We start from the raw sequence: 55,763 nt of genomic DNA on the forward strand, positions 1-55,763 counted from the left end.
TTTCCGCAGGCGCGCGTCCACCCGACCGGCGCAGGGATCAAGCCTGACCGCCCGGAGCCGGTCGGGCTGCCCGGAACCCCCACGGCGACGCCCACGGCGAGCCCAGGAACCCCCACGACCGCGCCCACGAGAACCCTCACGACGATCACGACGAACCCAGCAGAGACGCCATGCCCAGCTTCTCCACCACCGCACGGACGTGGGCACCGGGACGCAGCGGCACAGCCGCGGTCGCGGCACCGGCCAGGAAGACCCAGCCGGACTCCAGCCGCACCCCGTGCCGGCCGGCCAGCCGGATGCCCTCGTCGAGCGCCCGGCGCGGATCGCCGAGGATCGCCGCCGTCGAGCCGACCTGCGCCACCCGACCGTCGACCTCCAGCAGCACGCCCAGGTTGTCGAGGCCCGCCGGCACCGGCGACCACGGCCCGATCACGAACGCGGCGGCCGAGGTGTTGTCGGCGATCACGTCCGGCAACGAGAAACGGAAGTCCGCGTACCGGGAGTCGATCAGCTCGATGGCCGGGGCGACCGCGCGGACCGCGCTGGCGAAGTCGCCGATCGGCTCACCCGGCTCGGGCAGCCGGTCCAGCAGAAACGCCACCTCCGGCTCGACCCGGGGATGGATGTACGCGGCCGGGTCGACCACACCGCCGTCGGGCACCCGCATCGCGTTGGTCAGCCGCCCCCAGATCACCTCGTCCACACCGACCTGGGCCATCTTCGCCCGGCTGGTCAGCCCCATCTTCAGCCCCACCAGCCGCTCACCGCGGTCCAGCCGGCGCTGCACCAGCGCGGCCTGCACGCCGTACGCGGTGTCCACGTCGAGGCCGGTCTCGGCGGCGAGCTGCGGGATCGCGGTGGCCGTGTCGGCCGCCGCGCCCAGCTTGTCGGCGATCCCCGCGACGTCTGGTCCGATCATGACTGCTGCTCCTTGCCGGCCAGGTCGAGTGCCACGTCCACGATCATGTCCTCCTGGCCGCCGACCATCCGGCGCCGGCCCAGCTCGACCAGGATCGACCGGACGTCCACGCCGTACTTCGCGGAGGCCCGTTCGGCGTGCCGCAGGAAGCTGGAGTAGACCCCGGCGTACCCCAGGGAGAGCGTTTCCCGGTCCACCTGGACCGGCCGGTCCTGCAATGGGCGGACGATGTCGTCGGCGGCGTCCATCAGCGCGAACACGTCGCAGCCGTGCTTCCAGCCGTGCAGCTCGGCGACCGCCACGAAGACCTCCAGCGGCGCGTTGCCGGCGCCCGCGCCCATGCCGGCGAGGGAGGCGTCGACGCGGACGGTCCGGCCGTGGGGTGCGTCCGGGCCGACCGGCGCGGACCCGGTGACCCGGCCGTGTTCGACGGCGAGCACGCTGTTGGCCACCCCGAGGGACAGGTTGTGGTGCGCGTGGATGCCGATCTGCGTGTCCGGTGCCAGCACCTGCCGGTACGCGTCGACCCGCTGCGCCACGTCGGACATGAGCAGCCGGCCGCCGGAGTCGGTGACGTAGACGCAGTGCGCCCCGTACGACTCCATGAGCTTCGCCTGCCCGGCCAACCCGGCCGGGTCGTTCATGTGCGACATCATCAGGAACCCGGCCACGTCCATGCCGTTCTCCCGGGCCCAGGAGATGTGCTGGGCGGAGATGTCCGCCTCGGTGCAGTGGGTGGCGACGCGGACACTTGTCACCCCGAGCGCCTTCGCCGCCTTCAGGTCGGCGATGGTGCCGATGCCGGGCAGCAGCAGGGTGGTGAGCTTCGCCGTGGTGAGCACCTCGGCGGCGGCGGAGATCCACTCGGCGTCGCTGGCCGCGCCGTGGCCGTAGTTGACGCTGGACCCGGCGAGCCCGTCGCCGTGGGCCACCTCGATGGCGGCCACCCCGGCGGCGTCCAGCGCGGCGGCGATGGTGCGCACCTGCTCGACCGTGTACCGGTGGGCGATGGCGTGCATGCCGTCGCGCAGGGTGACGTCCTGGATGTAGAGATCGGTCATGGCGCGGCCACCTCCCGCAGGGCCACCAGCCGCTCGGCGGTACGCAGCGCGGCGGAGGTCATGATGTCCAGGTTGCCGGCGTACGCGGGCAGGTAGTGCCCGGCTCCGGAGACCTCCAGGAAGACCGACACCTGCAACGCGGTGAGCTGCCGCCCGAGCGTCGGCACGTACGCCCGCACCCTGTCGAACTGCACGTCCTGCTTGAGGCGGTAGCCGGGGACGTACTCCTGGACGGTCGCCACCATGTCGGCCACCGAGGCGGCGATGGCGGCGGTGTCGGCGTCGGCGTCCGGGCAGAGGCAGTAGACGGTGTCCCGCATCAGCAGCGGCGGGTCCGCCGGGTTCAGCACGATGATCGCCTTGCCCCGCTCCGCCCCGCCGACCACCTCGATAGCCCGCGCCGTGGTCTCGGTGAACTCGTCGATGTTGGCCCGGGTGCCCGGCCCGGCCGAGCGGGAGGCGATGGACGCGACGATCTCCCCGTACGCCACCGGGGTGACCCGGCGGACGGCGGCGACGATCGGCACTGTGGCCTGCCCACCGCAGGTCACCATGTTGACGTTGCGCTCGTGCAGGTGCTCGTCGAGGTTGACCGGCGGCACCACGTACGGGCCGAGCGCGGCCGGGGTCAGGTCGACAACGGTGCGGCAGTGGGCGCGCAGCACCTCGTCGTGGTGTCGGTGCGCGCCGGCCGAGGTGGCGTCGAAGACCAGCTCGACGTCGGCGAACTCGGGCATCGCGACAAGGCCGTCCACGCCGTCGGCGGTGGTGGCCACGCCGAGCCGGCGAGCGCGCGCCAGACCGTCGGAGGCCGGGTCGATGCCGGCCATCGCCACCATCCGCAGGCTGTCGCTCAGCCGGAGAACTTTGATCATCAGGTCGGTGCCGATGTTTCCCGATCCCAGCACCGCCACGCCGACGCTCACGCTGACTCCCCTCGGGTGAAGGCCGTGCGCACCGAGCCGAGGCCGGAGATCCGCGCCTCGTACGCGGCTCCCGGGGTGACCGCCACCATCGGGCCGAGCGCCCCGGAGAGCACCACGTCCCCGGCGCGCAACGGGTCACCGGCGCGGGCGAGCGTGTCGGCCAGCCAGTGCAGGGCGTGCAGCGGGTTGCCCAGGCAGGCCGCGCCCGCACCCACCGAGACCGGCTCACCGGCGTGCTCCAGCACCATCCCGCACAGTCGCAGGTCGACGTCGGCGAGTCGGCGCGGGGTGGTGCCGAGCACGAAGAGCCCACTGGAGGCGTTGTCCGCGATGGTGTCCACGATGGAGATGTCCCAGGCCGCGATCCGCGAGTCGACGATCTCGATGGCCGGCAGCACGTGGTCGACGGCGCGGATCAGGTCGACGGTGGTGAGCTGCGGGTCCGGCAGATCCTTGTCGAGCACGAACGCGATCTCCGCCTCGACCCGCGGTTGGAGCAGCCTGTCGATGGGCACCTCGACTCCGTCGCCGACAGCCATGGCGTCGGTCAGCATGCCGAAGTCGGGCTGGAACACCCCGAAGGTCTCCTGCACCGCCCGGGAGGTCAGCCCGATCTTCGCGCCGACCCGGCGTTCGCCGCGGCCCTGCCAGGCCCGCGCCTGGAGCTGCTGCACCCGGTACGCGGACTCGACGTCGCCCTCCGGCAGCAGCCGCCCCCGCAACGGCGGGCACGGTTTGCCGGTGCTGCGGGCGTCGGCCAGCTCCCGGTTGGCGGCCTCGATGTCAGCTTCCATGCCCGCTCCCTCGCCACGGCTCACGACAGGTCCACGCAGACGTTCGTCAGCTCGGAGTAGAAGTTCAACGAGTGCACGCCACCCTCCCGGCCGATGCCGGACGCCTTGACCCCGCCGAACGGGGTGCGCAGGTCACGCAGGAACCACGTGTTGACCCAGACGATGCCGGCGTCCAGCCGGGCACCGGCCCGGTGCGCGACGCCCACGTCCCGGGTCCACACTGTCGCGGCGAGGCCGTACTCGGTGCCGTTGGCCAGGGCGTACGCCTCGTCCTCGGTGTCGAACGGTGCCACGTGCACCACCGGGCCGAAGATCTCCTCCCGGTTGGTGCGGGCGTCCGGGCCCAGCCCGGTGAGCACTGTCGGCTGCACGTACGACCCGCCGTCGCGGGCGTCGCCGAAGGTGGGGGTGCCGCCGCCGGTCAACACCTCGGCGCCCTCGGCGCGGGCCAGCTCGTACGCGCCGAGCACCTTGGCCCGGTGCTGGTGCGAGATCAGCGGCATGGTGGCGGTGGCCTCGTCGGTCGGCCACCCGTACGCCAGCTCACCGGCCCGCTTCGCGAGCCGGGCGGTGAACTCCTCGAAGACCGGGCGCTGCACGTAGATGCGTTCGGTGCAGAGGCACACCTGCCCGCCGTTGGTGAAGCTGGACCGCATCGACCCGGCCACCGCGGCGTCCAGGTCGGCGTCGGCGAAGACCAGGCCGGCGTTCTTGCCGCCCAGCTCGAAGCTGACCGCCTTCACCCCGTCGGCGGCGGCCCGCATGATCGCGCCGCCGGTCGCCGACTCGCCGGTGAAGGTGATCGCGTCCACGCCCGGGTGCCGGGTGAGGAACTCGCCGGCCGAGTCCGGCCCGAACCCGTGCACCAGGTTGAACACCCCGGCCGGTACGCCGGCGGCGGCCATCACCTCGGCGAGCAGCGTCGCCGAGGCGGGCGTCTCCTCGCTGGGCTTCACCACTACCGCGTTGCCGCAGGCCAGGGCCGGGGCGACCTTCCAGGTGAGCAGCAGCAGCGGCAGGTTCCACGGCACGATGACCGCCACCACGCCGACCGGCTTGCGCAGCGCGTAGTTCAGCGCCCGGCCCCCGGTCGGGGTGACGGTGGTGAACGACTCGGTGGGGGCGGTCGCCACGATCTCCGCGAACGCCCGGAAGTTCGCCGCCCCGCGCGGGATGTCGAGCGTGCGGGCCTGGGCGATGGACTTGCCGGTGTCGGCGACCTCGGCGGTGACCAGGTCGTCGAAGCGGCGCTCCAACTCGTCGGCGACGCGGCGCAGCACCTCGGCGCGCTCGCGCTCCCCCATCCGGCCCCACGGCCCCCGCAGCGCGGCCCGCGCGGCGACCACCGCGTCGTCCACGGTGGACCGAGATGCCTCGACCACCTCGAAGACCTGTTCCCCGGTCACCGGGCTGGCCTTGGGAAACGTCGGCCCACCGTCGACGAACTCGCCGCCGACGAAGTTGCGCAACCGCTGCGGGCCGGCCGGCGCGCGGCCGGCCATCAGTCGCGGATCCCAGTTGCCGTTCACGCGCGCCTCCCTCGGCTCAGTGCCGCGCCGATCGCGCCGACCAGCAGCAGCGCGGCCCCGCCGGCGACAGCGCCGAGCACCAGGTGCTGCCGGCGCACCCGGCGGCGCACCTCCGCGTACGGGGTGGTGGAGAAGGACACCAGCTCGTACTGGGAAACGTACCGGCCGGGCAGGGCCCGTTCCAGTGCGTGCTCCACCCGCCGCCGGGTCTGGAAGACCGGGGAGGCCACCTTGTCCCGCATCTCCACGAAGTTGGTAAGCGCCATCGTGGCGATGGCCTCGGCGTTCTCCTGCCGGCGTCGCTGGAAGAGCGGCAACGCGGCCAACCAGTCGTCGGCGCACTCGTCCAGGCAGCGGTCCAGCTCGACCACGTCCTCGAAGGCGCAGTTGGCGCCCTGGCCGTAGAAGGGCACTATCGCGTGCGCCGCGTCGCCGAGCAGGCCGACCTTCCCGTAGACCTGCCACGGGGTGCAGCGAACAGTGCCGAGCACGCCCACCGGGTTGTGCTGGTAGTCGTCGACCAGGTTCGGTGCCAGCGGGACGACGTCCGGGTAGTGCCTGGCGAAGTGCTCCTCGATCGCCGCCGGTTCGGTCAGTGCCGCGAAGCTCCCGGCGCCCTCGTTCGGCCAGAACAGCGTGCAGGTGAAGGAGCGGTCCGGGTTGGGCAGGGCGATCATCATCGAGGTGCCGCGCGGCCAGATGTGCAGGGCATCCGGATCCAGCGCGAAGTCCCCGCCCAGCGGCGGGATCGTCAGCTCCTTGTAGCCGTAGTCGAGGAAGTCCACGCTCTCGTCCAGCAGCCCGTACGCGAGCAGTTGCCCGCGTACCGCCGAGCCGGCGCCGTCGGCGCCCAGCACGACCGACGCCTTGGCCGCGACCGGGCCCTGCGGGGTCTCGAAGCTCAGGGTTCCGTCGATCGGGTCGAGCCCGACCAGCCGGTGGTCGAAGACGACACGCACCCCGGGCAGCGCCGCGGCCTCGTCCAGCAGGGCGTTGTTCAGCGCTCCCCGGCTGATCGAGTTGATCGCCCGGTCGCCGGCCGCGCTGTACGACTGGAACTGCTGCTCCCCCTCGACCGGGTGGATCATCCGGCCGCGCATCGGCAACGCGTCGGTCAGCACCTGCTCGGCCAGGCCGATCCGGCGCAGCGCGTCCAGACCGCGCTCGGAGAGGGCCAGGTTGATCGAGCGACCGCGCTCGGCAGTGCCGGCACGCGGGTCGGACCGGCGCTCGTAGAGGGCCACCGGGTAGCCACGCCGGGCCAGGAAGCAGGCGGCCAGACAGCCGGCCAAACCGGCACCGATGATGGCGATCTCGTCGCGCCGCTTCGTCACGCTGAGCCGCCCTTCGTCCCCGACTGCGGGGCTCGCAACCCCGGCTCACTCCTCGCGCTCACAGAGGTCACCTTCCCCACCGTCGCCGCCAGCGCGGCGGCGGCCCGCCAGCAGTCGTGGTACGTGGAGTAGAGCGGCACCGGGGCGAACCGGACGACGTCCGGCTCCCGGGCGTCGGCGATCACGCCGTGCTCGTACCGCAGGCGTTTGGTCAGCTCGGCGGCGCTGCCGGCGCCGATGCGGACCGAGAGTTGGCAGCCCCGCCGGGCCGGGTCGCGCGGGGTGACCACCCGCAGCGGCCGGTCGGCGACGACCTCGTCGAGCAGCGACTCCAACCAGCCGGTGAGCCGCTGGCTGCGGGCACGCAGCGTGGTCATCCCCACCGCGTCGAACAGCTCCAGCGAGGTCCGCACCGGGCCCATCGCGAAGATCGGCGGGTTGGAGATCTGCCAGGCCTCTACTGTGGATGGTGGCCGGGACACCGGGGTCATCTCGAACCGGGTCGCCGACGCGGTGCTCCACCAGCCCTCGAAGCGGGGTAGGGTCTGGTCGCCGAGGTGCCGCTCGTGCACGAAGACACCGGCCAGGGCACCCGGACCCGAGTTCAGGTACTTGTAGGAACACCAGGCGGCGAAGTCGACGTCCCAGTCGTGCAGGGCCAGCGGCACGTTGCCGACCGCGTGGGCCAGGTCCCAGCCGACCACCGCGCCGGCGGCCCGCCCGGCGGCCGTGATCGCCGGGATGTCCAGCAGCTCGCCGGTGAGGTAGTTGACCCCGCCGAGCAGCACCAGCGCCACCCGGTCGCCCTCGGCGGCCAGGTAGTCGGTCACGTCCTCGGTGCGCAGGGCGTCCTCGCCGGGGCGCGGACGCAACCGGACCACCGTGTCGTCCGGGTCCAGGCCGTGGAACCGGGCCTGGCTGCGCACCGCGTAGCTGTCCGAGGGGAACGCGGCGTCCTCGATGACGATGCGGGTGCGCACGCCGGCCGGGCGGTAGAAGCTCACCATCAGCAGGTGCAGGTTGACGGTGAGGGAGTTCATCACCACGGTCTCCGTGGGCCGGCCGCCGACCAGTCGGGCCGCCGGCGCGGTCAACAGCTCGTGGTACGGCAGCCAGGGCCGTTGCGCCTCCAGGTGCCCCTCGACGCCGAGCCGCCCCCAGGCGTCCAGGTCGGCGAGGAGTTCGTCGCGGGTGGCCCGGGGTTGCAGGCCGAGCGAGTTGCCGGCGAGGTACGCCGCCTCGGGGTGGTCGCCGCCGTCGGCCGGTGGCACGTGGAACAGGTGCCGGTGGCCGGGGTCGGCCTCGTCGAGGCGGTGGGCTTCTTGTTCTGGGGTGTGCATGTCTCGCTCTCCGGTCACATCGCGGTCCGGGCCGACCACAGCTCCGGGAAGACCACCCGGGACATGCTGCGCTGCAACCACGCCAGCCCGGCGGAGCCGCCGCTGCCGACCTTGGCACCCATCGTCCGCTGCACCGCCTTGACGTGGTTCCAGCGCCAGTCGCCGAACTCCTCGGCGACGCCACTGAGGGCCTCGCCGAGCAGCCGCAGGTGGTTGTCCGGCCCGTGGTCGTCGTAGATCCGTACCCAGGCCGCCTCGACCAGCGGGTGCGGGTCGTGCTCGACTGCCACGTCCCGGGCGAGCAGGTCGGCGGGGAGATCGAAGCCGCGTCGCGCGAGCAGTGCGAGCACGTCGTCCCAGAGGCTCGGGGCGGCCAGCGCCGCGCTCAGCTCGGCGTGCACCTCGGCCTGCCGGCGGAACGGGCGGATCAGCGTCGGGTCGCGCAGCCCGAGCAGGAACTCCAACTGCCGGTACATGGCCGACTGGAAACCGGAGGCCTCGCCGAGCAGGTTGCGGAACCTGTTGAAGTCGGCCGGGCTCATCCAACGCAGCCCCTGCCAGGCGGCGTTGAGCCCCTCCAGGTGCAGCTTGGCGCGGCCCAGCGGGGCCAGCGCCTCCCAGACCTGGTCGGCGCGGATCAGCCGCTGGGTCTCCCGCAACTCGTGGCAGGTCAGCCCGAAGTACAGCTCCATGATCTGGCTGACCATCAGGAAGGACATCTCGCCCGGGTCGCTGCTGAGCGGATGCTGCATCTTGTGCAGGGCGCTGGCCTGCACGTACGCGTCGTACGGCACCATGTCGGCGAACTCCAGGGTCGGCTCGCCACCGGTGCGCGTCGCCTGCGCGGCACGCTGCCCGGGGGTCACCGGTTGCACCGTGGCACGGCGGTTCGGCGCCCGCCGTTCCGTCTGATCCACCATCTCGTCTCCCTCCCCCGGACTGGCCGACGTCATGATCTCGCGGTCGGATCGGCCTGCGGAATGCCGAATCAACGGCTCTCGCCGCCTTCTCCTGGCAAACCGAAGGCAACTAGGCGAATTTGGTTCACGAAAGTAAGGTCTGAGCGTGGACGACATGGACTGGGCGCTGCTGCGCGAGTTGCAGGCCGACGCGCGGCTCTCGTTCAGCGAGTTGTCCCGGCGGGTGCACCTGTCCCCACCGGCCGTCGCGGAGCGCGTTCGCCGGCTGGAGGAGGCCGGGGTCGTCACCGGCTACCACGCCCATGTCGACCTGACCCGAGCCGGCCGCACCGTGGTCGCGCTGATCCGGATGTCCTGCTACGGCGCGCGCTGCATCCTGCACGACCCGGCGGTGGCCGACTGGCCGGAGATCCTGGAGATCCACCGGATCACCGGCGACGCGTGCAGCATGCTGAAGGTGGCCGCCGGCTCGATCGGCGACTTCGAGGCGGTCATCGACCGGCTCGCCCCGTACGGCCAACCGTCGAGCACGATGGTCCTCTCCTCCCCGCTGGGCTGGCACCCCATCACCCCGCTGCCCTCCCCCCGGCGCGGCTGACCCGGGTTTGGCCCCGAGCCAGCGGGAAAGCAGCGCGTGCCCAGGGGACGCCCTTCCTTCCGTCCGGAGTGCCGCTGTGCGGCGCGGAAGCGGAATGAGGGGCGGAGGTTCCGGCGGTCGTCGCCGGTTGGGGGGAAATCATGCAGGCAATCCGCACGATCAACCGCGCGCTCTCGTCAGCACTGGCACTTGTCGCGCTGGTCGGGGCGTTCGTCCTGATGTCGGCCACGTCGGCGCGTGCCGGTGAGAACGTCTTCGTCGAGGTGGCGCCGAACAGCGTCCAGGCCGGCAGCCGGGTCAGCATCAAGGCGAGCTGCGACAACGACAACAACAACCGCAAGTCCAGCGTGCACTCCGACGCGTTCGGGCACGTGATGCTCAAGCCGGACAAGGGCTTCCTGACCGGGCAGGTCACCATCGCGCGGGACAAGCCGGCCGGCGACTACCCGGTGGACCTGCGTTGCGACAACGGCCAGACGTCGTCGACCACGCTGACCGTGCTGAACATGGCCTCACCGAGCAAGGGACCGGCGACCGGAGGTGGCGGAACGGCGGGCGGTCGCGGCACCGGCTCACTGTTGGTGCTCGGCGGGGTGGCACTTGTCGCCACGGCTGTCGCGCTCGGGATGGCCGGTGGCCGACGCCGGAGTGGAGCCGGCTCCTGAGCCGGGTGACCCATGACCCGCAGATCCGCGCGTACGCGGTCGGAGCACCGCGCCCGCCTCCGGGCCGGTGCGGCGCTACGCGCCTCCGTCCGCCTGCTGGTCCGCGTCTCCGGCCGGCTGGGTCGGGCCGCCGGGCAGGCCGGGTCGGCAAGTGTCGCCACACCGGATCCGGCCGCCGGCGCGCTGCCACCGAGCCGCCCGACCGGCTCGCGGTCGTTCCGACCCCGTTTCGGTACGGGCCCGGGGCTGCCGGTGCTGGCCATCGCCGCGGTGATGGTGCTGATCGTGGCGATGCTCGGTGTCGAGCAGGTGACCGGCATGAGCCTGCTGCCGGACCGGCTCAGCGCCGGGTTCCGACCGCCGCCGAAGAAGTTTCCGGTGTTGGCGGCGAGCCCTCCGACAAGCCTCGCCATTGACAAGATCGACGTGCGGGCGCCGGTGCACGGGGTGGGCATCGCCCCGGACGGCACGATCGCCGTGCCGGACGCGGCCCGCGCCCAGGAGGCCGGCTGGTACGACCAGGGGCCCACCCCCGGCCAGTACGGCCCGGCGGTGATCGTCGGGCACGTCGACACCACAAGTGGGCCGGCGGTCTTCCACCAGCTCCGGGAGCTGCGCGACGGTGACCGGATCGAGGTCAGCCGCACCGACGGCAGCGTGGCGGTCTTCGAGGTGAACTCGGTGGAGAAGTTCGACAAGGGGCGTCTGCCGGTGGACGAGGTGTACGGCGACTTCAGCCGCCCGAGCCTTCGGCTGATCACCTGCGGCGGCCAGTGGGTCGGCGGCGAGACCGGCTACTCGGACAACGTGGTGGTGTTCGCCTCGTTGGTCAAGGCGCGTGACGGTGGCTGAGACGCCACCTGAGGTACAGTTTTCTGTACCTACATGGAGGTGATCATGCGGACCGTGAACTTCACCCAGCTTCGACAGAACCTGGCCGCCGAACTCGACAGCGTCATCAACGACGCGGAGGAGGTGGTGGTGACCCGATCAGGCCACGAGCCGGTGGTCATCGTGCCGCTCGCGGAGTACGAAGCGATGAAGGAGACCGAGTACCTCCTGCGTAACCCGAGCAACGCCGCAGCCCTGCGCCGCTCGATCGCCGAGCTGGAGGCAGGTAACGCGGCCGAACGCGACCTGGTCGACCCGAGCACCCTCCGGGACGTCGCGTGAGGCTGGTCTTCACCGCGACGGCGTGGAGCCAGTACCTCAGTCACACCGACCGCAAGTTGGTCAAGCGCATCAATGACCTCATCGCGGACGTGATGCGCAACGAATACGAGGGCATCGGCAAGCCAGAGCCCCTCCGGGGCGAGTTGTCCGGCTTCTGGTCCCGCCGGATCGACCGCGAACATCGACTGGTGTACCGGGTCAGCAAGGACGACGTCGAGATCATCGCCTGTCGCTACCACTACGGCGACAGGTAGCAGGTTGGTCAAGGCGCGTTCAGGGTGAGGGCGGGCAGATCGGAACTACGGGTCAGTTCTGGCCTGGGCTTGCCACGGGCAACCCGGCGGCCTTCGCGCAGTCGAGCAGCCGCCGGTCGTAACTGACGAATGCGATGAGCGCCGTTCCGGACTCGCTTGCCAGAACCTGAGCCGTGGCAAGGTGGATGGCGTCGAGACTGCGTAGCGCCGGGTCCGCGAAGGCCGCGGCGGTGGCACGGACAGTGCCATCGATCTCCAACCGGAAGAGCCGTCCGACAGCCGCCGGCACTCCGATCAACGCTTGCGGCGCTGACCGGCGCAATGCCCTGGGCACCTCGACCTCGACGAGAGCGGAGGAGACCAGCGGGACGTCGCCCTGCGCGTTAAGCCAGGAGACAAGGTCAGCGCTGCACGCCTCCTGCCGAACCAATTTCACGACGGCGGCGGAGTCTAGATAGATCACCAGCGCTCCTCGTCTCGCAGTTCGGCGAGAGCGGCAGCCACGTCCACGTGCTCGGCACCGAGCTTTGGCGGAAGCGGGACGGGGCCGCTCCCGGTCGGCGCGACGGCCCGCCCCGCCGCCACCAGCTTGGCCAGCACCGATCTGTCGTCACTGACCGGGACCAGTCGGGCGATCGGATGCCCGCGATCGGTGATCTCGACCGTCTCGCCACCACTCACCCGAGCCAGCACCTGACTCGTGTTCTGGTTCAGCTCCCGGACCCCGATACGCTCCATGAACCCAGTGTAGAACGAAATGTTCTACACTGCACGAACTTGCCGTCACGTATCGAATGTGGCGGCCAACGGGTCGGCGGCGAGACCGGCTACGCGGACAATGTGGTGGTCTTCGCCTCGCTGGTCAAGGCCCGCCCAGGCGACTGGCCAGCGTCGATGTAGTCGGCGAGCCGGGCGGCCCCGGTGAGCATCGCCCGGCCGCGCTCGGTGAGCCGCTGCCGCCACCCACCCAGCGACGCGGCGAGTGCTTCGGTGCCGCCCGCGCCGCGTACCTGACCCAGCACTCCGGCGATGTGGTCGAGCCGGTATCCGCCACGGCGCAACAGGTGGGCCAACTCGGCGTCGCGGACGTCGTCCGGGAGGTAGACCCGGTAGTGCGTCACCGGATCGCGCGCCGGCCGCAGCACCCCGGCCCGTTCCCACTTGCGCAGGGTGGCCGGCCGTAGACCGAGCCGGTGGGCCAGCACGCTGATCGGCACGGCTTTCTGGCTCTGCGGATGCGGTCTCGGCGCGCCGAGCGCCGCCACCGCCGACTCGACCGCGTCCAGGGTCTCCCGGTCGCGCTGGAGCAGGGCATGCCCCTCATCGATGGTGCGCAACGCCGTGTCGATCTCACCCCGGTTGACGGCCCGCATGATCTCGCCGCTGGCCGCGTGGCCGTGGCCCGGGATCAAAGCGAGGTACGCGCTCAACGCCCTGGCGTGCGTCTCGGTGAACCGGCGGTAGCCGTTCGGTGTGCGGCGGGCCGGCGGCAGGACGCCGTCTCGTTCGTAGTTGCGGATGGCCTGCGCGGAGAGATCGTGGGCGCGCGCGAGGTCGACCGGGCGGCGTACCCCCGGGTTTGAGGGTTGTCTGGCTGTCACCCGTGCTCCGTCGCTCCCAAGCTTCAACCGGCGGTTCAACGATACGGTTTATGGAATGCCAGCTTTTCTCGACCTGCTCGCGGCTTCCCCGGACCTGCTCGCGCTCGGCGAGCCGACGCACGGCGAGTCCGCCTTCCTACAACTGCGCAACGACGCCTTCCTGTCGCTGGCGGAGCACGGCTACCGGTCGATCGCCCTGGAGAGCGACAGGGCGGCCGGGCTGATCGCCGACGAGTTCACGCAGGGTGCTGCCGTGCCCCTCGACCGGGCGCTCTCCGAGGGGTTCAGCCACGGGTTCGGCACCGCGCCGGCCAACCGCGACCTCCTGCTGCGGATGCGGGAGTGGAACGCGCGACGGCCGGCCGCGCAACGCCTGACGTTCCACGGCTTCGACGCACCCCTGGAACTCGCCAACGCCCCGAGCCCTCGGCGTCACCTCACCCGGGTCTGCGACTTCCTCGGCCTAAACCGAGCCGCCGAGATCGACGACCTGGTCGGGGACGAGGCGCGGTGGAGTGACACGGCCGCGATCTGGCAGCCGGGCCGGTCGGTGGGGCGCTCGACCGACGCCGGAAGACTGCGGGTGCTCGCCGACGACCTCCTGACCGAGTTGTACCTGCGGGCGCCCGGGAAGTCCGCGGGCTGGCCGGCGGCGTTGGTGCACGCGACGTCCGCGCTCGCCCTGCTGCGCTACCACGCCGCGGCGGCCGCCCCACTGGCGCAGGAGGAGCGCTTCGTCCGCCTGGCCGCGGTCCGGGACGCGCTGATGGCCGAGAACCTGCTCGCGATCCGGTCCGCCGAGGCGCACCGCGGGCCCACGCTTGTCTTCGCGCACAACACGCACCTCCAGCGTCACCCGGGCACGATGACGCTGGCCGGTGCCGAGGTGTCGTGGGCCGGCGCCGGCGCGATCGTCGCGTCGCTGCTCGGCGATCGGTACGCGGTGATCGTCGGCAGCCTGGGCGCGAGCCCGGCGCTCGGCATCGGGGTGCCCGCCGCGTCGACCTACGAGGGCAGACTCCAGCAGGAGACCGACCTCCCCCGGTACGTGCCGACGTCCGACATCGGGCCGGCCGAGCAGCGGACGCACGACTACCGCTACTTCCCGCTGGACCGGGCCACCGTCGAACACGCCGACGCGGTCCTGCACGTCCCGACCGGCGTCGACGCGGCAGTGCTCGCCGATCGGATCGTCGCGCTGCCCGGCGTCGAGCAGGTCGTGGCGGGTGCGGAGAACGGGTCACCCGAGGCGGCCTGGGGCGACCGGTTCTTCTTCGTCGGCCCGGACCGCCGGCAGCCGTTCGCCACAATCGTCGAGCACGACGTGCCTGGCTTCGACGAGGCCGCCCAGTTGGACCGCCCCGGTGTCTTCCGCCTCAACCTGGACCTGGGTCGGGAGGAGTTCGAGCGACGCTTCGGCTTCCCGCCGAGGGCGTTCGACGACCACCGGGACGAGTTCGACTTCGCCCGGCTCGACACCCTCACGCCGCACCCGGGCTACGCGCTCCACGGCTTCGCCAGCATCGTCATGCCCGGCCCGCACCTGCTGCCCGAGATCGACAGGCTGTTGGCGGTCGCACACGCTCGGGCAGTCGACCGCCACGAACGGGCCGCGCGCCGGGCGACCGACCAGCGGGGCTGACCACACGACGGTCGCCACCCAGGGAGAGCCCTCCACTGGATCCGCGTCGTCGACAATCGATCGCCATATCGTTGTATGGTCCCTGTATGGCGGTTAAGAAGGTCACGGTCACCCTCCCCGAGGAGTTGGTGGCGGCGCTTGGCGCGGCGGCCCGCGAGGACGGCGTTCCGCTGTCCCGGCTGGTCGCCAGCGCGGCGGAGAGTGAACTCCGGCGGCGGGTCGGGCGGCGCCTGGTCGCAGACTGGCAGGCCGAGCACGGCGCGTTCACCCTTGAGGAGATCGCCGCGGCGCGGGCCGAGATGGCCGCGGCCGACGCCCAGGCACTCAGCGGGCCAGGTCAGGCTGCGGCGTGAGCATCCCCTACGTCTATGACGCCGGGGTGCTGCTCGCGATCGAAGACAATGATCGGCGGATGTGGGCGATCCACCACCTGGCCCTGGAAGAAGGGCGGCGACTGTTGATCCCGTCCGTCGTCGTCAGCCAGGCATGGCGTGATCCTCGCCGCCAGGTTCAGCTCGGCCGGCTCCTGCACAGCTGCGAGATCGTTCCGGTCAGCGTCGAGTTGGCAAAGGCGGCAGGCGTTCTTTGTGGCAAGTCCGGCACGCGTGACGTCGTCGACGCCACTGTGGTCACCGTCGCTCTTGCCTGCGGCGCGATCGTCTTCACAAGTGATCCCGAGGACATCGCGCACCTGTCGTCAGCATCGGACGTCAAACCCGGGCTCGTCATCCGCCGCCTCTGACCGTGCCGTTCGGGTCAGGCGGCGGCTTCCGGCTCCCGCAGGTCCAGCCAGTCGGCCCAGCGCGGGTCGGGGGCGCGGTGCCCGAGCACCCGCCAGGCGGTGCCCTTCGGTGCGGCGGGCAGCGCGTGCAACCGCCACCCCATCTCCGCCGGCGTCTTGTCGCCCTTGGTGTGGTTGCACCTGGCGCACGCGGCGACCACGTTCTCCCAGGCGTGCCGGCCACCCCGGCTGCGGGGAAAGACATGGTCGATGGTCTCGGCCGGGCCCCGGCAGTAGGCGCACCGCCACCCGTCCCGGGCGAAGATCGCCCGCCGGGACAGCCCGACGTGCGTGCGATACGGCACGCGGACGAAGCGGGTCAGCCGGACCACGGACGGCACCGGAAGCGCGTCGCGGGCGCTGTGCAGGATGCCGTCACCATCGGCGACGCAGACCGCCTTGGCGGAGAGAACGAGGATCGCGGCGCGACGCACCGACACGACACACAGCGGCTCGTAGGTGGCGTTGAGGACCAACGCGCCGGAGCCCACCGTGGGTCGTATGTCAGGCATCGCGATCACCCTCCCGGTTCAGCGGCTGCTGCGGACCGCCGCCGACCGGGGCCGGGCACGCCGGCCCACACGGTCGACGCCGAGCCGATCACCGACGTCCGTTGCGCCAATAGTCCCTGATCGGACCCCGGATTGCACGCACTAATCCCTCATGGGGTATGAGGATCATGCGCATCCGGGCGGATCGCCGTCCTGGCCTGGGCGAACTCTGCCGTTGCCTGACAGTGGTTGACAGCCCTTTCCGGTCGCAGGTGTGCCGGATCCGTGCCCGGTGATCTTCGGCCCCAACCCCCTGCTGCGCCCTAAGCCATCCCGGAGTGCCTGAGGCCCCGCCGGAGGAAAATCCGTAATAGAGTACGGGTGGCCGGACATGAGTACGGCTCGAGTTGCGTACATGAGTCGTAACTCTTAGCTCCAATCAGGAGGTGGTTGCATGTTCGCGCTAGTGGTGCGATTCGACCTGAAAGACGACGAGAGCGCACAGGCGTTTGACGCTCTTGTGGCTGAAACCGGGGCCGGAATCCGTGCCCACGAGCCAGGGACTCTGATCTACGCCACGCACTCTGTCGAGGGTGCACCGCTCGCTCGGGTCTTTTATGAGTGCTACGCGGACCGAGAGGCATTCGATGCGCATGAGCGGCAGCCTCATGTGATTCGATTCCTCAAAGAGCGCGAGCTGTATACGCAGGACGTACGGGTTGAGTTCTTGAAAGTTGGACCCAGTAAGGGCGTCGAGTCAAGTTGATGGCTGACCGCAGCAATGAGCAGGGCCGACTCATAGCCACACGTCGGCAGAAGCGCGGGCTTTCTCAACGTGAGTTCGCCGAGATGATCGGGCGATCCGAGGCTTGGCTGTCACAGGTCGAGCGCGGGGTCCGCTCGATCGACCGCGTCTCCATCCTGGAGCGGATCTCGGGTGCCCTCGGCATCCCAATGGCCGAACTTTCTCCTGGTACTACTGACGCGGAGAGCGTCGAGGTTCCCTCGGCGGCAGCCGAGCTACGTTCGGTGCTGAGCACCAGTTACGTCATGGCCGCGATCCTGGGCAAGGATCGAGAGCTTCCCCTCCCGGACACAACCGATCGGGCCAGTCACTGCTGGACGCTGGTTCACGCTGCCCAATACGAGGAGCTGGCCGAACTGCTGCGGGGCCTCCTGCCAGACCTGGAGAGAGCAACACGATCCACGAAGGGCGGGGCACGAAAGGCGTATCTTGCCGAGCTTGCCTCGGTGTATCACGCTCTTTCGGCAGCACTGTCGAAGCTTGGCCAGCACGAAGCGGCCTGGGTCGCAACCGATCGCGCACTGCTTGTTTCCGAACAGGTCGGCGACCCGCTACTGGTTGCCGCCGGGACATTCCGCCTTGCCCTGGTCTTCCAGGGCGCTCGGCAGTTCGATCAGGTCATCAGTGCCGCGTCGTCGTCTGCCGCAGCACTTGAACCCGAGGTGTCGGCAACCAACCCGGCGGCGGCCTCCTTGTTCGGCGCGCTGAATCTTCAACTGGCCGTGGCCTCGGCCCGGATGGGTGACGACCAGGGGGCTCACCGGTACCTGGGAGTAGCCCGAGAGGCTGCCCAGCTCTTAGGGGGCAACCGCAACGACTACGAAACTGAGTTCGGCCCCACGAACGTTCAGCTGCATGAGGTTGCGGTGGCAGTCGAACTCGGCGATGCGGGTTCCGCCCTTCGCGCTGCGGAGCGGATCGATCCGTCCGGCCTATCGGTTGAGCGGCAAGCTCGGCTTCTCATCGACGTGGCACGCGCCTGGACTCAGCGCCGAAGGGTATCCGAGGCGGTTGATGCGCTTGAGCAGGCCGAAGCGCTCACTCCGGAGCAGGTCAAGGGACATCCGATAGTCGAGACAACGGTCTCTGACCTAGTCCGGATGGACCCCACACCCTCTGACCGGCTGACTGCCCTGGCCCGCCGGGTCGGAGTGGCCTAGCCTGCCGCACCGCTAGCCGTACTGCCACGAAGGGCGTCCCACAGCGGGGCGCCCTTCTTCGTTAATCCACAACGGAAGACGATCAGTACTGAAGTACTAGACACGTATTTTTGTACTGGTTAAGATGATCCCATCGAATACGGGCAGTCGCTCAAGGTGCGCGAGCCCCTGGTTGAGTCGGGGATCGAGTCACGCCCCGCCCCTGCTGGGGGCTCCGCCCCGGCAGGGGCGGGTGCTCAACCGGACCCGATCCCCGGAGGTTGCAGTGGAACCAGAAGCCGAGCTTGAGCACCTTCACGAACGGGTGCGCGACCTGGAGACAACACTTCGGCTGTCCCGGCGGCAGTTGTTCGACGCGCGCAGTCGCTTGGCCGCCATCGCACGGATCACGGACGACCTGGAGCGGGCGACCCGGGCACCGGGGGTGGTCTTCGGGTCGGTGAACTCGGTCATCAACAACCAGCACCCTCCATCGCGCCGGCTGAGCCGCTGGTCGCCGGTCAGATATCGGGGGGTTCAGCGGTGAGCCGCCAAAGGCACGGCCCGGTCCGGCCCTTCTGGTTCTGCGCCAACTGCGTGCACCCCTGGCCGTGCGAGAGGGCCAAAGCCGAGCTGGTGGCCGAATACTCCGACGCGCCGAGGTTGCTCGGGGTCGACATGGCGGATTGCCTGACCGAGGCGGGCCGGGACCTGGCCGAGCTGTACTGGACCACACCGGACCCCGTCGAGATGTACGCCCGTTTTCTGGGCTGGGTGAAGCGGGCCATCGCCACCAGCCCACCCCGGGACGCGGGTCACTTCGGCTGATTCTGAGCCTCGAGCCCCTGGCCGCCGCTCAGGGGCATCGTCGTGCCCGGAGGCGGAGACACCCCCGGGTTACAACGAAGCGGTCCTCACTGCCCGCCAGCATCCGGTCGGGCGGTCACCCGGCCGGTGGGTCGGACGCGGGCCCTCCGGCTCCTTGCGGTACGAAGACAGGGTGAGTGCCGCCAGCGTGACGCCCCTTGCCCTGTCCACCGTCGGGTCGGTGAACTGCCAGGGCAGTTCCTCCTGTGAATTCCTGTACCGAATGACCAGGTCGGCCTGGTTCGCCGAGGGCAGTTACTGGATCCTGCTCAAGCCGCTGCGGGTGCTGCTGATCGTAGCGCTGGCGATGGTGGCCCGCTGGGCGGTGCACCGCACGCTCAACCGGTTGGTCCGCACGACGACCGACGGCGCGGTGCCGACCATGCTGCGGCCGCTGCGTGAGCGGGTGCCCAGCGCCGCTGTCGACCCGACCGAGTTCGTGCCCGAGCGACGACGGCAGCGGGCCGAGGCGATCGGCTCGGTGTTGCGCAGCCTGACCACCGCGTTCGTCTTCGGCATCGCACTGCTGATGATCCTGCGCGAGTTCAGCTTCGACCTGGCTCCGCTGCTGGCCAGCGCGGGGATCGCCGGCGTCGCGCTGGGCTTCGGTGCGCAGAGCCTCGTCAAGGACCTGATCGCCGGCCTGTTCATGCTGATCGAGGATCAGTACGGCGTGGGCGACAACGTCGACCTGGGCGAGGCGATGGGCGTGGTCGAGTCGGTCGGGCTTCGGGTCACCACAGTGCGCGACGGTCGCGGGGTGCTCTGGTACATCCGCAACGGCGAGATCATCCGGGTGGGCAACAAGAGCCAGGGCTGGGCCCTCGTGGTGGTGGACCTGCCGATCGGGTTCAACAGCACCGAGGAGGCCACCGCCGTTCTGCGTACCGCCGCCGCGTCGATCGCGGTGGACCCGAAGCTGTCGCCGGAGATCGTCGAAGCGCCGGAGGTGCTGGGTGTCGAGCAGGTGACGGTGGACGGTGCGGTCATCCGCACGGTGGTGAAGACGACAGCGGACGGGCAGTTCGCGGTGGGCCGGGAGTTGCGTCGGCGGCTGGCGGAGGCACTGGAGAACTCGGGGATCACCGCGCAGATCGCGGCGGCCCGCATCTATCCCGGGCTGCCGACCCGGCCGTTGCCCGACGGTGAGACTGGTCAGGGCGGTGCCACCTGACCCACCCGGCACTGTCCTCGGATTCGGGGGTCGCGAGCCACCCGGCCCCTCAGGTATCGTCCGTTCGTTCAGTCGGGGAAGCGACGAATGACCCGTTCGGCCTAGATAGTTGTCAGACGATCGGGCAGAATCCGGAGCACGCGTTCCCGCCAAAGCGTGATCACAACCTCGCTGATCCGTAGATCTGACGAGCGCTTCCGGCCGGGCTGCCACGAGCGGCCGACCCGGAGGCCGATGGAGGCGACGGTGCCCGACGAGCGACCTTCCGCGGAAGACCCCGCCACTTTTCGGGAAGTGTTCGCCCAGCGGGAGTACCGCGCCGTTTTCTCGGCGGGTGCTCTCTCCTGGGTCGGTGACTACGTCGCGAAGGCCGCCGTCACCCTGCTCGTCTACCAGAAGACCGAGTCGGTGGGGCTCTCCGCGGTTGCCTTCGCTGTCAGTTTCCTGCCCTGGTTGCTCGGTGGTCCGGTGCTCGCCGCACTCGCGGAGCGCTACCCGTACCGGCGGGTGATGGTCGCGAGTGACCTCATCCGGATGGCGCTGATGCTGCTCATCGCCATCCCGCAGTTGTCGTACCAGGCGGTGCTGGTGCTCATCTTCGCCGCCACGCTGGCCAACCCGCCGAGCCAGGCGGCCAAGTCGGCGTTGATGCCGCAGATGCTCGCCGGAGACCGGCTGGTGCTCGGGCTGTCGCTGAACGCCAGCGTGGGGCAGGCGGCCCAGATCGTCGGGTACGTGCTCGGCGCGGCCGTCGCCTCGATCGACCCGCAGGTCGCGCTCCTGTTCAACGCGGCCACGTTCGGCGTCTCGGCGCTGCTGGTCCGCTTCGGCGTGCGCGACCGCCCGGCGGTGCCGAACCCGGCACACCGCAGCCACCTGCTCCAGGAGACCCGCCAGGGTTTCACCATCGTGTTCGGCACACCTGTGCTGCGGGCGATCGCGGTGCTGGTGTTCAGCGCGATGCTCTTCTCGATCCTCCCCGAGGGGCTGGCCGTCGGCTGGGCCAACGAGGAGGGCGGCGGCGGCATGAGCGCGAGCACGGCCCAGGCGGTGATCATGGTGGCCGGCCCGGTCGGCTTCATCCTCGGCGGGTTGCTGGTGAGCCGCCTGTTCGGGCCGGCCCGCCGGCTGAAGCTGATGCGGCCACTCGCGGTGCTCGCCCCGCTGATGCTCGTGCCGGCGTTGTTCAATCCGCCACCGCTGGCGGTGGCGCTGCTGGCCGCTCTCTGTGGCTTCGCTGTCGCCGGCATGCTGCCGATGGCCAACGGGCTCTTCGTCCAGGCGCTGCCCAACGGTTTCCGGGCCCGCGCCTTCGGGGTGATGGCGACCGGTGTCCAGGTCATCCAGGGTTTCGCGGTGCTGGCCACCGGGTTGATCGCCGATCGCTTCAACAACATCCCCTTCGTGGTGGGGCTGTGGAGCGCGGCCGGTGTGGTGCTGATGGCGGTGGCCGCGCTGTGCTGGCCGGATCGGCAGACGATCGACGACGCGATCGCGGCGGCCACGGCGGCCAATGCCGCGCCTCCCGACGATCCGGACGACACCGGCGGCGGGGCTGCCGGCCCTCCCGAGCCGCGTAGCGGCGAGGGCCACCGCCGGCACGCGGTCACCTGACCGGGGCACGCCCGTCCGACCCCCGTGCGGGCCGCTGAGCGCCCGCCAGCGGGGACGCATCGGCCCGGCGTGATCCGACGCACGCCGAGCGGGTCGCGCTGGCGCACGGCGCACCTGGCAGGATGGAACGGTGAACCCCGCAGGTGAATCCGAGCGTCCCGGTGCTTCGACGACCCTCTTCGAAGCGGTCGGCGGCGAGCCCACCTTCCGCAGGCTGGTCGACGAGTTCTACGCCGGCATCGCCACCGATCCCCTGCTGCGACCGATGTACCCGGAGGACGACCTGGGGCCGGCCGCGGAGCGGATGACCCTGTTCCTGATGCAGTACTGGGGTGGACCGAACACCTACTCCGCCCAGCGTGGCCACCCGCGGCTGCGGATGCGGCACGCGCCGTTCCGGATCGGCGCCGCCGAGCGGGACGCCTGGCTACGCAACATGCGCCGCGCCGTGGACCAGCTCGACCTCGATCCGGCCCTCGCCGCGACACTCTGGGACTACCTGGAGCGGGCCGCGTACTTCATGGTCAACGTCATGGACGACCCGGCCGACGGCGTCTGACCCGGCCGTTTTCCCCCGGGTCAGAGCCGCTTCACCCCGGCGTCAGAGCAGCGCGCCCTCGTCGTGCAGCCAGTCGACGAAGCTGGTGGCGACCGCCGCGCCGCAGTCGAGCATCTCGACGAGCAGCGCGTCGTGGGTGCCGGCACCGAGCGGGACCTGGAGCTCGGCGTAGATCGGTAGTTGCCCGCGCTCGGTCGGGTCGCCGATGTACGCCTTACAGAACCGGCGGGTGTGGTTCCACTCGTTGACCACCCGATAGGCCCGGTCGGCCCAGTCCGGCGGGACCGTGGCGTGCGGGCGTGCCCGCATGACCAGGATCTCGTCCTCCGGCCCTTCGAGGGTGACAAGCACTGCGTGCCGCTCCCACATGGCCAGCAGGTTGCCGTCACCATCGGCCAGATAGCGCACGTCGAGCAGGTCGAGTGCGTCGCAGACGCGGCGCAGACTCACCGGCTCGACGGTGGCCTGCATCTCGCTCAGCGCTGGCCGCTCGCTGGCCGGGCAGTCGTCCCCCGGCTGGCGAGGGTTGGGCGGTCCGACCCGGACCGCGCTCTCCACTGTGATCCCGCTTCGGGTTTCCGGATCGCCGCCGTCGGCGGGACCGGGGCGCCATGACCACCACGGCATCGCTCGCGCACCTCACTCCCCAGCGGATCCAGCCGCCTACGGTGCGTTGGATCCGAGCATGGACGGTACCCGGACAGCCGAGTTGTAGCACCCCCCCAACGACCGCCCCTGCCCAGAAGAATGAGCAGGGGTCATCCGTTCGGACGAGGAGTGAGGGGCGTCACCGCAAGATCCGTGGCCGTCTGCAACCATGCCGCTCCGTATGGTCCCGCCAGGCCGACCCACCGTCCGGCCACCCGCACCTCGACGACGGCTTCGTCGTGGGCGACGGCCGGGCGGTCCGCGGCACCGAGGAAGCCCATCCGGACCACTCCCTGCACCAGCCGCTGCGACACCTCGACCGGCGGGGCGGGCGGCCCGTCCGGCGTGACGAGCACCGCCACGTGGTCGAGCAGCGCGTCCCGCAGCGCCCGCTGGCCCACCGCACGGCCGGCCACGCCCTGTTCGGTGGCCGTACGCAGGGTGCCCGCCGCCGCGTCCGCGATTCGCCGCACCTCGGCGACGGGCAGCGCCTCCACCGTCCGGCTACGCGTCGGGGGCAGCGGCCACCGCCACTGCGCGTCCCGGCGTGCCGGCAGGGCGGTGCCACCGCGTTCCAGCTCGGCGAGCAGTTCGGCGGCGGACACCGTCACGTCTCCGGCGGTGCCGCCGGTCGGCCCGGCGGCCACCGTCCGGACCACCAGGACCTGCCACGGCAGACGGGCCCAGAGGGCGACCCGACCGGGCACACCGGCCGGCCGCAGCCGGACCGGCGCGGTCGGCTCCAGCCGGACCAGCCGGGCCAGGAAGGCACCGGCATCCGCCACGCCGGCCACACCGTGCGTCGCCGTCCGTCCCGGCTCGGCAGTGCCCGGCCGGGTCACGCCAGGCCGCCCTGCGGTGCGTACGTGCTCAGGAAGTCCCGTTCCTGGTCGGTGAGCCGCCGGGGCACCTGGCGGGTCAGGTCGAACGGCACCAGCACCGAACGGGCCCGGCTGGCCAGCACCTCGCCGTCGTACAGCTCGTAGGCGACGGTGAACCAGGCGTGCCGGATCTCCTCCACCCACAGCTCGATCCGCACCGTGGGCGCGGCCTCCGCGGTAGCCCGACCCAGGGCGTAGTCGACAGGGCGCAGGTAGTCGACCTCGTGGCGGCGGATCACCACCCCGTCGGCGAACGAGCCGACCCCCCACGCCCGACCACCGGCGAACATCAACGCCACCCGCGCCTCCTCGTACAGGGTGAGGAAGCGCGCGTTGTTGATGTGGCCGTACGCGTCCAGGTCGGACCAGCGCAGTGCGCAGTGGTAGACGAACCGGTCAGACACCTTCTCGGCCGGTCAGTCGCGGGTCAGTTTGCGGTAGGTCACCCGGTGCGGCCGGGCGGCCTCCGCACCGAGGCGATCGATCTTGTTCTTCTCGTACGCCTCGAAGTTGCCCTCGAACCAGAACCACCGCGACGGGTCCTGGTCGTCGCCCTCCCAGGCCAGGATGTGCGTGGCGACGCGGTCCAGGAACATCCGGTCGTGCGAGATGACCACGGCGCAGCCGGGGAACTCCAGCAGCGCGTTCTCCAGGCTGGACAGCGTCTCCACGTCCAGGTCGTTCGTCGGCTCGTCGAGCAGGATGACGTTGCCGCCGATCTTCAGGGTCAGCGCCAGGTTGAGCCGGTTGCGTTCACCGCCGGAGAGCACCTTCGTCGGCTTCTGCTGGTCCGGTCCCTTGAAGCCGAACGCGGCGATGTACGCCCGCGACGGCATCTCGACCTTGCCCACCATCAGGTAGTCCAGCCCGTCGGAGACGACCTCCCAGACGGTCTTGTCGCCATTGAGGCCCTCGCGGTTCTGGTCGACGTACGACAGCGAGACCGTCTCGCCGACCCGGACCTGACCGCCGGTCGGCTGCTCCAGCCCGACGATGGTCTTGAACAGCGTGGTCTTGCCGACGCCGTTGGGGCCGATGATGCCGACGATGCCGTTACGCGGCAGCGAGAACGACAGGTTGTCGATCAACAGCCGGTCGCCGAAGCCCTTGCTGAGGTTGACCGCCTCGATCACCGTGCTGCCCAGCCGCGGGCCCGGCGGGATCTGGATCTCCTCGAAGTCGAGCTTGCGGGTCTTCTCCGCCTCGTTGGCCATCTCGTCGTACCGGTCCAGGCGGGCCTTGGACTTGGTCTGCCGGGCCTTGGCGTTGGAGCGGACCCACTCCAGCTCCTCGGTGAGGCGCTTCTTCATCTTGGCGTCGCGGCGACCCTCGACGGCCAACCGGGCGGCCTTCTTCTCCAGGTAGGTGGAGTAGTTGCCCTCGTAGCCGATGGCCCGGCCACGGTCCAGCTCCAGGATCCAGCCTGCCACGTTGTCGAGGAAGTACCGGTCGTGGGTGATCGCCATGACGGTGCCGGCGTACTTGGCCAGGTGCTGCTCCAGCCAGGAGACGCTCTCCGCGTCCAGGTGGTTGGTGGGCTCGTCGAGCAGCAGCAGGTCGGGCGCCTCCAGCAGCAGCTTGCACAGCGCGACCCGGCGGCGCTCACCACCGGAGAGCTGGGTCACGTCGGCGTCCGGCGGCGGGCAGCGCAGCGCGTCCATGGCCAGTTCGAGTTTGGAGTCGACGTCCCAGGCGTCGAGGTGGTCCAGCTCCTCCTGGAGCTTGCCCATCTCCTCCATCAGCTCGTCGGAGTAGTCGGTCGCCATCTGCTCGGCGATCTTGTTGAATCGCTCCAGCTTGGCCTTGGTCTCGGCGACCGCCTCCTCGACGTTGCCGAGCACGGTCTTGGCGTCGTTGAGCGGGGGCTCCTGGGCGAGCATGCCGACGGTGTAGCCGGGCATGAGCCGGGCCTCGCCGTTGCTCGGCTTGTCCAGCCCTGCCATGATCTTGAGGAGGCTGGACTTACCGGCGCCGTTCGGACCGAGCACACCGATCTTGGCTCCCGGCAGGAAGCTCAACGTCACGTTGTCGAGCACGACCTTGTCGCCGTGCGCCTTGCGTGCCTTTTCCAGGACGTAGATGTACTGGGCCACGGTGCGGGCTACCTCCGTCGATTTGCTGTCGCCTGATCGGCGGCGCGGCGCGGGCTGTGCGAGCCGCCCGCCGCCGCCGGCCGGGAGCCGGCCACGCGCACGCCACCGTCAATCCTGACAGGTACGCCGCGCTTCGCCCACATCACCCCGCCCCAGGAGTACGCGGGCGAGCCTCCTTGCCAGAGCCGGTAAGGCAAATTACGGTTTCGGTATGACTAAGAAGATCACCATCAGCCTGCCCGACGATCTTGCAGAGAGACTCGCACTGGAACCTAACGTGTCCGCCTTTGTGGCGGACTCCCTGCGGAGCCGGGTGGCCGGGGAAAAGACCCGGGAGATCCTCCGAAGCGTTGGCTTCAAGCTGACCGATGAAGGCTTGGCGCGGGCGCATGCCGAGATGGAGCAGGCCAAGGCCAGCATCACCCCCGAACTGCGCGCGCAGGCCGCTCAATTGCAGGCAGAGGTCGAAGCAGCCCGTGCACGGGTCCGCCGGTGACGCCCTTCGGCCTCGCGCTCGACACAACCGCACTACTCGCCTATTCCGCCACGACTCAGGAGGTGGGGCACCGGATCGCCGAAGTCGCCGACCACGCCCTTGATGTACTCGTGCCGGCGCTCTGCCTCGCGCGGGCACATCAACAGGCGACTCCCGAGCAGTGGGAACTGCTCGAACTGCTCTCGGCGCTGCCGAACATCCGGGTCACACCAGTCGAAGCCGACATGTGCGCCATCCTCGGTGGCTGGTCTCGCCGAATGAATGGTCGCATGGATCTCGCCCAGCTCGCGATGGAGGCTGCGTCGCGTCCCCTCATACCGATCATGACGGATCGGCGGGAGTTGCTCGGTGAGGTGCTGCCCAAGGAATGGCCGGTCATCGACCTCTGATCGACGGGCTGTCGACAAGATCACCCTGGGGATTTCGGCGCGTACGGGGCGGGTAGGAGACTCCGGCACGAGGCACAAGACGCCGCAGCTACGCTCAGTACGCTCATTCGCGGTGGACCCGTCAGTACCCGGAGGTGGCCGATCGTGACCGTCCGTAGCTCCTTTGTCGTAGTGGCGAACCGTCTGCCGGTCGACGAGGTGAGCACACCCGAGGGCCGGCAGTGGCGGCGCAGCCCTGGCGGGCTGGTCACCGCGCTGCACCCCGTGCTCGCCGAGCACCAGGGCACCTGGGTCGGTTGGGCCGGTGGCACCGGGGCCGCTCCCGAGCCGTTCGACCTGGAGGGGATCCGGCTGCACCCGGTCCCGCTCAGCGCCGAGGAGTTGGAGCGCTACTACGAGGGCCAGTCCAACGCGACGATCTGGCCGCTCTACCACGACGCGGTCGAGACGCCTGCCTACAAGCGCCGCTGGCGGGAGGCGTACCGCCTGGTCAACGCCCGGTTCGCGGAGGCCGCCGCGGACGTCGCGGCCGAGGGCGCGACGGTCTGGGTGCAGGACTACCAGCTCCAGTTGGTCCCGGCGATGCTCCGTGAGCTGCGCCCGGACCTGCGGATCGGGTTCTTCCTGCACATCCCGTTCCCGCCGATCGAGCTGTTCATGCAGATGCCGTTCCGCACCGAGATCCTGCGCGGCCTGCTCGGTGCCGACCTGGTCGGCTTCCAGCAGCGGCTGGCCGCGCAGAACTTCGTCCGGCTGGCCCGGCACCTGCTCGGGCTGCGCTACGAGGGGCAGATGATCCAGGTCGACGGTCGGCAGGTGAAGGCGGGCGCCTTCCCCATCTCGATCGACACCCAGGAGATGGAGCGGATGGCCGCCGACCCGGCGATCCAGGCCCGGGCCAAGCAGATCCGCGCCGAGCTGGGCGACCCGAAGACGATCATCCTGGGCGTGGACCGGCTCGACTACACCAAGGGCATCGAGTTGCGCCTCAAGGCCTTCCGCGAGTTGCTGGCTGACGGAAAGTTGACAGTTCCGGACGCGGTTATGGTGCAGGTGGCCACGCCCAGCCGCGAGCGCGTCGAGCACTACCAGGCACTTCGGGTCAAGGTCGAGCGCGAGGTTGGCCGGATTAATGGCGAATTCGGCAGGGTCGGCGTGCCGGCAGTGCATTACCTGCATCAGTCGTACAGTCGCAGTGAACTGGCGGCAATGTACGTTGCTGCCGACGTGATGATGGTGACACCGCTACGAGACGGCATGAACCTGGTCGCGAAGGAGTACGTGGCGTCGCGCGCCGACCAGGGTGGCGCGCTCGTGCTCAGTGAGTTCGCCGGCGCCGCAACGGAGCTGCGCCAGGCCTTTTTGTGTAACCCGCACGACCCGGACGCGGTCAAGGACGCCCTGCTCCGGGCAGTGCACGTGGAGAAAACCGAGGCACGCCGCCGGATGCGGACAATGCAACGTCACCTGCGTACCCACGACGTGGGCCACTGGGCCAAGTCTTTCCTCTCCGAGCTTGGAGTTCCCGAGGCGGAGGCCGAGTGAACACGACCGTCAACGATGGAGCGGCCACGGCCACCGGGGTGATGGACCCCGAGCTGCGCTCCGCCATCGGCCGGATCGCCCGGGTCCCCCAACTCCTTGTCGCCTGCGACTACGACGGCACACTGGCGCCGATCGTGGAGGACCCGAGCACAGCCGTACCGCTGCCCGAGTCGGTCGCCGCGGTCCGCGCGCTCGCCGCGCTGCCGCAGACAACAGTGGCAGTCGTCTCCGGCCGGGCGCTACGCGACCTGGCCGCGCTGTCCCGGCTGCCCAGCGAGGTTCACCTCGTCGGCAGCCACGGCTCCGAGTTCGACATCGGCTTCGTCGAGCGGCTCTCCCCCGAGCTGGTCGCGGTCCGCCAGCAGGTGCGCAACGCGCTGCGCGAGATCGCCGCCAAGCACCCGGGCATCCGGTTGGAACGCAAGCCGGCAAGCGTCGCGGTGCACACCCGTGGGGTCGACCCGCAGGTGGCCGCCGCGGCCATCGAGGCGGTCCGCAACGGCCCGGCCACCTTCGACGGCGTCACTGTGACCCAGGGCAAGGAGGTCATCGAGCTCTCCGTCGTGGCCACCCACAAGGGCACCGCGCTCGACCAACTGCGGACCCAGCTCGCCTCCAGCGCTGTGCTGTTCATCGGCGACGACATCACCGACGAGAACGCGTTCGGCCACCTGCACGGCCCCGACCTCGGCATCAAGATCGGCCCCGGGGACACCAAGGCCAGCTACCGGGTGGGTGACCCGCTGGAGGCCGCGCGGGCGTTGGCGCTGCTGCTGGAGACCCGGCGGCACTGGCTGTTCGGCGAGCGGGCGGTGCCGATCGAGCGGCACTCCATGCTGGCCAACGGTCGTACCGTCGCTCTGCTCACCCCCGAGGCCAAGGTGAGCTGGCTCTGCCACCCCAAGCCGGACTCGGCGGCGATCTTCGCCGACCTGGTGGGCGGCAGTCCGGCCGGTCACTTCAGCGTCGCCCCGGAACGCGGCGGCATCCCGCTGGGCCAGCGCTACCGCTCCGGCACGATGACAGTGGAGACCCGGTGGTCCGGGCTCACCGTCACCGACTGGCTGGACAAGCCGGTCCGGGAGACCACACCCGCCGACAGCCCCGCGGTCATCACCGGCGACTCGACACTGGTCCGGGTGCTCACCGGCAGTGGCAAGGCGCGGATCGAGTTCGCGCCGAGGCCCGAGTTCGGTCAGGTTGCCGTGCAGTTGCAGCCACTCGGTGACGGCCTGCTGGTGCTCGGTTCCAACGAGCCGGTCGCGCTCTACGCCCCCGGCGTGGAGTGGGAGGTCGGCAACGACGGTGGGTACGAGACCGCCAAGGCGATCGTCGACCTCTCCGCCGCCGGTGGGCAGGTCGTGCTGGAGCTGCGCTTCGGCACGCACAGCCTGGAGCACCACCGGGTGCCGATCCACGAACGGCAGGCCGCCGCCGAGCAGCCGTGGAAGGACTGGGTGGCCTCGCTGCGGCTGCCGTCCACCGCCCGTGACCTTGTCGCGCGCAGCGCCCTCACCCTGCGCGGGCTCTGCCACGAGGCAACCGGCTCGATCCTGGCCGCGGCCACCACCTCGCTCCCCGAGGAGCTGGGCGGCGTCCGCAACTGGGACTACCGCTACTGCTGGCTGCGCGACGCCGCGCTGACCGCTCGCGCACTTGTCGACCTGGGCTCCGTCGAGGAGGCCGAGGCGCTGTTGCGCTGGGTGGACGGCTGCATCGAGCGCACCGGCGGCCACCCGGAGCGACTGCACCCGCTCTACACCATCGACGGGTACGAGCTGGGCGCCGAGGCGGTCATCGACACGCTGCCCGGCTACGCCGGCTCCCGGCCGGTCCGGGTCGGCAACCTCGCCAACCACCAACTCCAACTGGACGTCTTCGGCCCGATCGCCGACCTGATCGCGGCCGTCGCCGACGCGCGCGGCTCGGTTCGTGAGGACGAGTGGCGGGTCCTGGAGAACATGGTCGAGGCGGTTCGCCGCCGCTGGCACGAGCCCGACCACGGCATCTGGGAGGCGCGGCTGCCACCACGGCACCACGTCTTCTCCAAGGTGATGTGCTGGATGACTGTCGACCGGGCGCTGCACGTCATGCGCGAGCACGGCGGCGAGGACCGGCCGGAGTGGAAGGACCTGCGCGACCGGATCGGCGCCAACGTGCTGGAGCAGGGTTGGCACTCCGACGTCGAGGCGTACAGCGTCGCGTACGGAGACGAGGACATGGACGCCTCGTCACTCTGGATCGGGCTCTCCGGCCTGCTCCCGGGTGACGACCCGCGCTTCCTGTCCACGGTCCTGCGCATCGAGGCCGACCTGCGCAGCGGCCCGGTCGTCTACCGCTACCACTGGGACGACGGCCTGCCCGGCCGTGAGGGCGGCTTCCACATCTGCACGGCGTGGCTGATCGAGGCGTACCTGCGCACCGGCCGCCGCACCGACGCCGAGGAGCTGTTCGCACAGATGGTGCTGACCGCGGGCCCGACCGGGCTGCTCCCCGAGCAGTACGACCCGCTGGCCGAGCGTGGCCTGGGCAACCACCCGCAGGCGTACAGCCACCTCGGTCTGATCCGCTGTGCCCTGCTGCTGGACAACATGCTCAAGCAGTAGTCGACCGCACGTGTGACGGGGCCGGAGCGCTTGCGCTCCGGCCCCGTCGGTCAGTGCGGGTACGGCAGGCTCGGTTGCCACCCGTCCAGGCGGGCGCCGAGGTCGGCGGGCACCGTCCAGTGCGCGTACGGCAGCACCGCGCTGCTGCCGGTGTGGGTGAGGCACAGCAGTGGGGCGTCGCCGGTGTGGTCGAGCGCGAGCTTCGGTTTCCGGGCCGCGCCGACGCCGCCGAGGCCGAACAGGACAATCGGGTCCCGGACCGGCAGCCCCAGTGCCTGTCGGCCGTCCCGCCACCCTCGGTACGCCGCGTCCAGCCGCCAGGGCGCGAGGTCGGCGAGACCGCGGTGAAGGCTCGCCACCCAGGTCGCTGTGAGTTCGGCGTCGGAGAGCCGGTACGGCACACCGGTCAGCAACGCGTCGAGCTCCGGCTCCGTCTGGACCCCCGCGTTGGTCAGCGCCTCGGCGAACGCGCCACGGCGGACGGCCGCGACAGCCGGGGCGGCCTGCTCGACCCGGTCGACCTGCCACCGAAGCCCCGCCGGGGTGGTCGCCGCCCGACGGTCCCACAGCCAGCGGGCGTTGTCCCAACGGTGCCGCTGGTTGGCCGGGATCAGGTCGTCCATGTCGATGACCAACTCCTCGCCCTCGACCCGTGCGGTGAGCCACCGACCCCGCAGGTGTGGCCGCTGCTCGCCGTAGCCGACAAGTGCGACCACCGCCGACCGCAGGTAGGCGCCGGTGTTCCCGCGCGGGAAGTGCCAGCACAACGCGGACCTGTCGATGGCGTCGAGGTCGGCGGCGGCCTCGTCGGCCACCACGTCGATCCGGACCCGCGGCGATGCCGCACTGGCCTGGCGGTTGTCGAACTGTCGACGGGCCCGGCGCTGCCGCGTCTCGGCCCGCTCGACCGACGGGCTGACCGAGTACGCCGCCTTCTTCCCGGCCCACCGCAGCACCTCGGCCCCGGCCGCCTGCGGATCGCCGAAGAGCCGGAACGCCAGCAGCTCGTGCTCGTCGAACCCGTCGTCCTCGGTCACCTGCACCTCGTATACCAGGTCGCCGGGTGAGCCCAGGTCGTAGGCGGTGTGCGGGTCACGGCCGAACTCGTTGCCGACGGGCGAGTCACCAGACTGTTGGGGATAGCCACGGACCACCGTCACCAGGACGGCCCAGGAGCCGTCCGCGTCCGTGCACCTCAAGGTCCGGACCGGAGCGGCACGCCACCGCGAGGGAAGATCCTCGAAGGTGGTGGTCAGGCCGGGGCCCGCGCACCGCAGCGCGACGGGTGTGAGCAGGTCTGTCCGCCACGTCTCGTGCGGATCTTTCACGGTGAGCATGACCGACATTCTGTCGACAACCACCGACACCCCCGCCCGCCCGGCAGCCGGCAGCCGGGCGGCCAGCGGTGCTTGATCGACTCGGATTTCAGGAAGTCGGGCTATCGCAGACGCCCGGACACCCCGGTTTCATGAAAGCCGTGTCGATCAAGCACCTCGCGAGAGTAGCGCCGAAGTCCCCCGCCGCTCAGCCGCCGAGTGCATCCACCACATCGCCCACCACCACCACAGCCGGCGGGCGCACATCGGCGGCGAGCGCGTCGGCGGCCACCGCGCCGAGCGTGGATCGCAGCACCCGCTGGGCACCCGTCGTGCCCTCCTGCACCACGGCGGCCGGCGTCCGCGGCGGCCGACCGTGGGCGATCAGGGTCTCGCTGATGGCGGCGAGGTTCTTCAGTCCCATCAGGATCACCAGGGTGCCGCGCAGGCCGGCCAGGGCGTCCCAGCGCACCAGCGAGGCCGGTGAGTCGGGCGCCACGTGCCCGGAGACCACTGTGAACTCGTGCGCCACCCCCCGGTGGGTGACCGGAATCCCGGCCGCCGAGGGAGCGGCGATCGAACTGGTCACCCCGGGCACCACGGTCACCGGCACACCGGCCGCCGCGCAGGCCAGCAGCTCCTCGCCGCCCCGCCCGAAGACGTACGGGTCGCCGCCCTTGAGCCGCACCACGAACGCGCCGGCCAGGGCACGATCGACCAGGATCTGGTTGATCTCCTCCTGGGCCCGGGACGGCCCGTAGGGAATCTTCGAGGCGTCCACCAGCTCGACGTCCGGGCGCAGCTCGTCGAGGAGCAGGCCGGGCACCAGCCGGTCGGCGACCACCACGTCCGCCTCGGTGAGCAGCCGCCAACCCTTCACGGTGATCAGCTCCGGGTCGCCCGGCCCCGCCCCGACCAGCGCCACCCGCCCGGCCTGCCGCCCTCCGCCCGCACCGGCCGCACCGGCCGCCCCGGCCGCACCGGCTGCCCCGGCGGACCCGGCCGCACCGGCGGACCCGGCCGCACCGGCGGACCCGGCCGCACCGGCGGACCCGGCCGCACCGGCGGCCCCGGCGGTCATCGCGGTCGCGCCGGTCGGAGCATCGGACCCGCTCTGCGTGGGGGCGCTCCTCTCCGGTGCCAGGCGGACCGCGAGGAGGTCGCGGATCGCGTCGCGGACGGTCATCGCCCGGCGGGGGTCGCCGCCACCGAACACCGCCACGGTGACCGGGCCGTGTCGGGTCACCGCCGGCGTCCAGGCGGTGGCGGCCGTCCGGTCGTCGGCCCGGACGCAGAAGATCCGCCGCTCGGCGGCGAGGGCGCTCACCGAGGCCGCCGCCATGGGGTCGTCGATCGCCACGTGGACCAGCCAGGCGCCGTCCAGGTCCTCGACGGCGAACCGGCGCGGCACCCAGTGCAGCCGACCCGCGTCGACCTGGGCGCGCAGCGCCGGGGTCAGCTCCGGTGCCACCAGCAGGACGTCCGCGCCGGCGTCCAGCAGCGCGGGCACCCGGCGGGTGGCGACCGCGCCGCCGCCCACCACGACCACCCGCCGCCCGTGCAGCCGCAAACCGAGGGGGTACGGATTGGAGGTCACGCCACACCTCCGAGGCGGAGGGATCGCTCGTCGCGCGTTGTCACTTCTCGGCCACCCCGGCGGCATCGAACGTGGCCACCTCGTGCAGCACCCGCACCGCGCCGGTGACCACGGGCAACGCCAACAGCGCACCGGTGCCCTCGCCGAGGCGCAGCCCCAGGTCGATGAGCGGGTCGAGGCCGAGGTGCCGCAGTGCCACAGTGGCACCCGGCTCGGCCGAACGGTGCCCGGCGACCATGGCGCGGACCGAGTCCGGGGCGAACGCCGCTGCGGCAAGCGCCGCCGACACCGCGATCACGCCGTCCAGCAGCACCGGCGTGCGGCGGGCCGCGGCACCCAGGATCAGCCCGGCCAGTGCGGCGTGCTCCAGGCCACCGACGGCGGCAAGCACCCCCAGCGGGTCGGCCGGGTCGGGTGTGTGCCGGGTCAGCGCGGCGCGCACCACGGCGACCTTGTGCGCGTAGGTCGGGTCGTCGATGCCGGTGCCCCGACCGGTGGCGTCGAGCGGGTCGGCGCCGGTGAAGGCGGCGATCAGCGTGGCGGCCGGGGTGGTGTTGCCGATGCCCATGTCACCGGTGAGCAGGATGCCGGCCCCGGCGTCGATCAGCTCGTCGGCGATCCGGATGCCGGTCTGCACCGCCGCCAGCGCCTCGTCCCGGGTCAGCGCGGCGGTCACCGTGAAGTCGCGGGTGCCCCGGCGGACCGACGCGGCAACCAGCCGGGGCACCGCCGGGTCGAGCACGGCCGAACCGGACCCAGCCGGGGCGGATCCAGTCGGACCAGACCCACCCGAGCCGGACGCAGTCGAGCCGGACCCAGCCGGGGCGGACCCAGCCGAGCCGGACCCAGCCGGGTCGAGCACGGCGGCGGCGGGCACCGCCGGGTCGAGGACCGCCGGGTCGGTGGCGGGCAGCGGGGTGGCCACCCCGACGTCGACAACTGTGACAGACGCGCCGGCCTGCCGGGCGAACGCGTTGACCACCGCGCCGCCGGCCAGGAAGTTGCCGATCATCTGCGCGGTGACCTCCTGCGGCCAGGGGCTCACCCCCTGGGCGTGCACCCCGTGGTCGCCCGCGAAGATCGCCACGGCGGCCGGCTCGGGCAGCGGTGGCGGGCAGGCCCCGGCGAGGCCGGCGAGGCGTACCGCCAGCTCCTCCAACGCACCGAGCGAGCCCGCCGGCTTGGTCAGCCGGCCGTGCAGCTCACGGGCGGCGGCCATGGCCGCCTCGTCGGCCGGGCCGATCGCCGCGATCGTGGTCTCCAGCATCATGCCTCCATGATCTCGCGCAGCACGTCGATGAACGCGTCTGTGGTGTTGCTGTCGCGTACCGCCACCCGCAGCCAGTCCGGGCCGAGGCCGGGGAAGGTGTCGCCCCGGCGCACCGCCCAGCCGCGCTCGCGCAGGGCGGCCCGGATCGCTGTCGCGCCCGGCAGGTGCAGCAGGACGAACGCGCTGGCGGGACGGCCGACGACGCGTACACCTGGCAGGTCGGCGAGGCGGGCGACCAGGTGGTCGCGGTCGGCGGCGAGGTCGGCGGCGATGGCGCGCTCGGCCTGGACCGCGACGTCGGTGGCGCAGGCCGACGCGGCGGCCAACGCGGGGGTGGAGACGGCCCAGAGCGGCTGTACGGCGGCCAGCCGGGTCAGCAGGTCCGCGGCACCCAGCAGGTAGCCGATCCGGAGCCCGGCCAGGCCCCACGTCTTGGTGAGGCTGCGCAGCACGAGCAGACCGGGCAGGTCGCGTCGTTCGGCGAGCGACTCTGGCTCGCCGGGGTGCCCGGGGAGGATTGTGGTGTCGGCGAACGCCTCGTCGACAACCAGGACCCGGCCGGGGCGGGCCAGCGCGGCCACCGTCCGCGCGGGGTGCAGCACCGAGGTCGGGTTCGTGGGGTTGCCGATCATCACCAGGTCGGCGTCGGCGGGCACCCGGGACGGGTCGAGTCGGAAATCGTCGGCGGCGTCCAGCAGCACCCGCTCGACCGGGTGCCCGGCGGCCCGGAGCGCCGCCTCCGGCTCGGTGAACTGGGGGTGCACCACCACGGGCCGACGCACGCCGCGCAGCGCCTGGGCGATCAGCACGAAGCCCTCGGCGGCCCCGGCGGTGAGCAGCACCTCGTTCGGGTGACGGCGGTGGCGGGCGGCGACGGCCGTCCGGGCCGGTGCCGGGTCCGGATAGCGGGCCAGGTCGGTCAGGGTCGCGGCGATCGGGCTGGCCAACCAGGCGGGAGTCGGTGCCTGCCGGACGTTCACGGCGAGATCGATCAGCCCGTCGCCGACTTCGACGTCACCGTGGTGCGCCAGGTCGGGCTCGGAAGCAACAATCGGCACGGGCATGTCCGCGATCCTGCCGGGAAGGCGGCCGGCGGGACAGTCGATCTCGGAGTAAGCCGCGTCACCACTGGCCGGTTTAAGAGTTCTTCTCAGGTACGAATCGGAAATGTCATAACTTGGCCATGTGAGCAACCGACCCCTTGCTGCCGCTGGTCGACTCGTCCCTCTCCTGCGCGCCGGACTGATCGCCGGAATCGTGATCGCCGCCGCCGCGTACCCGCTCGTCGCCCTCACCGGGCTCGGCGCGAAGGCCACCGCGCACGCCGTGGAGCAGAAGACCAGAGTGCTGACCACCGCCCTGCCCGCCGAAACCTCCTACGTCTACGGCCCGGACGGCAAAACCGTGCTGACCATGTTCTACGAGGAGTACCGGCAGTACACCAAGCTGTCGGACATGTCGCCGAACATCCAGCAGGCGATCGTCGCCGCCGAGGACTCCCGCTTCTACCAGCACCACGGTGTCGACCCGAAGGGCGTGGCCCGCGCCTTCGTGTCCAACGCCCGCTCCGGCGGCTCCCAGGGTGCGTCGACCCTGACCATGCAGTACGTCCGGATGGCCCTGCGGGACAGCGCGACAACGCCCAAGGAGGTCCAGGAGGCCACCCAGCAGACCAGCCTGCGCAAGGTCAAGGAGATGCGGATGGCGCTGGACCTGGAGAAGGAGCTGAGCAAGGAGCAGATCCTGGAGCGCTACCTGAACTCGGCGTACTTCGGGCACCGGGCGTACGGCATCTACGCGGCCAGCGAGATCTTCTTCTCCAAGACCCCGAAGGACCTCACCCCGGTCGAGGCCGCCACCCTCGCCGGGCTGGTCAAGTCGCCCTCGGAGTACGACCCGGCCGACTCCGACCAGAAGGAGGCCACCGGCCGGCGTGACTACGTGCTGGACCGGATGAGCCAGCTCGGCTACCTCTCCCCCGACTCGGCCGCCGCCGCCAAGGCCGAGCCGATCCGGCTGAAGCTCACGAACCCGCCGCACGACTGTGTCGCGGTCGCGGAGAAGTACAACGGCTGGGGCTTCGCCTGCGACTACCTGAAGAACTGGTGGAGTGCGCAGCCCGCCTTCGGCGCGGACCCGCTGGAACGGATGGACAAGCTGCGCCGGGGCGGCTACCGGATCGTGCTCAGCCTCGACCCGAAGATCCAGGCGGCGGCGGAGAAGAACGTCGGCAGCAAGGAGGCCACCGGCAGCCCGTTCGCCAACGGGATCGTGGTCTCCGAGCCGGGCACCGGCCGGGTGAAGGCGATGGCGGTGAACCGGACGTACTCGCTGGACCTGAGCGAGAACCCGCAGAGTTCCAATCCCGAGGCCGGGCCGAAGGTGAAGGCCAACTACCCGAACACCGTTGCGCCGCTGCTCGGCGGCGGCAGCCTGGCGGGCTACCAGGCCGGGTCGACGTTCAAGATGTTCCCGATGCTTGCCGCGTTGGACTCGGGGATGACGCTCTCCACCTCGTTCAACGCCCCGTACCGCTACCGGTCGGCCGTCTACGACGGTTGGGCGCCGTCCAACGCCAGCGGCGCCATGACCGGGCAACAGACAATGTGGTCCGGCTTCGGCAAATCCGTCAACACGTACTTCGTGTGGCTGGAGGAGAAGGTCGGCGCGGACCGGGCGGTCCGACTTGCCGAACAGCTCGGGCTGCGGTGGCGCACCGACGTCGACCGGGAACAGGCGTCCCCGACCAAGGCCAAGAAGTGGGGCGCGTTCACGCTCGGCGTCTCCGACGCCACCCCGCTGGAGATGGCGAACGCCTACGCCGCCATCGCGGCCGACGGCCGCTACTGCGAGGCGATCCCGGTGCAGGCGATCATGAACCGGGACGGCACACCCGCCACGTACGCCACACCGGGCGGCCTGCACCGTGAGGTGGCCAAGCCCCGCTGCCGGCAGGTGGTCAGCGCGGACGCCGCCCGGGCCGCCACCGACGCCGCCCGCTGCCCGACCGGGGACACCCCGGCGCGCGGCAGCTGCGGCGGCTGGTCCACCGCCGACAGCGTGCGGGGCACCGTCGGACGCCCGGTGGCCGGCAAGACCGGTACCACCGACAGCACCCGGTCCGCCTGGTTCGTCGGCTACACCCCGGAGCTGGCCGCGGCGAGCTTCATCTCCGACCCGGACAACCCGTTCAACGCCGTCGGTGACGGGCAGTCCCAGATCCCGATCAAGGCGGTCGCGGAGACCCTCCGCGACGGCCTGAAGGGCACACCGACCCGCCAGTTCACCCCACCGTCGGACGCGATAGTCGGCTGACCCGACGCCGGTGGCGCACCGCCAGCCGAGCGGTCACGCCGGCACGCCGCCGGGCTGCGCGGTCACCACCTCGGCCGTCGGGTCGGCCGCCGCCGCGGCGACCAGCCGGGCGGCCGTGACCGGATGACCGGCCCAGTGCAGGGTGAGCTGCGAGGCGTGCACGTTGCGCCAGACGAACCCCTCCGGCGTGCCACCCTCCCAGCTCCACGCCGGGCGCTGGCCGGCGCGGGGGGTGAGCACCGCACGGTGCGCCTTGTGCCCCACCAGCACCGTGCCGCTGGCGGCCACGACGCTGTCGGTCTGGGCGGTCGCCTCCCGGTAGCCGGCCACCAGGCCGTCCCTGCTGACGCCTACCGCGTCGAGGATCCCGCACATCGGCAGGCCGTCCAGCTCGCGGGCCAGCCAGAGCAACCCGGTGCCCTCGGCGATCACCGGACGCCCGGTCCGCGCCAACTCGGCCACCGCGATGCAGAGCCGTCGGTTGGCCGACAACTGCTCGGCGTACGCCTCGGGCAACGCGCCGCCGACGACAAGCGCGCGGGTGCCCACCGGCAGCGCCTCGTCGAGCAGCGGATCGACGGTGACGACCTCGGCACCGGCGGCCCGCAGCAGCTCGGCGGTCTCCGCGTGACTGAAACTGCCGCCCGGCCCCCCGGCCAACGCCACCAGCGGGCGCTCCGCCGGGGCGGTGAACCCGCCGAGGGCCTCCTCGGCGGACCAGGCCGGTGCCGGCAGCGCCGGGGCCGAACGGGCCAACCCGAGGAGCCGTTCCAGATCCACTGTCGCGGCGACAGCCTCGCCCAGCCGACGAACCGCCCGGACGGCGTCGGCGGACCCGTCGACCACCGGCGCCACCCCGTGCCGCCGCGACGGCAGCACCGCCGGCAGGTCCTGCCGACGCAGCGCGCCGTAGACCGGCACGCCCACGTCGTCCAACGCCTCGCGCAGCATGCCCTCGTGCCGCGAGGACGCCACCCGGTTGAGGATCACCCCGCCAAGCCACAACTGCTCGTCGTACGAGCGGAAACCGTGCACCAGGGCCGCCACCGACTGCCCCATCGCGGCCACGTCGACGACGAGCACCACCGGGCTGCGCAGCGCGGCTGCGGCGGCAGCCGTGGACTCCTGCTCGGGGCGGCCACCGACCGAGTCGTACAGCCCCATGCTGCCCTGCACCACGGCGAGCCCGGCACCGGCCGCGCCGTGCGCCACCAGCGGGGCGAGCCGGTCGGTGCCGACCAGCCGGGGATCGATCACCCGGCCCGGCCGACCGGAGGCGAGGCCGAGGTAGGCGGCGTCGACGTGGTCCGGCCCGAGCTTGAACCCGGCGACGTCGACCCCGCGCTCGGCCAGGGCGGCGAGCAGCCCGATCGCCAGCGCGTTCTTCCCGTGCCCGGAGGACGGCGCGCTGAGCACCAGGCGCGGCACGACGGTCATCATCGGCTCCTCGCGAGCGGCGGCGGGTACGCGACGGGGACGGCCGGGGCCGATCCGTCGGCGTGACGATACCCGCCCGGCTGGAGGCGCGAGCACCGCCAACCGGGGCCGGCGGCACACTCCGGGGCCCGTTCCCGCCCCGGTCCAGGTCAGTGGCGCCGGTCATACGAGTAGCCTCGTGCTGTGTACCGGTTCCTGCTGAGCCCACGCTGGCTGGGCGCTCTCGCGCTGACCCTGGTCGCCGCCGCCGTCATGGTGTTCCTCGGCAACTGGCAGCTGGACCGCTACCGGGGTCGTACCGAGGTCAACGAGCGGATCGACGCGGGTCAGCGGATGACCCCGACGCCACTGGGCGACGCGCTGCGCGCCCCCACCGGCGGCGCGGGAACCGTCGGCCCCGCCCCCGCCGAGGACAGGGTCTGGACCCGGGTCACCGTCACCGGCCGGTACGACCCGACGAACACGGTGCTGGTCCGTGGCCGGACGGTGGACAGCCGGGTCGGCTTCGAGGTGCTCACCCCGCTGGTGCTCGCGGACGGCACGGCGCTGCTGGTGGACCGGGGCTGGATCCCGCCGGCACCGGGTGGGGCGACCGCCCAGCCGTCGGTGCCCGCCGTGCCGACCGGCGACGTGACGGTGGTCGGTCGGGTGCACGAGACCGAGAGTGGTGCCGGCGCGGTGGCCCGGCGCGACGGGCGGCTGGAGATCCGGCGGATCGGTGTCTCGCGGCTGGCCGGCGAGCTGCCCTACCCGGTCTACGGCGCCTACCTGCTGCTCGACGAGCAGACCCCGGCGGCCGACCCGGTGTTCAAGGCGGTGCCCGTCGGGCACGCCAACAACTGGCAGAACTTCGGCTACGTCGTGCAGTGGTGGCTCTTCGCGGTGATGGCCCTGTTCGGCTACGGCTGGGTGGCGCGCCGGGAGGCCCGCCGCGCCGCCGGGATCGGCGTCACCCCGGCTCCGCTGGACCGGGCGGCCGAGCCGACACCGAGCGCGTCCGCCTGACCGGGGGGGGCGTCCCACACAGACTCCCGGGGGCGTGCGGGACGACAGGGCAGCCGGTAGCCTGCGCCACGTGACGATCCCGCGTTGGAGGTCTCGGTGAGTTCGGATCCCACGGCCTCGCCGCCCGAGCCGCCGACCCAGCCGCAACCGCCGATCGACCCGTGGAGCGCCACCTCCGCCACCGGTGCGCTGCCGGTCACCCCGCCGACGGCGCCCTTCCCGAGCGCGCCGCCGCAGGCCACACCGCCTCCGGCACCGCCGTTCCCGGCGCAACCAGCACCGCCGTTCCCGGCGTCAACAGCACCGCCGTTCCCCGCCCCTCCGGCACCGCCGTTCCCGGCGCAGCCAGCACCGCCGTTCCCGGCGCAACCGGCATCGTTCTCTGCGCCGCCGGCACCGCCCTTCTCGGCGCCACCGGCACCGCCGTCCTCGACGCCACCGTCCTCGTTCTCGGCGCCGCCGCTCTCCGGCCCGCCCGCGCAGCACTCGACGCCGCCCGGCGGGGCGTGGCCGGTGTCCGGGCCGTACCCACCGGTGTCGGCGCACCCGGCACCGGGCGGTTTCGCCGGGCCGGAGGTGGCCGCGGTGCAGATCGCCGAGATCGCGGTGTGCCCGCCGGTCATCCGCACACCCGCCGGGGTGCTGCCGCTGGCCGGTGCCACCTGGCACGTGGCCGACTACTGGCAACGCGAGGAGAAGGTGGCGACCTGGGCGCTGGTCTGCGCGATCGTCGGCTTCTTCTGCCTGGCCTTCTTCAGCCTGCTCTTCCTGCTGGTCAAGGAGACCCGGCACCACGGCACCGTGCAGGTCACTGTCACTAACGGCCACCAGCAGTACGTGGCCCGGATCCCGGTCAGCGACCAGGGCCAGGTGCAGCACGTCAACAACCAGGTCAACTACGCGCGGTCGTTGTCCGGCAGGTGACCAGGGCTGGCCCCGCCGCCAGCCGGTGAACCAGCCGTCAGCCGGTGACCCGGCCGGCGTGGACGGCGCGGACCGCGTCGATGGTGTCCGCCTCGGCGGCGGACTTGTCGTCGCGATAACGCACCACCCGGGCGAACCGCAGCGCCATCCCCCCGGGATAACGCGAGCTGGTCTGCACCCCGTCGAAGGCGATCTCGACCACCTGCTCGGGGCGGACCCGCACCACCCAGTCGCCGCGCTCCACTGCGAGGTCGAGGAACCGCTCGGTCTGCCAGCGCAGCAACTCGTCGGTGAGCCCCTTGAACGTCTTGCCGAGCATGACGAAGCCGCCCGTCCGCAGGTCGCGCGCACCCAGGTGCAGGTTGGACAGCCAGCCCTTGCGCCGGCCACTGCCCCACTCGACGGCGAGCACCACCAGGTCGAGGGTGTGCCGGGGCTTGACCTTGACCCAGGCGGCACCGCGCCGGCCGGCGTCGTAGGGGGCGTCCGGTGCCTTGACCACCACGCCCTCCTGCCCCGCGTCGAGCGCGGCGGCGAACGCGGTGGCGGCCTGCTCTGGGCCGTCGACCTCCATGCGCCCGACCAGCAGCGACGCGTCCACCGCACCGGCCAGGGCGGCCCACCGCTCCCGACCGGGCAGGTCGATCAGATCCTGGCCGTCGAGGTGCAGCAGGTCGAAAAAATACGGAGTGAGCACCGTCGCGCCCGTGCTGGCGGCCGCCGCGAGCACCGCCGGGGCGACAGGTGTGGGCCCGGTGCTGCTCGGGGTGGTGCGTCGGGCGGCCCGGCTCGACGTCTGCTGGAACGGCAGCGGACGCCCCGTCTCGTCGAGACCGATCGCCTCACCGTCGAGCACCAGCTCGCGGCCCGGCAGGGCCCGGACCGCGGCGACCACCTCGGGCACCCGCCCGGTGATCTCGTCGAGGCTGCGCGTGAAGACGGCGATGTCGGCGCCGGAGCGGTGCACCTGGATGCGGATGCCGTCGAGTTTCACGTCGACCACCGCCGGTGTGCCCGTCGCGGCGAGTGCCTCGTCGACCGAGGGTGCGCTCTGCGCGAGCATCGGCGCCAGCGGCCGGCCGACCTGGAGACCGAACCCGGCCAACTCGGCCGCTCCGCCGGCCAGCGCGGCGACCGCCACGGCGCGCAGGTCACCGGCGAGCAACAGCGCCCGCCGGACCGTCGCCACCGGCACGTCGGCGGCCCGCGCCACCGCGTCGGCGAGCAGCCCCGCCTGCGCGCCCTGCCGTAACTCGCCGCTGAACAGACCGGTGAGCAGACGCTGCTCGTCGGCGGTCGCCGCCGCGTAGAGGGCGCCGAGCAACGCCCGACGCCGAGTCTGCGAGCCCGTGCCGTGCACCGCGGCGATCTGCGCGATGGCCGCGTCGACGGCGGCCACGGTCAGCGTCGGCTCGGCGGCCGGTGGCGGCAGGTCGCGAAGGCTCGCATAGCCCACCCCGGTCTGCCGTTGGCGCAGCTCACCGGCGAGGTAGCCGGCGCCGGGCTCGACCTCTGTCGGATCGAGCCGACGCAGCGCGTCAGCGAGCAGCTCCACCTTGGCCCGTCGGCCGCTGGTGGCGCCGACGGCCGCGGACGTGGCTGCCAGGTCGAGGAACCGCACGTCGCCCATCCTGCCAGTCCCCTCCGACACCGCCCGGGCATTGCCGTGCCCGGGCGGTGTCGGCAGGGTGCCGCCCGCACACGCGGACGACGGATCAGGGCCTGTGTCCTAGGCGGAGACGGGCTCCTCGATGCGCATCCCCCGGGCACGGACCTCGCCGGCGACCCGGGAGAGCACCGAGTCGAGGGCGACCAGAGCGGCGGAGAGCTCACCGAGCTGCTCGTTGAGCGTGTCGTCGGACCACGCGGAGACGTCGACATCTCCCAGTGCGCTGACAGCGGCCCCCAACCGGGCCATCACCTCGTTCGTACTCATGTTCGAAAGGCTATAACAACGAGCGATCCGACACGCCGTAAAGTCCCAGATCAGGCCCGAAATCGCCGGCGAGATTCCTCAGCGCCCCGCCGCGGCCACCTTGCTCAGCAGCAGCGCCTCGGCGAGGCAGACCCTGGCGAACTCTCCCAGGTGCAGACTCTCGTTCGGGCCGTGGGCGCGGGCGTGCGGATCCTCCACCCCGGTCACCAGGATCGCCGCCTTCGGGAACATCTCCTGGAAGGTGGCGATGAACGGAATCGAGCCGCCGACGCCGATGTCCACCGGGTCGGTGCCGTCCCAGGCGGCCCGGAAGGCCGAGCGGGCGGCGTCGAACATCGGCCCGGACGCGTCGATCACGCACGGGTAGCCGTCGTGTTCGAAGCTGACCGTCACCTGGGCGCCCCACGGCGCGTGCTGCTCCAGGTGTGCGCGCACCGCCGCGTACGCCCGCTTGGGGTCGTCGCCCGGGGCGAGCCGGATGCTGAGCTTCGCCTTCGCGGCCGGAACCAGCGCGTTCGGCGCCTCACCGGTGGCCGGGGCGTCGATGCCGAGGACCGCCAGCGCCGGCTTGGTCCAGAGCCGGTCGGTGATCCGGCCGGTGCCGATGAACCGCACGCCGTCGGCCAGCCCGGCCTCGGCGCGGACCCGGTCCTCCGGGTAGTCGACGGTGGCGCCCTCCCGGCCGACCAGCCCGTCCACCGCCACGTCGCCGGCGTCGTCGTGCAGGGTCGCCAACAGTCGGACCAGCGCGGTGAGCGCGTCCGGCACGGCGCCACCGAACATGCCGCTGTGCACCGCGTGGTCCAGCGTGCGCACCTCGACGAAACAGTTGACGATGCCACGCAGCGAGGTGGTCAACGCCGGTACGCCGATGTCCCAGTTGCCGGAGTCGGCGATCACGATGACGTCCGAGGTGATCTCGTCGCGGTGCTCGATCAGCAGTTGCTCCAGCGAGTCGGAGCCGTACTCCTCCTCGCCCTCGATGAAGAGCACCACGCCCACCGGCAGCGCGTCCCCGTACGCCCGCAGCGCCGCGACGTGCGCCATGATGCCGGCCTTGTCGTCGGCGGCACCTCGGGCGTAGAGCCGACCGTCGCGTTCCACCGGCTCGAACGGATCGGACTCCCAGAGCGAGAGGTCGCCGACCGGCTGGACGTCGTGGTGGGCGTAGAGCAGCACTGTGGGCGCACCGGGCGGGGCCGCCCGACGGCCGATCACCGCTGGCTGGCCGCCGGAACGCACGATGTCGACGTCCAGGCCACACCCGCGCAGCAACTCGGCGACCGCCTCGGCGGAGCGTTCCACGTGCGAGTGGTCGAAGCCATCGAAGGCGATGCCGGGGATGCGGACGAGGCGTTCCAGGTCGGCGCGGACACCGGGCATCTCCCGCTCGACTGCGGCCCGCACCTCGGACTCGGACATGATCGGTGAGGTCATGACCGGCATCGTATGCCGACCTTACCGAGGCGTGCCGGCCGAGCCCGTACCGTCACCGTCTCCCGCCGGGCCGGAGCCCGCCCGCGCGCCGGGGGCGGACCGACCGGCACGCTGTGCCCGGCCGGCGGCCTCGGTGGCGGCATCCATCCAGGAACGGGCCCGGCCGGCGGTGCCGCCGACCCACTCGCCGACGTCGTTCGCGCCGTCGCCGAGGCGGCGCAGCAACCCGACAAGCGGGTCCGTGGAGCGGCCGAACTCCTCCCGGTACGAGTCGGCAGCCGCCCTGATCTCCTCCGAGATGCTTGTCGAGCTGTCCTCGTCCCGGCGCGGATAGTCCCCGGCCAGCACCCTCCCGTACGCCCCGGAGTCGACCCACTGGCGCAGTTGCGCCGCCCGCGCCACCGGGGTGGGGTGGGTGCTCCACGCCGTCATCCGGATCTTGTGCAGGCTGTCGCGCAGGTCGCCGCCGCCGGCGTACTCGGCGGCCTGCTCCAGGAACGCCGTCGTGTCGACCTGGGACAGGTCACCGCCGCCGGCCAGCTTCATCAGCAGCCGCAACGCGGCGGCCGGATCCTGCCCGGCGAGCAGACCGGCCCGGTCGGCGGACAGCTCCGCCTTGCGCCACCACTCCAGCATCGCCGCGATGATGGCCCGCAGCGCGATCGCGCCCACCGGCAACCAGCTCAGGTTGGCCGCCCACCGGGTGAGGATCATGAGCATCGTCTTGTAGACCGCGTGCCCACTGCCCACGTGCCCCAACTCGTGGCCGAGCAGGCAGCGCAGCTCGTCCTCGTCGAGTTGCTGCACGCAGGCCGAGTTCAGCACGATGAACGGCCGCTCCAGCCCGACCGCCTCGGCGCCCAGCCACGGCGACTGGGTCACGTACAGCTCGGGCAGGTCGGCCACGTCGAGGGCGGCCCCGGCCTCGGTGTAGCGCTGCCACACCGCCGGATACTGCCGGTGGTCGACCCGGATGCCGGAGGCCAGCACGGACAGCCGGAACCCGCGCTCGTTCCACATCCCGAAGAACGACCGCACCACGTCGTCGAAACCGCGCAGCTCCCGCAACGCGACGAGCGCACCCCGGTCGGCCGGATGCTCCCAGGCCCGCGAGCTGATGCCGGTGAGCGTGATCCGGCGCCGCGCGGGCGCGTCCGATGCCGACATGATGAGTCCCCCGTTCGCCGCGCGCCCTGAGCGCTGTCGCGTCGTGCTGCTCGCGTCGTCGTTCTCGCGTCGTCGTGCTTGCTCGCGTTGCTCCCTGTACGCATCGTGCCGGAGCCGGTGACGCTCGTCCACTGCCCGCGCATGCTCAGCGGACGCGCACGTAGTACCGGTCCGCGTCGTACGGCAGTGTGGGCGCACCGTCGACCAGCAGATCCACGCGGGCGGCCGTGTCGTCGGCGGCGAAGTGCGCCCGCTCTCCGGCGTGCCAGCGACGCAGCTCGGGCAGGATCTCCGGCCCGTCCCGGGCGACCGCGCGGGCCAGCCGCAACGACGCGGGCGCGGTGACGAAGACCGCCAGAGTCGACTCCGGCCGGACGACCGCGCGGGCGGCGCTGACCCCCTCCACCACCAGCACCGGCGTCACCGGCACCGGCACCGGCCGGGCCAGGAAGCGTCGCCGCACCCAGCTGTAGCGCCGGTAGGAGCCGGGCCTCCCTTCCCGCAACGGGGTGAGCACCCACTCGTCGAGGCGTGCCCAGAAGCTGAGCTGGTCGTCCCACCCGTCGAGCAGGTCGTCGGTGTGCACCACCGGCGGCCGGTCACCGTCGAGCAGCGCCGCCAGGGCATCCGCGAGGTGCGCGGCAAAGCGGCTCTTACCCGCGCCACTGGGCCCGTCGACCGCCACCAGCCGGGTCCGTCCCAACCGCGCCGGGCCCGCGAGCACCCGACGAGCCAATTCGGCGTACGCCTCGACGACCGCCACGGGCATGACCAAAGTATGCCGCCGACCGCGGTCCAGTCGTGATCGACTCCAGATCATCGATGTCGCGCTATCCCTGTCAGCGGGACACCGCGACATCAGCAAAACCGAGTTGATCACCCGGCCGCGGCTGTCAGCGTGGGCCACGCTGACCCGTCCGGCTGACCACCCCGGCCGGGCGCCGTCACGTCCGAGGGAATTGGGGCGGTGACGGGTGACGGGCAGCCCGTTCGCCGCCCGGCGTGCCGCCGAATCGGCATGATCGGGTGGTGCTCCGAGACGTGATGAGCCCCGGCATCGACGCCCTCCTCGAACAGGCCCGCGCCGGGCTGCACCGACTGACTCCGCAGCAGACCGTCGAGGCGGTCCGCGGCGGCGCGCTGCTTGTCGATACCCGTACCGACCTGCAACGCCGTGAACAGGGCGACCTGCCAGGCGCGGTCGTCATCGACCGGACCGTGCTGGAGTGGCGGCTCGATCCGGCCAGCGCCTGGCGGATCCCGGAAGCCACCGGGTACGACAGGGAGATCGTGCTGGTGTGCCGGCAGGGCTACAGCTCCAGCCTCGCCGCCGCCAGCCTGCAAACCCTCGGTCTACGCCGAGCCACCGACATGATCGGCGGAGTCGACGCCTGGCTGGCAGCCGGCCTCCCCACAAGCGACCGCCCCGCCGACATCCGCCCCTAACAGCCCACCCCCACACTCCGGATTGGACGGCCGGCGGTCAGGACGGTGGGGGGCCGGGAGGGATGAAGGGCAGGCCCGCGGGTGGGCCGGCTTCGATGAGACGCCAGAGTGCGTCGGTGTCCAGGTGCTCCTCAACCAGGTCACCGAGCAGGTCGAGGGAACGCTCCCGAGCGGCGGCGAAGCTGGTCGTCGGCGCGACCCGGAACCCGGTACGGCCGGCCAGACGAGCCGCCTCGGTCAGGAACCACCGGCGGAACCCGTCCGACTCGAACGCCCCGTGCCAGTGCGTGCCGTACACCGCGCCGCGCACGGCTCCCTCGCCGACACCGTCGCCGCCGGTCAACAGTGGGCTCAGACCGGGGTCGGTCCGCGAGACGTACCCGTGGTGGATCTCGTAGCCGCGCACCGCGACGCCGCCGGGTGCGGTGCCCACCGACTGCCGGACGGTCTTGCGGGGATCGAAGGTGATCTCGATGGGCAGCAGGCCGAGCCCCGGCACGCTGCCGCGCCGGCTCTCCACCGTGTCGTGGATGGCGCGGCCCAGCATCTGGAAACCGCCGCAGAGGCCGAGCAGTGGCTTACCGGCAGCCGCGTGGGTGGCCACCGCGTCGGCGAGGCCCGTCTCGCGCAGCCAGGCGAGGTCGGCGACTGTGGACTTGGAGCCGGGCAGGACGACCAGGTCGGCGGCTGCCAACTCGGCCGGTTCGACGGTGAGGCGTACGCGAACGCCCGGCTCGGTGGCCAGCGCCTCCACATCTGTGGCGTTGCTGATCCGGGGTAGGCGGACGACAGCCACGTCCAACCACTCGGTGCCGCGCGGGGCGGCGGGGCGGCCGAGCACCCGGCCGTAGGCGAGGGAGTCCTCCGCGTCGAGCCACAGGTCCAGTGCCCAGGGCACCACCCCGTACGTGGGGCGACCCGTGACGTGACGCAGCATGTCCAGCCCCGGCTGGAGCAACCCGAGGTCACCCCGGAACTTGTTGATCACGAACCCGGCGACCAGTGCCTGGTCGGCCGGGTCGAGCAGTGCCACGGTGCCGAACATCGAGGCGAAGACGCCGCCCCGATCGATGTCGCCGACCACGATGGTGGGCAGGTTGGCGTGCCGGGCCAGCCCCATGTTGACGTAGTCGCCGGCCCGCAGGTTGATCTCGGCGGGGCTGCCGGCGCCCTCGCAGATCACCACGTCGTACGTGTCGCGCAGCTCGGCGAGCGCCCCGTACGCGGTCTCGGCGAGCCGAGGCCGCAGGTGCCGGAACGTGCCCGCGGTGATCGTGTCGACCGCTTCGCCGAGCAGGACCACCTGACTGGCCAGGTCACTGCCCGGCTTGAGGAGCACCGGATTGAACCGCAGGTCGGGTGCGAGCCCGCAGGCAGCGGCCTGCATGGCCTGGGCCCGCCCGATCTCGCCACCACGCCCGTCCGGCCCGACGACCACCGCCGAGTTGTTCGACATGTTCTGCGCCTTGTAGGGCGCCACCTTCACGCCCTGTCGGTACAGCCAGCGGCAGATGCCAGCGGTGAGCACGCTCTTGCCGGCGTCTGAGGTCGTGCCGGCGACCAGTAACCCGCCGCTCACCGCCCACCCCCCCCGCCGCACCCATGCAGCCGCACCGAGCCCGAGCCCACTGCTCCGCACGACACCGAGCCCACGGCGGCCAAGGGCACTGACCATGCGACCCAGGGTCACCGGGTAGGCGGCGGCCAACCCGACCGCGGCCAACCCGACCGCGCCGGAGATCCGGGCGGCCCGCTTGAGGTGCCGCGCCTCCGGGCGGGGGCCGTCGCCGAGGAACGGCCGCACCTCGGAGCGCCCGTGGTAGACGTTGCGGCCGCCGAGGCGGACGCCGAGCGCGCCGGCCATCGCCGCCTCGCACTGGCCGGCGTTGGGGCTCGGATGGTCGTTGCGGTCACGCCGCCACACCCGCCAGGCCCGGTGCCGATCCCCGTTGGCGACCGGCGCGACGGCGATGGTGAGCAGCCCGGTCACCCTGGACGGCACCAGGTTGAGCAGGTCGTCCAGCCGCGCGGCCGGCGTGCCGAACCGGGCGTACCGCGCCGACCGGTGCCCGACCATCGCGTCCAGGGTGTTCGCCGCCCGGTAGCCCAGCAGGCCGGGCAGGCCCGCTATCGCGCCCCAGACCAGCGGGGCGACGACCGCGTCGGAGGTGTTCTCGGCGACCGACTCGACGGTGGCGCGGGCCAACTCCAGCTCACCCAACGTCGACGGGTCCCGCCCGCAGAGGTGGCCGAGGCGTCGGCGGGCAGCGGGTAGGTCACCGGCACGCAGCGTCCGGCCCATGACTGTGGCTTCGTGGCGCAGCGTACGGCCGCCCAGCACGGCCCACGTGCCGGCGGCCACCAGTGCCGCCCGGGTCACCGGCCGATGCCGGGTGGCCGCTGCGGCGACCGCCCCGAGCAGCACCGGCCCGCCCACGGCCAGCGCGGTGAACGTCGCTCCCGCCGTCCGGTCCGGGCGGTAGAGGCGGCGCTCCAACGCACCAGCGGCCTGCCCGAAGCCAGCCACCGGGTGCCACCGGCGCGGATCACCGAGCAGCCGGTCCAGCGCGTACCCGGCCAGCAAGCCCACCGCGTTCGCCACCGGCGCTGTCCGTCGCACCCGCACCACCTCCGGCCGGCCAGCCTAGACGAGCATCCCGGGAACCCGCCCGATCACGGGCTCCGGCAGTCGGGGCCTCGTGCAAGGCCGCAGCCACCACTCTCTCTCAACTCCGCCGCTGCTGGCACGCGGGGTGACGACGCCTGTCGCGACGCCACCCCGCCCCCGTCGTGCCAGGCCACGTGTGCTGTGCCGCCGCAGCACCGACGACCAGCACAGGGCCTCGTACCGCTCGGCCGCCGCCCGATGCGCGACCGCCAAACCGGCACGACCACCAAACCGGCACGACCACCAAGCCGGGCGCGCTCGCCAGGCCGGCACGCTCGCCAGGCCGGCACGCTCGCCAGGCCGGCACGCTCGCCAGGCCGGCACGCTCGCCGAAAGGGCACGCTTGCCAAACCGGCACGCTCGCCGAAAGGGCACGCTTGCCAAACCGGCACGCTCGCCGAAGGGGCACGCTCGCCAAACCGGCACGACCGCCGTGGCGATTGGTCAGGCTGGCTGCGGGACCCGTCCTCGACCACGCCGTCCCCGACCGGACTGCGTCGGCTCCGGCTGCCCCTCGTCCGGCACGGGCCCCAACTCGTCGTCCAGGTCGCGGTCAGCGCTGTCGTCGGTCGCCTCGGGCGGGAGCGCCAACTCGTCGTCGAGATCCGCCGGGACGCTGGCCTGCCCGAGCTGCCCGCCCGCCGGGGAAACGCCGCTGGCCCGGGATGCTCCGCCAGCCGTGGAGACTCCGCCGGCAAGGGGAACCCCGCCGGCCGGGGAGACAGCGTCGCCAACCGGATCCTCGATGAACGGGCTGGTGCGCAGTGCGCCGTAGTCGGGCAGCTCGAAGTCGTCGTCCAGCGGCCGGTCGTCGGGCAGCACGGGCTCGGCCCCCGCTGGCACCGGCTCGGTGGGCTCGCCGTGCACCCGGCTCTCGGCCTCCGCGTCCTCCACGGTGCTGGTCGTCATGCTCGGCCGGTTACGCAGGAAGCGGGCCCGACCCCGGGACAGGTCGTGGCCGACGGCGACCGCCTCCAGCTCGTAGAGGGTGCGGTGGTTGCCGGCGTCGTCGGTCCAGTCGCGGGTGTAGAGCCGACCGCAGACCACCACCGGATCGCCCACCATCACGGAGGCCGCCACGCCTTCGGCGAGCTTGCGCCAGCAGTTGACGCGAACGCGGAGCGAGTTGCCGTCGACCCACCGGCCGCTGTCCCGGTCGAGTCGGCGGGCGGTGGAGGCGACCTTGAAGTTGGCCACCAACGTGTTGCTCTGGGTGGTGCGCCGCCACTCGGGTGAAGTCAGCACATTGCCGACAATTGTTACGTACGTGTCGAACATCGTCCCTCCAGGGGGATCGGGGCCTGCCAACGCGAGTCGACTCGACACCGAGCCTCGGCGCTGCGCGTGAGCATCGCCAGCGCCCACCCTCGAACCTGTGGACAACGAAGCCACCTGTGGAAAACGCCCTGATCACGCCCCGATGTGGTACGGCCGACCCGCCCGGCTGCGCGTCGGCGGTTTCCGAGCCCGACCAGATTGGGTAAGCACTTGATCAACGCACCACCGACAGCTCCACGTCGACGAGAGGTCAGCGTCATGATGATCACCAGAATCGGCTCTGCGATCGCTTCCGAGGCGCGGCGATGAGCGCCGCGGCGAACCCGGCCACCGTCGCCGAGTGCCTGCGGGTGGGCGCCGGGTTCTCGCAGGGCGACCGCAACTGGATCGCCGAGCAGTTCGCCACCCTCGACGCCCGGTTGGCCGGTTTCCACGCCGACGCCACCGAGCTGGAGGTGTCGGTCAAGGATCGCGAAGCGCGTGGCCAGAAGGTCACCCTCGAGTGCTGGATCGCTGGCCGGCAGAAGATCGTCACCACCTCCGCGGAGGAGGATCTGCACGCCGCGCTCAACGACGTCCGCGACGACCTGCGTCGCCGGCTCAACGACGCGAAGACCCGCCAGGAGCCCCGGCACAACAAGCACCTGCGCGACATCCCGCAGCCCCAGGCCGACCTGGACCCCGCCGACGACCAGGACCCCACGCGAGCGGACGCGGAAACAGCCTGACCCCGCGCCGCCCGCCCCCACCCGACCCCCCGCGATCTTGCACTCTCTGACCCTGAAACGCGGCTATTGCGCCTTTTGCGGCGACAGAAAGTGCAAGACCGCGGGGCAAGGCGGGTCCAACATCGTTGCGTTAGGGCTGTAGCCGGCCGGGTCACCCCGGGACAGGAAGTGCCCGATCGGGGAGCGGCTTGGGCCCGGCTTGACGATCATGGAGTTGTGGTGCCGACTATGGGGGCTTTACGGGCGTTCTGGTACCCACCACAACTCCATGATCGGCGAGGCAGTGCTGGTTGACGAACAGCCGTTCCACCTCACGCAACGGCGTTGAGGGCGGGGCCGGCGCGGGGCAAGGGCGGCGCGAGCGCGGGGCAAGGGCGGGCCAGGGCTGAGGACCAGGACCGGGGGCTACCGTCGGGTAGGTTGCCGGCGTAGCGTCGCGTTCGTGGAACCGGACGTGTTGGGGCCGCCGTACGAGCGGCAGACGATCGACCTGGGCGCCGACGACGAAGGCCCTGTCGTCGCGACAGTGGTCCGGCGGCGGGCCTCGCGTCCCACCGGGCGGGCCGTGCTCTACGTGCACGGGTTCGTCGACTACTTCTTCCAGACCCATCTGGCCGACTTCTTCGCCGAGCGCGGCTGGGACTTCTACGCGCTCGACCTGCGCAAATATGGTCGCAGCCTGCTTCCGGGCCAGACCCCGAACTTCTGCCGGGACATCAGCGACTACTTCCCCGAGCTGGACGCCGCCGCCGAGATCATTCGTCAGGACGACGGGCACGACACCCTCCTGACGATGGGCCACTCCACCGGCGGCCTGATCATCTCGCTCTGGGCGGACGCCCGCCGCGACACCGGCACCGTCGACGGTCTCGTGCTCAACAGCCCGTTCTTCGACCTGAACGCCCCCTGGGCGGTGCGCCGACCCCTCGCGGCCGCCGTCGCCCGGCTGGGCCGCAGGGCGCCGCACCGCATCCTGCCGCTCGGGCTGGGCACGGTGTACGGCGAGAGCCTCCACTCCGACCACCGCGGCGAGTGGACCTATGACCTGGCGTGGAAGCCGCTGGCCGGGTTCCCGGTCCGGGCCGGCTGGCTGAACGCGATCCGCACCGGCCAACGCCGGCTGCGCGCCGGTCTGGACATCCAGGTGCCGGTGTTGCTGGCCTGCTCGACCCGCTCCTTCCGGGGCACCCGGTGGCACGACAACGCGACACTGGCTGACGCCGTGCTGGACGTCGAACACATGGTCCGTTACGCGCCCCGCCTGGGCCGCCACGTCACCCTGGCTCGTTTCGACGGCGGGATGCACGACCTCACGCTCTCCGGCCCCACCGTACGCAAGAAGGTCTTCGACGAGGTCGGCCGCTGGGCCGAGGCGTTCCTCGCCGCCGGCCCCACCGCCCCGGCCAGCGCCGGCTCGACAGTTGTCGAGGCCGGTCTACCGGAGAGCCGACGTTCCTCGACCGACACGGCGGATGCGGCAACAGCAGGCGGCTGAGCGCCCCGGAGGGCGGCACCGGGCGCGCTCAGACGTCGCCAGGCGCCGCCGGGAGGACGGCTCGGATCCGGTCGAAGGTCGCTACCGGGTGCCCGCCGACGCCGGGTAGGACCAGGCCCAGACAGTACGGCGACAGTTCGCCAGTGGCGTCGGGCTGGACGACGAAGATCGGCGCGCCGACGTACCCCTGCGGTAGTTCGGTGGTGATCCGCACGGCGTCCCCATCGCGGACCACCCGCTCGACCGCGACCTCCAGCGGGCGCGACCCGTCTTCGCGTACCCCATGGGCCAGCACGAAAGCGGAAGCGGCGTCGGCGGTGAGGCGGGCGACCACCTCGGGCCCGGCGGCGATCCCCGCCGGCACCGGCTGGACCCGCCACCGCCAGCCGCCGTCGCCGGCGTAGCGGTGCAGGCCGGCGGTCGGCAACACCGCGACCCCGTCGCCCGGAAACTGTGCCCAGCCGGGCACGACCTCGGCCACGGCGACAGCGGCCGGGGCGACCCCCGCCGGCTCGGTGACGCTCGTCCGCAGCCCCAACTCACCACCCGACGCGCCGACCAGGTCGGCCGCCGTCAGCAGCGACTCCCCCACCGGGTCGTCGCCGCCCTGGAAGAAGAAGGCGGTGCCACAGTCGTCGTCCGACCGGTACGGCAGGATGGCGCGACCGACGACCTGGCACAGCTCGTAGGCGACGTCGTTCTCGGCGTCGGGATCCAGCAGCACCAGCCAAAGGTACGGTCCGAGGCCACGCCGGTCCGCGGGAACCCGGATGCCGGCCGCGGGGCCAACGTGAGACCCTGCTCGGCAACGTGGACGCGGGCACCCTTTTCGCCGCCGGGCAGCAGGGCGGCGGTACCCTCTGGGCGCGACATCCACGCCACACGCGCCCGTAGCTCAGCGGATAGAGCAGGGGACTTCTAATCCCAAGGCCGCAGGTTCGAATCCTGCCGGGCGCACCACAAAAGACCAGGCTGATGTCAGCAACACCGACCAATGGATCGGGCGGGGCCTCTGCCCGCCACGATAGGTTCATCCCGTGCTCGCGATGACCCTGGAAGAGATCACCGCCGCGATCGGCGGAGCCGTCCACGACGCTCCCGACGCGGTGATCGTCACGGCCCCAGTGGTGTTCGACAGTCGGCGCGTGGAGCCTGGCGGGATGTTCGTTGCGCTGCCGGGTGAGCGTGTCGACGGACACGACTACGCCGCCCAGGCGATCGAGGCTGGCGCGGTGGCGCTGCTGGCGTCACAGCCGGTCGGGGTGCCGGCGGTGGTCGTCGAGGACGTGCCAGCAGCCTACGGACGCCTCGCCCGCGCGGTGATCGACTGCGAGCCCTACCCACCCTGCCCGTCTGTGGAGAGCCTGCAATCGTCCGCTTCGAGCTGTACGCCACAGGTTCCTTGGACGCCTGCGCGTACGCCTGCGCCACGCACGCCGCCGACCTGACCGCAGAGGCCGTCAGGGTAGGTCTGAGCGCCCACCCGGGCGGGATGCCAGCCGACGTGGAACGGCCCTGTGGCTACGTGCACGTCTTCCCGACCGGCAACCTTGCCGACCCGACCCACCCGCTCTGGTGTAATCGAGACGACTGCCAGCGGAGAAGCCAGCACCGTTCCGCGGTGCGGAACCTAGACACTAACCAACCAGAGGCATTCATCATTGGCGTTTTCTTGGTGCAAGCTATCCATTCGACCGCCGAGCCGATGGTGGCCCTGACCAGTGTGGGGGGTAACTCCGCATCCAGCCTGGTCCTGTCGCTAGGGCAGGCGCGAGTGCTGCGGTACCGCCTGGCTAACCTGCTCGACGCGACCAGGCCAGCCCGCAACGAAGGCCACCGGACGTAGCCCGCACGCGCTCGCCCCAGGCAGCCTTCGAAGCCGCTTGCCTGGCCTGATGCC

At 71.7% G+C, this 55,763-nt stretch carries 52 protein-coding genes, 1 tRNA gene and 4 pseudogenes; 27 read left to right on the forward strand and 30 right to left on the reverse strand.

The annotated features are described in order from the left end of the window. Positions 1 to 145: 145 nt before the first annotated feature. From AB0A95_RS28095 to AB0A95_RS28130, 8 genes and pseudogenes are all read right to left on the reverse strand, one after another. Positions 146 to 919, reverse strand: coding sequence for a fumarylacetoacetate hydrolase family protein (locus AB0A95_RS28095; RefSeq protein ID WP_357558745.1), 774 nt, complete (start codon positions 917 to 919; stop codon positions 146 to 148). Further along, positions 916 to 1,980, reverse strand: a complete 1,065-nt coding sequence (dmpG, locus tag AB0A95_RS28100; protein WP_357558746.1) for a 4-hydroxy-2-oxovalerate aldolase — start codon at positions 1,978 to 1,980, stop codon at positions 916 to 918. Before dmpG ends, AB0A95_RS28095 begins: the two co-directional genes overlap by 4 nt. Next, positions 1,977 to 2,906 carry an acetaldehyde dehydrogenase (acetylating) gene (locus AB0A95_RS28105; protein WP_357558747.1) on the reverse strand — a complete coding sequence of 310 codons (930 nt, stop codon included), beginning with the start codon at positions 2,904 to 2,906 and terminating at the stop codon, positions 1,977 to 1,979. Before AB0A95_RS28105 ends, dmpG begins: the two co-directional genes overlap by 4 nt. Continuing rightward, the gene (locus tag AB0A95_RS28110; protein ID WP_357558748.1) at positions 2,903 to 3,700 is read right to left on the reverse strand and encodes a fumarylacetoacetate hydrolase family protein; all 798 of its coding nucleotides are present in this window, start codon (positions 3,698 to 3,700) and stop codon (positions 2,903 to 2,905) included. Before AB0A95_RS28110 ends, AB0A95_RS28105 begins: the two co-directional genes overlap by 4 nt. A 20-nt stretch (positions 3,701 to 3,720) precedes the next feature. Continuing rightward, positions 3,721 to 5,202, reverse strand: a complete 1,482-nt coding sequence (locus tag AB0A95_RS28115; RefSeq protein WP_357558791.1) for a 2-hydroxymuconic semialdehyde dehydrogenase — start codon at positions 5,200 to 5,202, stop codon at positions 3,721 to 3,723. 23 nt (positions 5,203 to 5,225) lie between these two features. Beyond that, positions 5,226 to 6,563 (reverse strand): NAD(P)/FAD-dependent oxidoreductase, encoded by a 1,338-nt coding sequence (locus tag AB0A95_RS28120; RefSeq protein ID WP_357558749.1) that lies wholly within the window; start codon positions 6,561 to 6,563, stop codon positions 5,226 to 5,228. Positions 6,564 to 6,640: 77 nt separating this feature from the next. After that, positions 6,641 to 7,903: pseudogene (gene kynU, locus AB0A95_RS28125) on the reverse strand (kynureninase); the annotation flags it as partial. Positions 7,904 to 7,917: 14 nt separating this feature from the next. Further along, positions 7,918 to 8,820, reverse strand: coding sequence for a tryptophan 2,3-dioxygenase family protein (locus tag AB0A95_RS28130; protein ID WP_357558792.1), 903 nt, complete (start codon positions 8,818 to 8,820; stop codon positions 7,918 to 7,920). A gap of 148 nt (positions 8,821 to 8,968) precedes the next feature. Between AB0A95_RS28130 and AB0A95_RS28135 the strand changes: the two genes are divergently transcribed. From AB0A95_RS28135 to AB0A95_RS28155, 5 genes are all read left to right on the forward strand, one after another. Further along, positions 8,969 to 9,421, forward strand: a complete 453-nt coding sequence (locus AB0A95_RS28135) for an Lrp/AsnC family transcriptional regulator (RefSeq protein ID WP_357079887.1) — start codon at positions 8,969 to 8,971, stop codon at positions 9,419 to 9,421. Between the two features lie 140 nt (positions 9,422 to 9,561). Continuing rightward, positions 9,562 to 10,086 carry a hypothetical protein gene (locus AB0A95_RS28140; RefSeq protein ID WP_357558750.1) on the forward strand — a complete coding sequence of 175 codons (525 nt, stop codon included), beginning with the start codon at positions 9,562 to 9,564 and terminating at the stop codon, positions 10,084 to 10,086. 12 nt (positions 10,087 to 10,098) lie between these two features. Continuing rightward, positions 10,099 to 10,938, forward strand: coding sequence for a class F sortase (locus tag AB0A95_RS28145; protein WP_357558751.1), 840 nt, complete (start codon positions 10,099 to 10,101; stop codon positions 10,936 to 10,938). A gap of 45 nt (positions 10,939 to 10,983) precedes the next feature. Further along, positions 10,984 to 11,259: a type II toxin-antitoxin system prevent-host-death family antitoxin gene (locus AB0A95_RS28150; protein WP_357558752.1), complete on the forward strand. Its 276-nt coding sequence runs from the start codon at positions 10,984 to 10,986 to the stop codon at positions 11,257 to 11,259. Beyond that, entirely contained in the window at positions 11,256 to 11,513 is a 258-nt protein-coding gene (locus AB0A95_RS28155; RefSeq protein WP_357558753.1) for a Txe/YoeB family addiction module toxin, read from the forward strand. Before AB0A95_RS28150 ends, AB0A95_RS28155 begins: the two co-directional genes overlap by 4 nt. A gap of 52 nt (positions 11,514 to 11,565) precedes the next feature. Here the strand turns inward: AB0A95_RS28155 and AB0A95_RS28160 are convergent, their stop codons facing one another. The 3 genes and pseudogenes from AB0A95_RS28160 to AB0A95_RS28170 form a co-directional block, all read right to left on the reverse strand. Then, positions 11,566 to 11,976 (reverse strand): type II toxin-antitoxin system VapC family toxin, encoded by a 411-nt coding sequence (locus tag AB0A95_RS28160; protein ID WP_357558754.1) that lies wholly within the window; start codon positions 11,974 to 11,976, stop codon positions 11,566 to 11,568. Beyond that, positions 11,973 to 12,251 (reverse strand): type II toxin-antitoxin system prevent-host-death family antitoxin, encoded by a 279-nt coding sequence (locus AB0A95_RS28165; protein ID WP_357558755.1) that lies wholly within the window; start codon positions 12,249 to 12,251, stop codon positions 11,973 to 11,975. The genes AB0A95_RS28160 and AB0A95_RS28165 overlap by 4 nt, the downstream gene beginning before the upstream one ends. A gap of 155 nt (positions 12,252 to 12,406) precedes the next feature. Beyond that, positions 12,407 to 13,114, reverse strand: a pseudogene (locus AB0A95_RS28170) (MerR family transcriptional regulator); the annotation flags it as partial. 55 nt (positions 13,115 to 13,169) lie between these two features. Here AB0A95_RS28170 and AB0A95_RS28175 point away from each other — a divergent pair. The 3 genes from AB0A95_RS28175 (at position 13,170) to AB0A95_RS28185 (ending at position 15,498) form a co-directional block, all read left to right on the forward strand. Next, on the forward strand, positions 13,170 to 14,756 hold the full coding sequence (locus AB0A95_RS28175) for a DUF6194 family protein (protein ID WP_357558756.1): 1,587 nt from the start codon (positions 13,170 to 13,172) through the stop codon (positions 14,754 to 14,756). A gap of 86 nt (positions 14,757 to 14,842) precedes the next feature. Beyond that, a complete protein-coding gene (locus AB0A95_RS28180; protein WP_357079872.1) occupies positions 14,843 to 15,109 on the forward strand; it encodes a hypothetical protein in 267 nt (88 codons plus the stop codon). Next, on the forward strand, positions 15,106 to 15,498 hold the full coding sequence (locus tag AB0A95_RS28185) for a PIN domain-containing protein (protein WP_357558757.1): 393 nt from the start codon (positions 15,106 to 15,108) through the stop codon (positions 15,496 to 15,498). The genes AB0A95_RS28180 and AB0A95_RS28185 overlap by 4 nt, the downstream gene beginning before the upstream one ends. 14 nt (positions 15,499 to 15,512) lie before the next feature. Here AB0A95_RS28185 and AB0A95_RS28190 read toward each other — a convergent pair whose 3' ends face one another. After that, a complete protein-coding gene (locus AB0A95_RS28190) occupies positions 15,513 to 16,049 on the reverse strand; it encodes an HNH endonuclease (RefSeq protein ID WP_030333470.1) in 537 nt (178 codons plus the stop codon). Positions 16,050 to 16,482: 433 nt separating this feature from the next. Between AB0A95_RS28190 and AB0A95_RS28195 the strand changes: the two genes are divergently transcribed. From AB0A95_RS28195 to AB0A95_RS28225, 7 genes are all read left to right on the forward strand, one after another. Continuing rightward, positions 16,483 to 16,794, forward strand: a complete 312-nt coding sequence (locus AB0A95_RS28195; protein ID WP_266248705.1) for an antibiotic biosynthesis monooxygenase — start codon at positions 16,483 to 16,485, stop codon at positions 16,792 to 16,794. Further along, positions 16,794 to 17,993 (forward strand): helix-turn-helix domain-containing protein, encoded by a 1,200-nt coding sequence (locus AB0A95_RS28200; RefSeq protein WP_357558758.1) that lies wholly within the window; start codon positions 16,794 to 16,796, stop codon positions 17,991 to 17,993. The genes AB0A95_RS28195 and AB0A95_RS28200 overlap by 1 nt, the downstream gene beginning before the upstream one ends. Positions 17,994 to 18,258: 265 nt before the next feature. Then, the gene (locus AB0A95_RS28205; RefSeq protein WP_357558759.1) at positions 18,259 to 18,519 is read left to right on the forward strand and encodes a hypothetical protein; all 261 of its coding nucleotides are present in this window, start codon (positions 18,259 to 18,261) and stop codon (positions 18,517 to 18,519) included. Next, positions 18,516 to 18,800, forward strand: a complete 285-nt coding sequence (locus AB0A95_RS28210) for a flavin reductase (protein ID WP_357558760.1) — start codon at positions 18,516 to 18,518, stop codon at positions 18,798 to 18,800. The genes AB0A95_RS28205 and AB0A95_RS28210 overlap by 4 nt, the downstream gene beginning before the upstream one ends. Positions 18,801 to 19,002: 202 nt before the next feature. Continuing rightward, a complete protein-coding gene (locus AB0A95_RS28215; RefSeq protein ID WP_357558794.1) occupies positions 19,003 to 20,013 on the forward strand; it encodes a mechanosensitive ion channel family protein in 1,011 nt (336 codons plus the stop codon). A gap of 234 nt (positions 20,014 to 20,247) precedes the next feature. Next, on the forward strand, positions 20,248 to 21,627 hold the full coding sequence (locus tag AB0A95_RS28220) for an MFS transporter (protein WP_357558762.1): 1,380 nt from the start codon (positions 20,248 to 20,250) through the stop codon (positions 21,625 to 21,627). Between the two features lie 130 nt (positions 21,628 to 21,757). Further along, a complete protein-coding gene (locus AB0A95_RS28225) occupies positions 21,758 to 22,186 on the forward strand; it encodes a globin (protein WP_357558763.1) in 429 nt (142 codons plus the stop codon). A gap of 42 nt (positions 22,187 to 22,228) precedes the next feature. Here the strand turns inward: AB0A95_RS28225 and AB0A95_RS28230 are convergent, their stop codons facing one another. The 4 genes from AB0A95_RS28230 to ettA form a co-directional block, all read right to left on the reverse strand. Further along, positions 22,229 to 22,813: a YbjN domain-containing protein gene (locus tag AB0A95_RS28230; protein WP_357558764.1), complete on the reverse strand. Its 585-nt coding sequence runs from the start codon at positions 22,811 to 22,813 to the stop codon at positions 22,229 to 22,231. A gap of 131 nt (positions 22,814 to 22,944) precedes the next feature. Further along, a complete protein-coding gene (locus tag AB0A95_RS28235; protein ID WP_357558766.1) occupies positions 22,945 to 23,676 on the reverse strand; it encodes a hypothetical protein in 732 nt (243 codons plus the stop codon). Beyond that, positions 23,673 to 24,119 carry a thioesterase family protein gene (locus tag AB0A95_RS28240; RefSeq protein ID WP_357558767.1) on the reverse strand — a complete coding sequence of 149 codons (447 nt, stop codon included), beginning with the start codon at positions 24,117 to 24,119 and terminating at the stop codon, positions 23,673 to 23,675. Before AB0A95_RS28240 ends, AB0A95_RS28235 begins: the two co-directional genes overlap by 4 nt. Positions 24,120 to 24,131: 12 nt before the next feature. After that, a complete protein-coding gene (gene ettA, locus AB0A95_RS28245) occupies positions 24,132 to 25,808 on the reverse strand; it encodes an energy-dependent translational throttle protein EttA (protein WP_357558768.1) in 1,677 nt (558 codons plus the stop codon). A 211-nt stretch (positions 25,809 to 26,019) separates the two neighbouring features. Between ettA and AB0A95_RS28250 the strand changes: the two genes are divergently transcribed. The 4 genes from AB0A95_RS28250 (at position 26,020) to otsB (ending at position 30,844) form a co-directional block, all read left to right on the forward strand. Beyond that, a complete protein-coding gene (locus AB0A95_RS28250; protein WP_141910848.1) occupies positions 26,020 to 26,304 on the forward strand; it encodes a hypothetical protein in 285 nt (94 codons plus the stop codon). After that, positions 26,301 to 26,693 (forward strand): hypothetical protein, encoded by a 393-nt coding sequence (locus AB0A95_RS28255; RefSeq protein ID WP_357558769.1) that lies wholly within the window; start codon positions 26,301 to 26,303, stop codon positions 26,691 to 26,693. The genes AB0A95_RS28250 and AB0A95_RS28255 overlap by 4 nt, the downstream gene beginning before the upstream one ends. 144 nt (positions 26,694 to 26,837) lie before the next feature. Further along, positions 26,838 to 28,238, forward strand: a complete 1,401-nt coding sequence (locus tag AB0A95_RS28260; RefSeq protein WP_030488230.1) for a trehalose-6-phosphate synthase — start codon at positions 26,838 to 26,840, stop codon at positions 28,236 to 28,238. 41 nt (positions 28,239 to 28,279) lie between these two features. Further along, positions 28,280 to 30,844: a trehalose-phosphatase gene (gene otsB, locus AB0A95_RS28265; RefSeq protein ID WP_357558795.1), complete on the forward strand. Its 2,565-nt coding sequence runs from the start codon at positions 28,280 to 28,282 to the stop codon at positions 30,842 to 30,844. Between the two features lie 50 nt (positions 30,845 to 30,894). Here otsB and AB0A95_RS28270 read toward each other — a convergent pair whose 3' ends face one another. From AB0A95_RS28270 to cobC, 4 genes are all read right to left on the reverse strand, one after another. After that, a complete protein-coding gene (locus AB0A95_RS28270; protein WP_357558770.1) occupies positions 30,895 to 32,181 on the reverse strand; it encodes a hypothetical protein in 1,287 nt (428 codons plus the stop codon). Between the two features lie 187 nt (positions 32,182 to 32,368). Continuing rightward, on the reverse strand, positions 32,369 to 33,757 hold the full coding sequence (gene cobA, locus AB0A95_RS28275; protein ID WP_357558771.1) for a uroporphyrinogen-III C-methyltransferase: 1,389 nt from the start codon (positions 33,755 to 33,757) through the stop codon (positions 32,369 to 32,371). 40 nt (positions 33,758 to 33,797) lie between these two features. Further along, entirely contained in the window at positions 33,798 to 35,024 is a 1,227-nt protein-coding gene (locus tag AB0A95_RS28280; protein ID WP_357558796.1) for a nicotinate-nucleotide--dimethylbenzimidazole phosphoribosyltransferase, read from the reverse strand. Further along, complete coding sequence (gene cobC, locus AB0A95_RS28285) at positions 35,024 to 36,091, reverse strand: Rv2231c family pyridoxal phosphate-dependent protein CobC (RefSeq protein WP_357558772.1); 1,068 nt, start codon at positions 36,089 to 36,091, stop codon at positions 35,024 to 35,026. The genes AB0A95_RS28280 and cobC overlap by 1 nt, the downstream gene beginning before the upstream one ends. A gap of 121 nt (positions 36,092 to 36,212) precedes the next feature. On the opposite strand from cobC, the gene AB0A95_RS28290 reads away from it, so the two are divergent. Continuing rightward, positions 36,213 to 38,342: a transglycosylase domain-containing protein gene (locus tag AB0A95_RS28290; RefSeq protein WP_357558773.1), complete on the forward strand. Its 2,130-nt coding sequence runs from the start codon at positions 36,213 to 36,215 to the stop codon at positions 38,340 to 38,342. Positions 38,343 to 38,375: 33 nt separating this feature from the next. Here AB0A95_RS28290 and AB0A95_RS28295 read toward each other — a convergent pair whose 3' ends face one another. After that, positions 38,376 to 39,779, reverse strand: coding sequence for a cobyrinate a,c-diamide synthase (locus AB0A95_RS28295; RefSeq protein WP_357558774.1), 1,404 nt, complete (start codon positions 39,777 to 39,779; stop codon positions 38,376 to 38,378). Between the two features lie 183 nt (positions 39,780 to 39,962). Between AB0A95_RS28295 and AB0A95_RS28300 the strand changes: the two genes are divergently transcribed. Continuing rightward, a complete protein-coding gene (locus AB0A95_RS28300) occupies positions 39,963 to 40,784 on the forward strand; it encodes an SURF1 family protein (protein WP_357558775.1) in 822 nt (273 codons plus the stop codon). Between the two features lie 96 nt (positions 40,785 to 40,880). Further along, complete coding sequence (locus AB0A95_RS28305; protein WP_357558776.1) at positions 40,881 to 41,708, forward strand: hypothetical protein; 828 nt, start codon at positions 40,881 to 40,883, stop codon at positions 41,706 to 41,708. Positions 41,709 to 41,745: 37 nt separating this feature from the next. Here AB0A95_RS28305 and AB0A95_RS28310 read toward each other — a convergent pair whose 3' ends face one another. The 5 genes from AB0A95_RS28310 to AB0A95_RS28330 all read right to left on the reverse strand — a co-directional run bounded on the left by AB0A95_RS28310 (position 41,746) and on the right by AB0A95_RS28330 (position 47,017). Beyond that, on the reverse strand, positions 41,746 to 43,338 hold the full coding sequence (locus AB0A95_RS28310) for an ATP-dependent DNA ligase (protein WP_357558777.1): 1,593 nt from the start codon (positions 43,336 to 43,338) through the stop codon (positions 41,746 to 41,748). 99 nt (positions 43,339 to 43,437) lie between these two features. Then, on the reverse strand, positions 43,438 to 43,644 hold the full coding sequence (locus AB0A95_RS28315) for a hypothetical protein (protein WP_357067117.1): 207 nt from the start codon (positions 43,642 to 43,644) through the stop codon (positions 43,438 to 43,440). A 78-nt stretch (positions 43,645 to 43,722) separates the two neighbouring features. Next, positions 43,723 to 45,066: a dipeptidase gene (locus AB0A95_RS28320; RefSeq protein ID WP_357558797.1), complete on the reverse strand. Its 1,344-nt coding sequence runs from the start codon at positions 45,064 to 45,066 to the stop codon at positions 43,723 to 43,725. 36 nt (positions 45,067 to 45,102) lie between these two features. Then, a complete protein-coding gene (locus AB0A95_RS28325) occupies positions 45,103 to 46,248 on the reverse strand; it encodes a M48 family metallopeptidase (RefSeq protein WP_357558778.1) in 1,146 nt (381 codons plus the stop codon). A 145-nt stretch (positions 46,249 to 46,393) separates the two neighbouring features. Next, on the reverse strand, positions 46,394 to 47,017 hold the full coding sequence (locus tag AB0A95_RS28330) for a hypothetical protein (protein ID WP_357558779.1): 624 nt from the start codon (positions 47,015 to 47,017) through the stop codon (positions 46,394 to 46,396). Positions 47,018 to 47,292: 275 nt separating this feature from the next. On the opposite strand from AB0A95_RS28330, the gene AB0A95_RS28335 reads away from it, so the two are divergent. Then, positions 47,293 to 47,694 (forward strand): rhodanese-like domain-containing protein, encoded by a 402-nt coding sequence (locus AB0A95_RS28335; RefSeq protein WP_357067235.1) that lies wholly within the window; start codon positions 47,293 to 47,295, stop codon positions 47,692 to 47,694. A gap of 37 nt (positions 47,695 to 47,731) precedes the next feature. On the opposite strand, the gene AB0A95_RS28340 is transcribed toward AB0A95_RS28335, so the two are convergent. The 3 genes and pseudogenes from AB0A95_RS28340 to AB0A95_RS28350 all read right to left on the reverse strand — a co-directional run bounded on the left by AB0A95_RS28340 (position 47,732) and on the right by AB0A95_RS28350 (position 51,640). Continuing rightward, a complete protein-coding gene (locus AB0A95_RS28340) occupies positions 47,732 to 49,273 on the reverse strand; it encodes a cobyric acid synthase (protein WP_357558798.1) in 1,542 nt (513 codons plus the stop codon). Between the two features lie 57 nt (positions 49,274 to 49,330). After that, positions 49,331 to 50,314 (reverse strand): annotated as a pseudogene (locus tag AB0A95_RS28345) (cobalamin biosynthesis protein); the annotation flags it as partial. 492 nt (positions 50,315 to 50,806) lie between these two features. After that, positions 50,807 to 51,640, reverse strand: coding sequence for a single-stranded DNA-binding protein (locus tag AB0A95_RS28350; RefSeq protein ID WP_357558780.1), 834 nt, complete (start codon positions 51,638 to 51,640; stop codon positions 50,807 to 50,809). A gap of 305 nt (positions 51,641 to 51,945) precedes the next feature. Here AB0A95_RS28350 and AB0A95_RS28355 point away from each other — a divergent pair, with 305 nt between their 5' ends. Next, positions 51,946 to 52,368: an HPF/RaiA family ribosome-associated protein gene (locus AB0A95_RS28355; RefSeq protein WP_357558781.1), complete on the forward strand. Its 423-nt coding sequence runs from the start codon at positions 51,946 to 51,948 to the stop codon at positions 52,366 to 52,368. A 442-nt stretch (positions 52,369 to 52,810) separates the two neighbouring features. After that, complete coding sequence (locus AB0A95_RS28360) at positions 52,811 to 53,863, forward strand: alpha/beta hydrolase (protein ID WP_357558782.1); 1,053 nt, start codon at positions 52,811 to 52,813, stop codon at positions 53,861 to 53,863. A 28-nt stretch (positions 53,864 to 53,891) separates the two neighbouring features. On the opposite strand, the gene AB0A95_RS28365 is transcribed toward AB0A95_RS28360, so the two are convergent. Next, on the reverse strand, positions 53,892 to 54,587 hold the full coding sequence (locus AB0A95_RS28365) for a hypothetical protein (RefSeq protein ID WP_357558783.1): 696 nt from the start codon (positions 54,585 to 54,587) through the stop codon (positions 53,892 to 53,894). Positions 54,588 to 54,747: 160 nt separating this feature from the next. Here AB0A95_RS28365 and AB0A95_RS28370 point away from each other — a divergent pair. Both AB0A95_RS28370 and AB0A95_RS28375 read left to right on the forward strand, forming a co-directional pair. Then, a tRNA-Arg gene (locus tag AB0A95_RS28370) sits at positions 54,748 to 54,823 on the forward strand. 86 nt (positions 54,824 to 54,909) lie between these two features. Next, a pseudogene (locus tag AB0A95_RS28375) lies at positions 54,910 to 55,191 on the forward strand (Mur ligase domain-containing protein); the annotation flags it as partial. Between the last annotated feature and the right edge of the window lie 572 nt (positions 55,192 to 55,763).

The sequence above is a fragment of the Micromonospora sp. NPDC049230 genome (assembly GCF_040647875.1).
Lineage (GTDB): Bacteria > Actinomycetota > Actinomycetes > Mycobacteriales > Micromonosporaceae > Micromonospora.

What these genes read in the sequence shown, in the direction of transcription:
- AB0A95_RS28095 (WP_357558745.1), bottom strand. Translation starts at nt 919, where the DNA reads ATGATCGGACCAGACGTCGCGGGGATCGCCGACAAGCTGGGCGCGGCG.
- dmpG (WP_357558746.1), bottom strand. Translation starts at nt 1,980, where the DNA reads ATGACCGATCTCTACATCCAGGACGTCACCCTGCGCGACGGCATGCAC.
- AB0A95_RS28110 (WP_357558748.1), bottom strand. Translation starts at nt 3,700, where the DNA reads ATGGAAGCTGACATCGAGGCCGCCAACCGGGAGCTGGCCGACGCCCGC.
- AB0A95_RS28115 (WP_357558791.1), bottom strand. Translation starts at nt 5,202, where the DNA reads ATGGCCGGCCGCGCGCCGGCCGGCCCGCAGCGGTTGCGCAACTTCGTC.
- AB0A95_RS28140 (WP_357558750.1), top strand. Translation starts at nt 9,562, where the DNA reads ATGCAGGCAATCCGCACGATCAACCGCGCGCTCTCGTCAGCACTGGCA.
- AB0A95_RS28145 (WP_357558751.1), top strand. Translation starts at nt 10,099, where the DNA reads ATGACCCGCAGATCCGCGCGTACGCGGTCGGAGCACCGCGCCCGCCTC.
- AB0A95_RS28150 (WP_357558752.1), top strand. Translation starts at nt 10,984, where the DNA reads ATGCGGACCGTGAACTTCACCCAGCTTCGACAGAACCTGGCCGCCGAA.
- AB0A95_RS28165 (WP_357558755.1), bottom strand. Translation starts at nt 12,251, where the DNA reads ATGGAGCGTATCGGGGTCCGGGAGCTGAACCAGAACACGAGTCAGGTG.
- AB0A95_RS28175 (WP_357558756.1), top strand. Translation starts at nt 13,170, where the DNA reads ATGCCAGCTTTTCTCGACCTGCTCGCGGCTTCCCCGGACCTGCTCGCG.
- AB0A95_RS28180 (WP_357079872.1), top strand. Translation starts at nt 14,843, where the DNA reads ATGGCGGTTAAGAAGGTCACGGTCACCCTCCCCGAGGAGTTGGTGGCG.
- AB0A95_RS28190 (WP_030333470.1), bottom strand. Translation starts at nt 16,049, where the DNA reads ATGCCTGACATACGACCCACGGTGGGCTCCGGCGCGTTGGTCCTCAAC.
- AB0A95_RS28195 (WP_266248705.1), top strand. Translation starts at nt 16,483, where the DNA reads ATGTTCGCGCTAGTGGTGCGATTCGACCTGAAAGACGACGAGAGCGCA.
- AB0A95_RS28200 (WP_357558758.1), top strand. Translation starts at nt 16,794, where the DNA reads ATGGCTGACCGCAGCAATGAGCAGGGCCGACTCATAGCCACACGTCGG.
- AB0A95_RS28220 (WP_357558762.1), top strand. Translation starts at nt 20,248, where the DNA reads ATGGAGGCGACGGTGCCCGACGAGCGACCTTCCGCGGAAGACCCCGCC.
- AB0A95_RS28230 (WP_357558764.1), bottom strand. Translation starts at nt 22,813, where the DNA reads ATGCCGTGGTGGTCATGGCGCCCCGGTCCCGCCGACGGCGGCGATCCG.
- AB0A95_RS28250 (WP_141910848.1), top strand. Translation starts at nt 26,020, where the DNA reads ATGACTAAGAAGATCACCATCAGCCTGCCCGACGATCTTGCAGAGAGA.
- otsB (WP_357558795.1), top strand. Translation starts at nt 28,280, where the DNA reads ATGGACCCCGAGCTGCGCTCCGCCATCGGCCGGATCGCCCGGGTCCCC.
- AB0A95_RS28270 (WP_357558770.1), bottom strand. Translation starts at nt 32,181, where the DNA reads ATGCTCACCGTGAAAGATCCGCACGAGACGTGGCGGACAGACCTGCTC.
- AB0A95_RS28280 (WP_357558796.1), bottom strand. Translation starts at nt 35,024, where the DNA reads ATGCTGGAGACCACGATCGCGGCGATCGGCCCGGCCGACGAGGCGGCC.
- cobC (WP_357558772.1), bottom strand. Translation starts at nt 36,091, where the DNA reads ATGCCCGTGCCGATTGTTGCTTCCGAGCCCGACCTGGCGCACCACGGT.
- AB0A95_RS28295 (WP_357558774.1), bottom strand. Translation starts at nt 39,779, where the DNA reads ATGACCGTCGTGCCGCGCCTGGTGCTCAGCGCGCCGTCCTCCGGGCAC.
- AB0A95_RS28310 (WP_357558777.1), bottom strand. Translation starts at nt 43,338, where the DNA reads ATGGGCGACGTGCGGTTCCTCGACCTGGCAGCCACGTCCGCGGCCGTC.
- AB0A95_RS28315 (WP_357067117.1), bottom strand. Translation starts at nt 43,644, where the DNA reads ATGAGTACGAACGAGGTGATGGCCCGGTTGGGGGCCGCTGTCAGCGCA.
- AB0A95_RS28320 (WP_357558797.1), bottom strand. Translation starts at nt 45,066, where the DNA reads ATGTCCGAGTCCGAGGTGCGGGCCGCAGTCGAGCGGGAGATGCCCGGT.
- AB0A95_RS28325 (WP_357558778.1), bottom strand. Translation starts at nt 46,248, where the DNA reads ATGTCGGCATCGGACGCGCCCGCGCGGCGCCGGATCACGCTCACCGGC.
- AB0A95_RS28330 (WP_357558779.1), bottom strand. Translation starts at nt 47,017, where the DNA reads ATGCCCGTGGCGGTCGTCGAGGCGTACGCCGAATTGGCTCGTCGGGTG.
- AB0A95_RS28335 (WP_357067235.1), top strand. Translation starts at nt 47,293, where the DNA reads ATGAGCCCCGGCATCGACGCCCTCCTCGAACAGGCCCGCGCCGGGCTG.
- AB0A95_RS28350 (WP_357558780.1), bottom strand. Translation starts at nt 51,640, where the DNA reads ATGTTCGACACGTACGTAACAATTGTCGGCAATGTGCTGACTTCACCC.
- AB0A95_RS28355 (WP_357558781.1), top strand. Translation starts at nt 51,946, where the DNA reads ATGAGCGCCGCGGCGAACCCGGCCACCGTCGCCGAGTGCCTGCGGGTG.